Below are 57,671 nucleotides of genomic sequence, written 5' to 3' on the forward strand. Positions count from 1 at the left end.
CGCCACGGCAAGCGCGGCCTCCGAGAGGATGATCCTCGCCTCGGGCATGCCGATCATCGCCACCGCCTGCGCGGCGGCGACGGTGACCTGCAGGATCTGCGGCGCGGCCATGCCCACCTCCTCGGCGGCGGCGATCATGATGCGCCGGGCGATGAACCTCGGGTCCTCCCCCGCGCGGATCATCCGCGCCAGATAGTGCAGGGTGGCGTCCGGATCCGATCCTCGCATCGATTTGATGAACGCGGAGACGACGTCGTAGTGGTCGTCGCCGTCCTTGTCGTAGCGCACGGTGGCGGCGTCCATGACCTGCGCGACGACCTGCGGCGTGATGACCGGCTTGGACCTGTGTGACCCGCCTGCGGCATGCTGCGGCTCGTCGAGCGCGCCGGCGGCGGCCTCGAGTATCGTCAGCGATTTCCTTGCATCGCCGCCCGCCATGCGGATGATGTCGTCGAGCGCCGCGTCGTCGAGCGTGACCTTGCCGTCGAGTCCGCGCGGGTCGTCGACGGCGCGCGTGACGACCTGTTTGAGTTCGTCCGCCTCGAGCGATTCGAGCTTGACGACGACCGAGCGGCTCAGCAGCGGCTTGATCACCGAGAAGCTCGGGTTTTCGGTCGTGGCCGCGATGAACGTGACGTCGCGGTTCTCGACGCTCGGCAGCAGTGCGTCCTGCTGGGATTTGGAGAAGCGATGCACCTCGTCGATGAACAGGGCCGTCTCCTTGCCTTCCGTCACGAGCCGTTCGTGGGCGCGCGCGAGCACGGCGCGCACGTCCTTGACGCCGGAGGTGACGGCGGACAGTTCCTCGAAGACACGTCCCGATTGCTGCGCGACGATATAGGCGAGCGTCGTCTTGCCCACGCCGGGCGGCCCGAACAGGATGATGGAGCTCGGCGCCGTCAACGATCCGCGCGACGCGGGGTCGGCGAGTCTGCGCAGCGGCGAGCCCTGCGCGAGTACGCGTCGCTGTCCGACGACGTCGTCGAGCGTCGTCGGACGCATCCGCACGGCGAGCGGCCGCACGAGTTCATCATCGGCATCGGCGGCCGAGAACAGGTCTTCCGTCATGACCTCCAGTCTAACGTCTTTTGCTTCGAACATTTGTTCGACACGCCGTCGCTGCGGCCGCGCCGCGCCTCGCATTAGACTGGACGATATGACGGATGCAACGAAGTACGGTTCCCTCGGCGAGCTCGCGCCGAGCTGGGGTTCGCATATGGAGCCCCTGAGCGACGACGAGATCTACGAGCGTTTCTTCACGTGGGTCAACGACGTCAAAGGCATCGAGCCATGGCCGCATCAGGAGGAGGCAATCATGGACCTGCTCGCCGGCGACCACGTGATCCTCAACACGCCCACCGGCTCGGGCAAGTCGCTCGTGGCGCTCGGCATGCACTTCGCCGCGCTGTGCACCGGCAGGCGCTCCTACTACACGGCACCGATCAAGGCACTCGTCTCCGAGAAGTTCTTCGACCTCGTCGAGGTGTTCGGCCGCGACAACGTCGGCATGATCACCGGCGACTCCCACATCAACGCCGAGGCGCCGATCATCTGCTGCACGGCGGAGATCCTCGCGAACCAGGCGCTGCGCGAGGGCGTGCACGCGGACATCGGCTGCGTCGCGATGGACGAGTTCCATTTCTACGGCGATCCCGAACGCGGCTGGGCGTGGCAGGTGCCGTTGCTCACACTGCCGCAGACGCAGTTCCTGCTGATGAGCGCCACGCTTGGCGACGTGTCCGCGATTGCGGACAAGCTCGAGATGATGACCGACGCCGACGTCGACGTCATCGCCGATGCGCCGCGCCCGGTGCCCCTCTCCTACGAGTACACGCTCAACCCGCTCGAGAAGACCGTCGAACTGGCCATCGACAAGCATGAGACGCCGGTCTACGTCGTGCACTTCTCGCAGGACGCCGCCCTCGACACCGCGCAATCGCTCGCGAGCGCCGGCGTCTCCAGCAAGGAGCAGCGCAAGGCGATTGCCGAGGCCATCGCCGGCACGAAGTTCACGACGGCGTTCGGCAAGATCCTCAAGCGGCTGCTGTCCAACGGCGTCGGCATCCACCACGCCGGCATGCTCCCGCGCTACCGGCGTCTCGTCGAACAGCTCGCGCAGAAGGGCCTGCTGCCGGTGATCTGCGGCACCGACACGCTCGGTGTCGGCATCAACGTGCCGATCCATTCCGTCGTGCTCACCCAGCTCACGAAGTTCGACGGCTCGCATATGCGCCGTCTGCGCGCCCGCGAATTCCATCAGATCGCAGGCCGCGCCGGCCGCAGCGGCTTCGACACCGAGGGCCTCGTCATCGCCGAAGCTCCCGAATACGAGATCGAGAACGCGAAAGCCGTCGCGAAGGCCGGGGACGATCCGAAGAAGCTGCGCAAGATCAAACGCAAGAAGGCACCTGAGGGGTTCGTGACGTGGAACGAGCAGACCTTCGACAAGCTGATCGACGCGGCCCCCGAGACGCTTGTCCCCCAGATGCGCATCACCCATGCGATGGTCCTCAACGAGGTCGAGCAGGGTGGAGACGCGCGCCGGCGCATCGATGCGCTCATCGACGACTCTCAGCAGACACCCGAGCAGAAGGACCAGCTGCACACGCGCGCCGACGAGATCTTCACGACGCTGTTCGACACCGACGTCATCGAGACCGAGGATCGCCCCGACGGTGGCAAGGACTACTACCTGACGGTGGACGTGCCACGCGATTTCGCGCTCGACCAGCCACTGAGCCCGTTCTTGCTCGCCGCGCTCGAACTGCTCGACCCGGACAGCGAGACCTACGCGCTCGACGTGATCTCGATGGTCGAGGCGACACTCGAGGATCCCAAGCAGGTGCTGCGCGCGCAGGAACGTCAAGCGCGCGACGCCGCGATGGCGGACATGAAGGCGGACGGCGTCGACTACGACGAGCGCATGGAACGCATCCAGGAGATCACCTATCCGAAGCCTCTGGCACAGCTGCTCGACGCCGCCTTCGCCACGTACCGCCATGATGTGCCGTGGGCGAACGACTACTGGCTGCGCCCGAAGTCGGTCGTGCGCGACATGGTCGAGACGGCCTCCGACTTCACCGGATACATCACCCGCTACAACATCGCGCGGTCCGAGGGCACGCTGCTGCGCTACCTGTCCGACGCCTACCGCGTGCTATCGCGCACGGTGCCCCCGGAGAAACGCGACGAGCGGCTCGACGACATCATCGCTTGGCTGCGCGTCGTCGTCCGTTCGATTGATTCGAGCCTCGTGGACGAATGGGAGAACGCCGGGCGTCTCGACGCCGGCGAGGCGGCGACGCTCGCCGCGCCGGCCACGGCGGACGCCGTCGTCGAGGACCGCCGCGGCCTGACCGTGCTCGTGCGCAACGCGCTGTTCCGCCGCGTCCAGCTCATCGACCTCGACGATCCGGAGGCGCTCGGCGCGCTCGACAAGGATTGGCATTACGGCGTGCACGAATGGGAGGACGTGCTCGACGCGTTCTACGATGAGCACGAATACGTCGCCACCGACATGAAGGCGCGCAGCGGCGAGTTCTTCATCATCGACGACCGCGACGAGAAGCGCGGCCACACGTGGACAGTGCGGCAGATCCTCGATGATTCCGACGGCGACCACGACTGGGCGATCACCGGCGTCGTCGATCTGGACGCCACGCAGGAGCAGGGCGAAGTCGTCTTCCGAGACTACAGCGTCAGGAACATGACCGAATCCGAGTGAGGCGCGCCCGCGTACAACGATCGGTGTGCGCGACGACTGCAACGGCTGCTGCTGCAACAGCTACGAAGACTGGAACAGCTGCAACAGCGGCAGCGGCGATCGGAGCGCGGACTCGGCTCACGAATCCGCGTTGAGTCGACGGATCGCCTCGTCGCGATCCACGTCGAGCGGCGGCCACGTCATGTTGAAGTTCTTCATCGTCGTGCGCAGCAGTTCGGAAACGACGATGCGCGAATACCAGCGTTCGTCGGCGGGCACGAGATACCACGGCGCATACGAGGTGCTCGTGCGTTCGAACACGTCCTGCCATGCGGCCATGTACTCGTTCCAGCGGTCGCGCGCGTCGAGGTCGCTCGGATCGAACTTCCAGTATTTGCGCGGATCATCAAGACGGTCGAGGAAATGCTTGCGCTGCGCCTCCTTACTGGAGACGAGGAAGATCTTGATGATCGCGCATCCGCTGGCGACGAGGTCGCGTTCGAAGGCGTTGATTTCGCCGTAGCGTTCCTGCCACACCTCCTGCGGCACGGTCCCGTAGATGTGCGGCATGACGATGTCCTCGTACTGCGAACGGTCGAAGATCGAGATCCAGCCGTTCGCCGGCAGCTCCTTGCGGATGCGCCACAGATAGTCGTGCCGCTGCTCCTGCGGCGTGGGTGCGCCGAAGCCATGGTAGTGGATGCCCATCGGGTCGACCTGACTGAACACATGACGGACGATGCCGCCCTTGCCGGAGGCGTCCATGCCTTGCAGCACGATGAGCAGCCGATGATGGTCGCCGCGTATGCCGTTGGCGTACATGAGCCGCTGATAGCGGGCGATTTCGGTGGCGCTCAGCGCGATGAACCGTTCGCCGTCGTTCTGGTCGCCGTCGAATCCAGGGGTCGAGCCGGCGTCAATGGCGGTGAGTTCGGTGTTCGCCGAGAACCGAAGCCGCTGCGCCGGAGGCAGCGTCCACACCGAGCTGAGCATGTCGCTGGATTTGGCCGCGCGCGCAAGACGTTCGGTGATCGTATCGGCGGCTTCGACGTCCTGTGCATGCGAGGCGATCCGCTTCATCGTCTTCTTGATGTTCTTCGACTGCTTGTCTTTCGCCATACCCCAAGTCTACCGCCGTCCCCTTTCCCCCCTCTTCCTTACTGGCAGCACTCCATTCTTACCGGCAGCCACCCTTACGGACAGTGCCACCCTTACGCGCACCACTCCATTCGTCCTTACGGGCAGCATCGGTCACGTTCGACGCCGACGCTTCATTATCGGCAGCGCATCATCGCAATCGACACCTGCATCCGCTACCAAAGCGAATGCCCGTAACGACGTGCTGCCCGTAACAACACGACTGCCCATAACGACGAAGGCGGCCACGGGCAGAGCGGGAAACAGATTCCTTTTCCAACCGTGGCCGCCTTACGACCGTGGTGCACGCAGCCGCGTCACGACCTTCCGGAGCCCGGCTTCATGCGGCCGCCGAGACCCTTGAGGTGGTGCTGATGGCCGTCCTTGGCGACCTGGCTTTGCGGCTGCGTCTCGTCGTAGCCCTGCGTGTAGCGCGTACGCCTCCAATTGTGAATCGACGCGTTCGTGCCGCGGTGATGCACATGGTAGAGACGCTGCGAACCGCCCAACGGACGCTCCTCGCGCGCGACGGCGATCTGGTTGACGTTCGACGGGTCGAGGATCGCGATCGGCGCGACCGGCTCGGCCTCGGTGGGCGCCATCGTGCGCTGCTGCATGCGCACAGGCAGCCATTCGGCGAGCCTCGACAGCAGCCAACAGAGGATGAAGTAGATGACGCCGGCCACGACGAGCGTCTGCAGGATGTTGAAGTACATCGAACCCAGTCGACGCGACTCCTGCAGCAGATCGGTGTACATGATGATCGAGCCGAGCGCCGTGTCCTTGAGCACGACGACGAGCTGCGTGACCGCCGCCGGCATCATCGCGTAGATCGCCTGCGGCACTTCAACGCTCAGCAGCGACTGCGTGCGCGTCAGGCCGAGCGCGACGGCCGCCTCATGCTGCCCGTTGGGAAGGTTGCCGACGCCAGAGCGCACAAGCTCGGCGACGACCGAGCCGTTGTACAGCACGAGCGAGATGACGACCGCCCAATACGCCGGGCTCGGCAGATCCATGAACGCGAACCAACGCCAGAAGAAAATCATCATGATGAGCACCGGCACGGCACGGCAGAATTCGATGACGACGCCGCACACACCACGCACGAGCGCGTTCGGGATCAGTCGTCCCACGCCGAACAGCAGACCGAAGACGACGGCGCCGATCACGGCGAGGAACGTCGCGCGCAGCGTCGCCCACAGGCCGGGCAGATAGAAGTCGGCCCATGCCTCGCCGTCGAGCGCCGGCTTCCACAGCTCCCAGCTGAGCTGGTTCTCGCCGTCCGGCGGATTGTGCAGCCGCATGATGATGAGGACGGCAATCGCGATGAACACGATCGCGGCGCTCCAGTTGATGATCTTGATCCTCTTGAGCATCCTCGGACCGGGCTGGTCGAAGAGCAGTGCGCTTTCATTTGCGGCCATGACTCACCTCCGAACCGCGAGCTTGTTGGACAGGAACGTCGTCAGCAGACCGATCGGGATGATCAGGATGACGTAACCGAACGCGAAGATCAGGAAGATCTGGATGATGACGTCCGGACGGAACTCAATCATCTCGCTCATCAGCGACGAGGTTTCGGTGGCGACCGACGCCGCCGCCGCGACCGTCGAGTTCTTGAGCAGCGCGATGAGCGTGTTGCCGAGCGGCGCGACGGAGCCGCGCAGCGCCTGCGGCATGATGATGAGCGTCGCCGACTGCATGAAGTTGAGTCCCATCGCGCGTGCCGCCTCCGCTTGGCCGAGCGGCACCGTGTTGATACCGCTGCGCAGCGATTCGCAGACGAACGCCGCCGTGTACAGCGACAGGCCGACGACGGCGAGCCAGAAGAAGTTCGTCTCGAAGTTGTCGGAGAAGCTCAGCTTGAGCTGCGCGAACGCGCCGAGCACCATGAAGACCATGATGATCGTCAGCGGCATGTTCTTGAAGAACTCGACGTAGCCGCCGGCGACGTGGCGCATGGACGCGATCGGCGAGATGCGCATGAGCACGAGGACGATGCCGAGGATCGCCGAGAACAGCGCCGACCAGAACGTCAGTTCGAGGTTGACGAGGAACGCGGCCGGTATGTTGTACTGCTGGAACAGCGAGATGAATCCCTCCATGTCACTCCCCCTCGTCCGGTTTCGGCGGATTGTACTTCGGGTTCGGTTTGTAGCCGGTGCCTTCGGTCGCGCTTTCGATCGCGCGCTCCCATTCGCCGGTCTTCTCCATGTCCTCGATGGCCGCGTTGATCTTCGTCGCGAACTCCTTGGAATCGGCGTCCTTCTTGATGCCGACGCCGTAGTATTCCTCGGTGAACGGCTTGCCGACGACCTTGAGCTTGCCGCGCGACGCCGAGGCGAGGCCCGCGAGGATGATGTCGTCGGTCGTCACGGCGTCGACGATGCCGGAGAGCAGCGCCGTCGCGCATTCCGCGTAGCCCGGCTGCTCCATGAGCTGCACCTCCTTGGCGAATTTCTCCTTGACGACCTTCGCCGACGTCGATCCGGTGACCGAGCACAGGCGTTTGCCGTTGAGGTCCTGCGGTCCCTTAATCGAGTCGTCGTTCGCGCGGACCATGAGATCCTGTCCGGCCACGAAGTACGGGCCAGCGAAATCGACCGCCTTCTTGCGTTCGTCAGTGATCGAATATGTGGCGAGGATCATGTCGACGTCGCCGTTCTGCAGCATCGCCTCGCGCTGCTTGCTCGGCGCCTCCTTGAACACGATCTGCGAATCGGTGTAGCCCAGCTGGTTCGCGATGTAGCGGGCCACGTCCACGTCGAATCCCTCATAGGTGCCCGACTTCTTGAATCCGAGTCCCGGCTGGTCGAATTTGATGCCGACCTTGATGACGTCGCCATCGTCTGCGCTGCTCGATCCGCATGCCGCCACCCCCGCGGCGCACGCGAGCGCACACAGCGCGGCGAGCCCTTTGCGCAGCAGTGTGCGCATGGTTGTTCGTTGGGTCATTGTTCCTTCTTTGCTTGCTTTCCTTCGCCGGGCCGCCCGCTCCTCCCGCCGGCGTCGCCGGCGTCGTGTGCGGACACCGACGCGCGGCGTCAGTGGGTGAGGATCTTCGACAGGAAGTCCTTCGCGCGTTCCGTCTGCGGATGTTCGAAGAACTCGTCCGGCGTGCCGCGTTCGAGGATCTGCCCGTCGGCCATGAAGATGATGCGGTCGGCGGCCTTGCGCGCGAAGCCCATCTCATGGGTGACGCACAGCATCGTCATGCCTTCGTGGGCGAGTTCGACCATGACGTCGAGCACTTCGTTGACCATTTCCGGATCGAGCGCCGACGTCGGCTCATCGAAGAGCATGACCTTCGGGTGCATCGCGAGCGCACGCGCGATCGCGACGCGCTGCTGCTGGCCACCGGAGAGCTGCGACGGCATCTTGTTCGCCTGGGAGTCGACGCCGACGCGCGCAAGGAGGTCCATCGCTTCGCGTTCCGCCTGCGTGCGGTCCATGTGGCGCACCTTGATCGGCGCAAGCGTCACGTTGTCGAGAATCGTCTTGTTCGCGAAGAGGTTGAAGGACTGGAAGACCATGCCGACTTCGGCGCGCAGCTGCGCGAGCGCGCGTCCTTCCTTCGGCAGCGGCTGTCCGTCGATGCGGATGACGCCCGAATCGATCGTCTCGAGACGGTTGATCGTGCGGCACATCGTCGATTTTCCGGAGCCGGAGGGGCCGACGATGACGAGCACTTCGCCCTTTTTGACTTTGAGATTGATGTCGCGCAGCACGTGCAGATTGCCGAAGTGCTTCTCCACGTGCTCGAGTTCGACGAGGTAGCGGTCGTCGCCCTGCGCGCCCTGTTGTGTTGCTGTAGTTGCTGTCATAGGCGCACAGTCTAAGGTTTGCGTGTTTCAAATGGCAAACGCAATAAGGAACGTTCGCCGATTCCGAATCTTTTTTAGTCAGATCGTGGAATGTTGTATCATTACCCGCTCTGTGCGGATGGGCGCGCCGATGAGGGACGGGTATCGTTCATCGGCGCGCCCGTCCCGATGCGCGTGCGCTATGCGCGATGTATGGGTGCGGGAAGTGTTCGGCGGTCGTTGTTTCAGACGATGCGCTTGTGCGAGGCGAGGAACTGCACGGCCTCGGCGATCGCGGAGTCGCGGTCGGCGCCGGTAAACGGATGGCCGAGGTGCGCGTACAGGCTCACCGCGCAGTTGGGCATCGCCGCGCCGTATTCTCTGGCGGCCCCCTCGCCGATGACGGCGTCGTCCTCGCCCTGGATGGCGAGCGTCGGTCCCTTGAACATCGCCGTCGTCTCATAGATCGGCAATGTCTGCGCAATGCGCACGTATTTGCCGGCGACCGTCTTGCCGTTGGCAAGCGTGATCGTATCGGGGACGTGGTTCACGTCGAAGGGCACACCGAGCAGCGTGCCGCGCAATGCGTCGTCCTTGATCGTCGCGGCCGGCGCGAGCATAACGAGATTGTTGATGACGTCGGAGTACATACCCGCCGTCATGCCGGCGATGACGCCGCCCTGCGAATGTCCCATCAGCGAAATCTCGGTCGGCTGGATGCACATGCGCACATAGTCGAGCACGGCGATCGCGTCCTCGATCTGGTTGAACACGTCGGAATTGGCGAAGTCGCCGTCGCTGCTTCCGCGGCCGTTGAAGTCGAAACGCACGACGGTGAAGCCCTGTTCGACGAGTCCGTCGGCGATCTGCTGGTAGACGTCGCCTTCCTTGGCGCCCATGTCGCGCATGAACCCGTGCATGAAGATGACGGCCGGCCCGTGCGGCGCATCCTGCGGCCGTTCGACGAGTCCGCGCAGCGTGAGCCCATCACGTGTGATGTTGATTTCCTCGCTTGTCTTGTCCGTCATCTGCCATCCTCCTGACCATTGGCGTGCACTACCGGCAATCGTAGACGTCACCGCCGCACCCGTCCCCCATTCAAGCCGAGAGCCAACCTCCTACCGGTAGCTTTCAGATTCCTTACGGGCTGCACGGCGATTCCTTACGGGCTGCACGCGTTGATTGCTTACCGGCAGTACCGCTACCGGTAAGCGTCCCCTTGCTACCGGTAGTCGAAACAACACCGGTAAGCAATCAGCATTGCTACCGGTAGTCGGTACAACGCTGCTACCGGTAGGAGTGGGACGGGAGGGCACGCACACTGCTTGGAAGAGGACGCGCGGCGCAGCATACGCACAAGGGCGGGGCGGAACTCTTGGGTTCCGCCCCGCCCCTACATCGACGAAGCGATATGCATCAGCCGGATGCGTCCATCAGCACGTCCAAATCGACGTCCGAATCAACGTCCACACCAGCCGGAGAGACTCAGTCGTCCTCCTCCGGATCGTAGTCGACGCCGGTCTCCGCACGCTGCTCGTCGCTGATCGGCGCAGGTGCGCCTGTGAGCGGGTCGCGGCCGCCGCCGGCCTTCGGGAAGGCGATGACGTCGCGGATCGAGTCGGCGCCGGCGAGCAGCGCGACGGTGCGGTCCCAGCCAAGCGCGATGCCCGCGTGCGGCGGCGCGCCGTACTTGAAGGCCTCAAGCAGGAAGCCGAACTTGTCATTCGCCTCCTCAGGCGTGATGCCGAGCACGTTGAGCACGCGGTCCTGGATGTCGTCGCGATGGATACGCACCGAGCCGCCGCCCATCTCGTTGCCGTTGCACACGATGTCATACGAGTCGCTCATCGCATGCTCCGGATCCTGATCGAAGGTGTCGATCCAATCCTTCGACGGCATCGTGAACGGATGGTGCATCGACGTCCACTTCGAGTGGCCGACGGCCACGTCGTCGTCATCCGGATCGTCGGTACGCTTGAACAGCGGGAAGTCGACAACCCACGTGAACGCGAACTCGTCGGGCTTGAGCAGTCCGGCGCGCTCGGCGAGTTCGACACGCACGGCGCCGAGCAGCAGCTGCGAGGATTCGCGAGCGCCCGCGGCGAAGAACACCGCGTCGCCGTCCTCGGCTCCGACGGCCTCCTTGAGACCTGCGCGCTCAGCCTCGGACAGGTTCTTCGCGACCGGTCCCTTGAGTTCGCCGTCCTCGGCGAAGACGACGTACGCGAGACCCTTCGCACCACGCTGCTTCGCCCAATCCTGCCACGCGTCGAACTGACGGCGAGGCGTCGCGGCGCCGCCCTTGAAGAGCACGGCGCCCACGTACGGCGCCTGAAACACGCGGAACGGCGTGTCCTTGAAGTAGTCGGTGAGCTCGACGAGTTCGTTGCCGAAGCGCAGATCCGGCTTGTCCGAACCGTACTTGTCCATCGCGTCCTGCCACGTGATGCGGTCGATCGGCAGCTTGATGTCGTAGCCGTCGGCCTTCCAGATCGCCGCGATGACCTGCTCGGCCATCGCCATGACGTCCTCCTGGTCGACGAAGGCCATCTCCATGTCGAGCTGCGTGAACTCGGGCTGGCGGTCGGCGCGGAAGTCCTCGTCGCGGTAGCAGCGCGCGAACTGATAGTAGCGTTCGACGCCCGCGACCATGAGCAGCTGCTTGAGCAGCTGCGGCGACTGCGGCAGCGCGTACCACGAACCCGGCACGAGACGCGCCGGCACAACGAAGTCGCGCGCTCCCTCCGGCGTCGACTTGATCATCGTGGGCGTCTCAACCTCGGTGAAGCCGAGCTTGTCGAGTTCGGTGCGCGCGGCGCGCATCATGTCCGAACGCAGCTTGACGTTGCGCTGCATCGCCGGACGACGCAGATCGAGATAGCGGTACTTGAGGCGCACGTCCTCGCCCGGCAGCTTGTTCTCGGATTCGTTTTCGAGCGCCGTGGACACCTGGAACGGCAGCGCGTCCGACTTGGCGAGCACGTCGATTTTGTCGGCGACGACCTCGACCTTGCCGGTCGCGAGATGATCGTTCTCGTTGCCTTCCGGACGCAGGCGCACGGTGCCTTCGACCTCGATGACGTATTCGCTGCGCAGCGGCCGCGCCAGCTCCTCGTCGTTGATGACGACCTGCACGAGTCCGCTGTTGTCACGAAGGTCGATGAAGGCGACGCCGCCGTGGTCGCGGCGACGGTCGACCCAACCGGCGAGCGTGACGCGTTCGCCGACGAGATCCTCGGTAACCTCGGTGGCGTGATGGGTGCGATAAGCCGTCTGGCTCATACTTCCTCTATTCTGTTCGTTTTTCGGTTGTTGTGGTTCGTTCGTTTGCGCCGACGCGCGCCGCGTCGACGAGACCGTGTCCGCTCGACGCGCAGCGCCGCGGACAGTGGCGACTCAGGCGTTCGTCGTCACCGTTTGCCGGGCATACACAGTATCCGGCTCCCATGACTGCGCATCGGCGTCGATCTGCTCGCCGCTGACGATGTTCTTCACCTGGTCCGGGCCATCGTCCGTCGGGTCCTCGTTGGGGAACCACACGTACGGGATGCCGAGTTTGTCGGCGTATTTGATCTGCTTGCCGAGCTTGGCCGCGCTCGGTGCGACGTCCGCCGCGATGCCGCGCGCACGCAGCTGACGCGCGACCTCGTTCGAGTCGGCACGGTTCTCCTCGTTCCACACGGCGACGAGGACGCACGCCGGCGAGATGCGCGACGCGGTCGCGCCCGCCGAGTGCAGCATATAGGAGACGAGCCTCGACAAGCCGATCGACAGGCCGACGCCCGGGTATTTGCGGCTGCCCTGCGTCGCGAGGTTGTCGTAGCGGCCGCCCGAGCAGATCGAGCCGAGCGAGTCGGCGCCGTCGAGGAAGGTCTCGTAGACGGAGCCGGTGTAGTAGTCGAGTCCGCGGGCGATCTTGAGGTCGGCGATGACGGAGCCGGGACGGATGCGCGCGGCCTCGTCGACGATCATCGTCAGCGTGTCGAGGCCTTCCTTCGCCATCGCGTAGTCGTCGCCGTCCATATCGATGTGGTGGATCTCGCACAGGCCGTTGAAACGGTCGATGAGCGCGCCGCCGTCGGACGCGGTGATCTGCGCGAGTTCGAGGCATGCCTTCGCCTGGTCGGGCGTCGCGCCGCATTCGGACACGAGCAGCGAGGCGACCTCGTCGGCGCCGATCTTGTCGAGCTTGTCGATCTCGCGCAGCACGCCTTCGATGTCTTCAAGGCCGAGGCCGCGGTAGAAGCCTTCGGAGAGCTTGCGGTTGTTGGCGTGGACGGTGGCCTTCGGCAGACCGAACTCACGCAGCCGTTCGAGCGCGCCGACCATGACGAGCGGCAGCTCGACCTCATAATGCTCGGGCAGCGTGCCTTCACCGACGACGTCGATGTCGGCCTGCACGAACTCGCGGAAACGGCCCTCCTGTGGACGTTCGCCACGCCACACCTTCTGGATCTGCCAACGCTTGAACGGGAACGGCAGCTGGCCCGAATGCTCGACGACGTAGCGGCTCAGCGGCACGGTGAGGTCGAAATGCAGACCGAGACGCTGCTCGACGGGGGTGTCGGACTCATGGCCGACCTCCTGCAGACGCGAGAGCAGGTAGATCTCCTTGCTCGTCTCGCCCTTCTTGAGCAGGCTCGACCCCTGTTCGATCGCGCGGGTCTCGATGCCGATGAACCCGTTGAGTTCGAATACTTCACGAAGCGTGTCGATGACACGCTGCTCCACTACGCGTTCAGAGGGGAGCCACTCTGGGAAACCTGAGATAGATGCACCTTTTGCCACGGTTCCACATCATAAGGGATGTCGCGGAAAATGTATCGATACCATTGCCTACACTAAGGGCGTAAGAGTGTGAATACGTTCCCATTCTTACGTGTCCACCAAGCCTAAGGAGCTGACCATGGCCGACAACAACGTCACCGAACCCCAGACCAACGACCCGACGCAGCAGAGCGCTGCCACCGAGGCGGCGAAGAGCGCGAAGGCGGCGCCGACGCCGGCGGCCATCAAGGCCCATGCTCCCTCACCGGCGGCGTTCGCGAAGAGCGCGACGCATGCGCCGGCGGCGAAGACCGGCGGCTTCGGCGAATCGGAGATCAAGGACGCGGAGCGCTTCGGCCGTGTCGATGACAACGGCACCGTCTACGTCAAGGACGGCGACACGGAACGTGAAGTCGGACAGTTCCCGGACGCCTCGAAGGAAGAGGCGCTCTCGCTGTACGCGCGCCGCTACCTCGACCTCAAGGCGAAGCTCGATCTGTTCGCGCAGCGCCTCAAGTCGAACTCGATCAAGCCGCGCGAGATCGACGAGACGGTGACAGCGCTCGGCGAGGAGCTCGCCAAGCCCGACGTCGTCGGCGACATCCCGGCGCTGCGCACCCGTTTCGAGGAGCTCAAGACGAAGGCGCAGGAGAAGAAGACATCAATCGCCAACGCACGCAAGGAGGCCGTCGCGAAGGCGGTCGCCGAACGCACGAAGATCGTCGAGAAGGCGGAGGAGCTCGCCGCGAACCTCGGCGACAACACGAACTGGCGTTCCACGGCGGACAAGTTCCGTTCGCTGTTCGACCAGTGGCAGCAGCATCAGCGCACGACGGTGCGCATCGACCGTGCGGACGCGGACGCGCTGTGGAAGCGTTTCTCGTCGGCGCGCACGACCTTCAACCAGTCGCGCCGCAAGTGGGCGCAGGCGCGTGACAACGAGCGCGCGACCGCACGCAAGGCCAAGGAGGCAATCATCGCCGAGGCGAACGAACTCAAGGATTCGACCGCCTGGGTGGAGACCTCGCATCGTTTCAACGATCTGATGGCCCGCTGGAAGCAGGCGGGACGTGCAGGCCGCCAGGAGGACGACGCGCTGTGGGCGCAGTTCCGCGAGGCGGCGGACACGTTCTTCAACGCGCGTCAGGCCGACCGTGACCAGATGAACACCGCCGAGAAGGAGAACCTCGCGAAGAAGGAGGCGCTGCTCGTCAAGGCCGAGGCGCTTGTGCCGGTCAAGGACGAGGCCGAGGCGAAGAAGGCGCGTCAGCAGCTCGCCGAGATCCAGGAGGAATGGGATCAGATTGGCTACGTGCCGCGCGAGGACATGCACCGCATCGAGTCGCGTCTCGACGACGTGGACAAGCAGATCAAGGCCGTCGAGGACGCCGCATGGAAGCGCAGCGACCCGGAGGCGGACGCCCGCAAGTCCAGCTTCGAAGGACAGCTCAAGGCGCAGCTCGATGAACTCGACGAGCAGATCGCCAAGGCGAGCGACCCGAAGGTCAAGGCGAAGCTCGAGGCCGAAAAGGCCACGAAGGAGCAGTGGCTCAACGCGATCATGTGATCGCCGCCAGCCGCATCGCAGCCAATACAAAGAGAAAGAGGAGGGATGCGCCCAAGGGTGCGTCCCTCCTTTGTTGTCTTTGTGCGTTGTCTTTGTCGCCCTCCCCCGCCGCCTTCCGCTACCGGTAGCACTGCTCCCCAATCCTTACGGGCGGCTCGCATCGCACGCGACGCTTACGGACAGCATTGTCTTACGGGCAGCATGGTCGTATGGGCACGGTCTTCTTACGGGCGGTATCACTCACGCATCATGCTTACGAGCAGCACTACCCGAACGCACACATGTCGTTGCCTGCGATGACATGCGCGGAGACAACAACAGTGCAACGGACACCCGAATCGGATATCCGCTGCACCATGAAGAACACTGCGATCGATAAGAAATCGCAATCACAAAAACAATGCATAATCAGCGCATCGCAGGCAGCGCCCCGTAAGCGAGGAGGTCGTCGCCCGTAAGTGCCACCCATAGGCGATGCCACCGCTAAGCAGCACCGCCCGTTATCGGTAGCGCGCGCCACCAATAAGCGCCGCTACCGGTAACGCGATCGCTACCGGTAGCGGTCGCAGATGTCACTCGAAGAGAACCATGTTCGGGTCGTCGGTGGCGGTCTCGTACTTGGTGCCGTCATAGACGAGGAAAGCGCCGGACTGCATGTCCTTGCCGCTCAGGTGCTCCATGTTGACTTCGCTGATCTCGTTGACGATGGCCGCGAGCGCCGGACCTTCCTGAATGTACTGCGCGGCGTTGAGCGAAGCCTCCTGCTCGTCACGCGGCGCGGCGGCGAATACGTCGTCGGCGTAGGCGCCGATCGCGGTGCGCAGCGGATCGTCGGCATCCTCGAACTGCGCGCCGAGCCACGACTTCACCGTCTCATGTGCGATCGTGAGCAGCGGCGTGCGGAAGCTGTCCGTCTTCAGCGACGAGCGCATCGTGTCCACGTCCTGCGCGGCCGTGTCCTCGTTGATGAATGACGTTTCCTCATCAGATCCGACATGTGCCGCGATCGTCGAGACCGCCGCCTTGACGAAGTCCGACGCGAGCGCGCCGACACCTTCGCTGTCAGGGAAGTATCCGTCGAAGGCGTCGTGCTGATACACCTCATATGCGCGCGTCAGCGCCTCCGCGTCGATTGTCTGCGAGTCAATCGTGCCAAGTTCCAAAGCAGCCATAGTGCAAGTCCTTTCGTATTCATCGTCTTTTTCGATGACTACTGACGATGGTAGGCGCGCCGCCCGTGACCTCCAATGATTCTCCCCATCAGGGGAATCGCCGGATATGCACGGCCATTTCGGCATGGTTCTGCCGCATTTTCCGCCCGCCGCATTTACGCATGGCGAACCGACCTGCATGCGGCGTCGCGTTGTGCAAGGGACCGCGCATCCGGTAAGCATGAACGATGTGCCGCCCGTAAGAACGACGCCGCCTATAAGAGTGACGTGCTGCCGATAAAAACGATGCCACCCGTAAGTGCAAGGTGCTGCCTGTAAGAATGACGCTGCCCGTAAGAACAACGCCGCCCGTAAGAGTGAGGCTGCCTGTAAGTACAACGACCCGTAAGGATGACGTACCGCAAGAACGACGTGCTACCCGTAAGCACAACGACTTCCCGTAAGAGCCACGCCTTTACAGCCCGGAAAAACGCGAAAGGGCGCGCACCGGAGTGGTGCGCGCCCTTTCGCGTAGGGTCAAAGGCCGTCAGCGGCAGATCATTCGGCGCCGCCAACCGGCTGCGGCTCCTCAACGACGATGTCCTTGCTCTCGTCGCCCTCGTCGGCCGCGGGCAGCTCGAAGGGTTCGCCCTTGAAGGTGAACTCGCCGAGGATGCCGTCGCCTTCGGCGTCGACGATCACGCGTTCGTTGTCCTTGAGCTCGCCCATCAGGATCTTCTCGGAGATCGTGTCCTCGATGTCGCGCTGGATGACGCGACGCAGAGGACGCGCACCGAGCAGCGGATCGAAGCCCTTCTCCGCGAGCAGATCCTTCGCCTTGTCCGTCAGGTCGAGCTCCATGTGGCGCTCGAAGAGACGATCGTTGAGCTGCTTGACGTCCAGATCGACGATCTGGCGCACCTGCGGCTCGGTGAGCTGGCGGAACACAATGATGTCGTCGAGACGGTTGAGGAACTCGGGACGGAACTGCTGCTTGAGCTCGTTCGAGACCTGATCCTTCATCCGCTGGTAGCTCGACTCGGTGTTGTTGCCCATGTTGAAGCCGGTGTTCGCCGCTTTCGCGATGTCACGCGTGCCGAGGTTCGTCGTCAGGATGATGATCGTGTTCTTGAAATCGACCTTGCGTCCCTGACCATCGGTGAGATGGCCGTCGTCGAGCACCTGCAGCAGCGTGTTGAAGATGTCTGGATGCGCCTTTTCGATCTCGTCGAAGAGCACGACCGAGAACGGCTTGCGACGCACCTTCTCGGTGAGCTCGCCGCCCTCCTCGTAGCCGACGTATCCCGGAGGCGCGCCGAAGAGGCGCGACGCCGCGTACTTCTCGGAGAACTCCGACATGTCGACGCGGATGAGCGCGTCCTCATCGTCGAACAGGAACTGCGCGAGCGTCTTGGCGAGCTCGGTCTTGCCCACGCCGGTCGGGCCGGCGAAGATGAACGATCCTGCAGGACGCTTCGGATCCTTGAGTCCCACACGCGTACGACGGATCGAACGGGACAGCGCGGAGACCGCCTCGTCCTGGCCGATGATGCGCTTGTGGAGCTCCGATTCCATCGACATGAGCTTCTTCGATTCCGCCTGCGTGAGCTTGAACACCGGGATGCCGGTGCTCTGCGAGATGACCTCGGCGATGACGTCCTCGTCGACGACCATGCGGACGTCGGATTCGCCTTCGCGCCAGGCCTTCTCCTTCTCCTTGCGTTCGCTTTCCAGCTTCTCCTGGCTGTCGCGAAGCTCGGCGGCCTTCTCGAACTCCTGATCCTTGATCGCCTGGTCCTTGTCCTTGGCGATCTTCGCGATGCGGTTGTCGAGCTCCTTGAGCTCCGGCGGGGCCGTCAGACGCTTGATGCGCAGACGCGCGCCGGCCTCGTCGATCAGATCGATCGCCTTGTCGGGCAGGTTGCGGTCCTGAATGTAGCGCGCGGAGAGCTCCGCGGCCGACTGCAACGCGCCGTCGGTGATCGTCACGTGGTGATGGTTCTCGTAGCGCGCACGCAGACCCTTGAGGATCTCGATCGTCTCGGCGATCGACGGCTCGGCGACCTGAATCGGCTGGAAACGACGTTCGAGCGCCGCGTCCTTTTCGATGTACTTGCGGTATTCGTCGGTCGTCGTCGCGCCGATCGTCTGCAGTTCGCCACGAGCGAGCATCGGCTTGAGCATATCGGATGCGCCAAGTGCGCCGTCCGCGGAGCCCGCGCCGACGATCGTGTGGATCTCGTCGATGAACAGCACGATGTCGCCGCGCGTCTTGATCTCCTTGAGCACCTTCTTGAGGCGCTCCTCGAAATCGCCGCGGTAGCGCGATCCTGCGACCATCGAACCAAGGTCGAGCGAATACACCTGCTTGTCCTTGAGCGTCTCGGGAACGTCGCCCGCGACGATCTTCTGCGCGAGCCCTTCGACGACGGCGGTCTTGCCGACGCCCGGCTCGCCGATGAGCACCGGGTTGTTCTTCGTGCGACGCGACAGCACGACCATGACGCGCTCAATCTCCTTGCTGCGTCCGATGACCGGGTCGAGCTTGCCTTCCTGCGCCTCGGCGGTGAGGTTGCGGCCGAACTGGTCGAGGATGGCGGAGCCGCTCTGGCCGCGCTTGTCCTGCACGCCGCCGGCGTTCGCCATGTCGCCCTTGTCGTCCGAACCGTTCGAATTGCCACGGATCATGTCGATCGTCGTGGTGCGCAGTTCCCCGAGGTCCACGTCCATCTTGATGAGGACCTGAGTGCCCACGCCTTCACCCTCGCGGATGAGGCCGAGCAGGATGTGTTCGGTGCCGATGTAGCTGTGCCCCAGCTGCAGTGCCTCACGCAGCGAAAGCTCCAGCACCTGCTTGGCGTGCGGTGTGAAGGGTATGTGGCCGTTCGGCGCCGCATTGCCCTTGCCGATCATCTCTTCGACCTGCTTGCGCGTGTCCTCGAGCGTGACGCCTTTGGCCTCCAGGGCCTTTGCGGCGACGCCCTCTCCCTCACGAATCAGGCCGAGCAGCAGATGCTCGGTGCCGATATAGTTGTGCTGGAGGGCACGAGCCTCTTCCTGCGCGAGCACGATGACGCGCCGCGCACGGTCGGTAAACCGTTCGAACATGCTTGTCCTTCCATGACTTGGTAATTCCACATCACTCTACAGATTTCTGATGACGTTTATTTCCACGTCGTCCGAGTTTCTCCGCCGGACGACTACGTTATGCTTGAAGACGGTGAGCGAAGCCGTGCGCCGGAGCGTGCGCGGCGGGGAACACGGCCGACGCCGCATGGGCGACGCGGCCCATCCATCTACCAACGAAGGAGCAACGCATGAGCGCAACCATCGATTCTCTCAATCCCTCCGGGGACATCGTCGTCGGCGTCGACGGCTCCCCCGAATCGTTCTCTGCGCTGCGCTGGTCGCTGCAACAGGCGCGGCTTTCCGGGCAGCGCGTCAACGCCGTGTACGGCTGGTCGTATTCGTGGGACATGGGTCCCGAACCGTCGAACAAGGAGGAGGCGGACGCGCTGCGCAAGCGCATCGCCGACGAACTGCACGTCTGGGTGGAGTCGGCGTCGAAGGACATGGATCTCGCCGACGAGCAGATCAAACTGACGTCGTTCCGCGCGGCGGCGAGCACGGCGCTGCTCGAGATCGGCGCGAACGCGCAGCAGATCGTCATCGGACGCCGTTCGATGAGCCGTGTCGCCCGCTGGCTGCTCGGCTCGCTCTCCTCGTCGCTCGCCGAGGAGGCGACCGTCCCGGTCACGATCATCCGCAGCGCGCAGGACGAGGACATCGACGTGCAGGATCAGATCGCGAACGCGTTGTCGCCGAACGATCAGGACGTGCATTTCGTGACGCCGCACGTCGAGATCCCGCGCACGGCGCGCCCGATCGTCGTCGGCGTCGACGGCTCGGACACGTCGCGACGCGCGCTCGTGTTCGCGGCCGGCCTCGCGAAGCTCAACGACGCGCCGCTGCACGTCATGTTCTTCTGGAGGATCAAGGATCTGGGCACCGTGCCCGGATACGAGACGAGCGTCGCACCGATGGAAGTCGCCCAGAAGTACGCGATGCACCGCCTCGAGGAGTTCATCGACACGACGAAGCTGCCGAAGTCGCTCGACGTGACGCCGAACGCGTTCCACATCTCCCCCGGCAAGGGTCTCGTCAGCGCGTCGCGGTACGCGCGCCATGTCGTCGTCGGCTCGCGCGGACTGAACGGATTGGACGCGCATTTCCTCGGCTCGGTCTCCAAGCAGGTGATTAATTCGGCCGAATGCAACGTCACCGTCGTGCACTGAGCGATGTACTTGCGGCGCGGTTCACCCTGAGCTCAGCGTCGCGGCGCATCCGGCCGCATCGGCGCATAGACTAAGTGGATTTGGAAGGCTGATGAGGACACGATGACGAACGACACGCATGCACAGGACGAGAACGCGAACAACGACGACGAGATGAACGGCGATGTGAACGACGGCGGCACGACGTCGGCGCATGAGATCGAGGAGTCGGTCTCGGCGGACGACGCGACGAAGGAACCGTCGACCGACACCGTCGAGTTCAATCGGCCCTCGCCGCCGTCCTTCGCGCCGCATGCCACTGGCAGCGACGACGATGATGACAATGACAACGATATCGGCGACAACGATGCCGATGACGACAGCGACGACAGCGAAGGCTACAAGTCGGCGCTCGCCAAGCACAAGGATGGCGACGACCATCCAGATCATGAGGGCCATGACGAGCTGCGCCGCTCGACGGAACGCCGCCACCGGCTGCCGTGGCTGACAATCGTCATCGGCGTGCTCGTGCTGTGCGCGGCCTTCGGCTACCTGTACGCGAACGGCAACATCAACGGCACGCCGCGCGCGCAGGCGATGAGCTCATGCCAGACGGAGGCGGCGAAGGCGTCCGAGGCGAAGCGGCTCGCGGACATGGCGATCAGCTCGGCGAAGTCGTACATCGACGACCCGAAGACGACGATTGACTCAACCGACCTGCGCCGCCTGAACGTCCTGATGGACGACGCCGGCAAGGAGCCGGCGATCCCGGCGTGCACGATCACGACGCGTGACAACGATCTCAAGGCGCACGCGAAGACGTCGAAGGAGCTGCACGACGTCTACATCACAATCGCGAAGGAGCTGCTGGCGATCACCGGCGGCACGATCGACGGCCTCGACGCCGCATCCTCCACCGAGACGACGACGCCGGAGCCGACGGCGACCGTCACCGAGGAGCCGGCCGTGACGCCGACACCGACCGCCACCGAGGAATCGTCGCCGACTCCGGCGCCAAGCGCGAGCGCGTCGTCGTCCGCCTCGCCGTCGCCGAGCGTGACCTCCTCGCCGTCCTCGCCGTCGTCACCGAGCGCGTCGTCGTCGCCGAGCGCGTCGTCGTCGCCGTCGTCCGACGCTTCCACCGACCAATCGACGACGTCGCATACGAAATCGCAGTCGGCAAGACAATCGAATGCGAAGTCGGACGCAGCCTCCACGGCCGACCGCTGACGGGTGCCTGATACGCAACTGAAGCGGGGCGTGTGACGAATCCTGTTCGTCACACGCCCCGCTTCACGTATGGAGTCAGCTGTGCTTGTAGACTGCCGGGCGTCAGTCGTGCGCCTCCTGATACGGCTCGGCCGTGTCGTCGTCCGCCGTATCAGCATCCGCAGCCACGACATCTTCCGTGGGTTCGACTTCGTCCGCGGTTTCGGCCTCGGCGATCTCCTCCGTCGTCTGCACGGGATCCTCTGGTGATTCCTCGGTTTCTTCGACCTCTTCCGTGGATTCCGCCTTGGCAGATTCCTCGGCAGCCGCGTCCTGTGCATCGACCTTCGCCTTGAGCGTGTCGTCGAAGTCCTCGCCTTCACGCTCGGCGTCGCCCGTCAGTTCGGCGACGATCTGCGTGTGGCCCATCGTGTCCGCATCGTCCGCGTCGGCGACGACCTCATGCTGCTCGTCGGCGACGATATCGTCGGCCGCGTCGACGATCTGCTGCGCCGACGTCTGCTGCTCCGTCGTGGCCGTGTCCTCATCGACAATCGTCTCGTCGGCGACCTCACGCGGTGTATCGGCGTCGGGCATCGGCACGTCGGCGTCCTGCGCGGCGCGGCGTTCCTCGTCGCGCAGGACGGCAACCGTCTGCGCAGCCGCATCCTCATGACCGTGCTTCTTCGCGTCGACGACCGTTTCGATCAGTTCGACGTCGCCGCGTTCCTCACGCGGACTCTGCGCGACGATGTCGATGTGCACGTCGTCGTAGGCGGGCTTCGTCTGGATCCACAGACGGCTCGGCTCGGGCGGTTCAATCTGCGAATGCTCGCCACAGCCGTGGTCGAGCGAGACGACGCGGCCGTCGTCGGGACTCCACCGGTTCGCGCAGACGCCGAACATCTCGGACAGGTCACCGCGCAGCGGAATGAAGAAGCCACATGTCGAGCACACGTTGCCGTTCGCCGTCTTCGTCGACAACGACTTCGGTCCGTGCGGGCCGTCGTACCAACGCTGCGCCGTCTGCGCGCGTCCGATCGCCGACATCACCGAACGCCGCGACAGATCGAACTCCTCGATGACGTCATGCAGATCCTGCTGCGTCGTCGCCGAACCGTCCTCGCCGTGCGCGTCGTCGACATGTCGATGTTCGGTATCCTCGGCGTTGTCGATGCTTGCGACGTTCTCGACGCCCTCGGCGGCCTCGGTCACCGTTTCGACGCCCTCGACGACCGCCGCGGCGTCGTCGAGCCGCGTCTCGGTGACCGTTTCCGCCGCCGATTCGGCAGCTGATTCGGCGTTCTCGGCCGTATCCTTCACCGCGTCCTCATTGATTTCGCCATGCGTCGACTCGATTTCGGCGACCGTCTCCTCGGTGACGCCGGGCTCAAGCCGTTCGTCGTCGGACTCGGTGCCGATCGAATCGGTCACCGACAGGTCCGACGGCTCGAGACGATCCTTCCACGGCACCCACGGCGGCGGCAGCAGTGCCTTGTCGGTCGGGATCAGCGACGCCTCGTCGACGGTCCATCGGTCTGCCTCGACGTCGTGGAACAACGTGACCGACCACTGCCAGCCTTCGTAGCCGACCATCGTCGCCACGAAACGGAAATCGGTCGCGCCGTCCGAGGTCGTCTCGCTCGTCACGAAGTCGCCGACATGGGCGGCATCCTGCGCCGTGTCGATCGCGACGGCGCGCGCGAGCGCCTCCGGGTCAAATTCTTCTGCCATCGTTCATTCCTGTACGTCGAAGTTGTCCGCAACGGCGCGCAGCAGCTGCGCAAGCTTGCGGCTGTCCGTCTGCGACGGGTAGCGGTGGCGGCGCAGCTGGTTGCCGGCGTTGTCGAGGAGCTTGATGAGGTCCTCGACGATCGCGGCCATGTCGTCCGGCTTCGGGCGCGTCGCCTTGACGAGCGACGGCGCCGCCTTGACGGGCGTCACGTTCATCGCGACCGGTCCGCGGCTGGCGTCGACGACCGAGTATTCGACACGGGCGCCTTTGCGCAGCTCGCTCACCCCAGCAGGGAGCGAAGTCTGGGGAAGGAACACGTCCGAACCATCATCGCCGGTGATGAATCCAAATCCCTTCTTCGCATCGAACCAACGTACACGTCCGCTAGGCATGTCCACCTCTCACTTACCAGATTGTCCTGTTGCCGCCATCCGTTGGGCGGCCCCGCGTTCTTACCAAAACTTCATTCTACCGCACCGCCTGCGCATCCGTCGAGCGCTTGCGCTCGGCATAGCCGCACATTGACTCCGCGCCCGTCCGCTCAGCCCTGACGGCGCCGTCCTCTGCTCTGCCGATCCGTCCGCTCCGCACCGGCGTCCGCAGGCTGCAGCGATGCAGCGGCGCCGGAGGACTCGCCGTGCCCGCGACGCGCGGTGTCTTTACGTGCGGCGTCCTTGCGTGTTGATTCCTTGCGCGCAGTGTCCTTACGCGCAGTGTCCTTACGCGCAGTGTTCTTACGCGCAGATTCCTTACGCGCAGATTCCTTGCGCGCGGCGTCCTTATGCGCCGTGTCCGCGGCGGCCGCATCCTCCAACGTCGTGTCGTCGCCGTGCGTGAGCGGCAGGACGAGCGTCAGCGTCAGGCCGCCGCCGTCGCTTTCGCCTGCACAGATGAAGCCCTGATGCGCGTTGATGACCGACTGCGCGATCGCCATGCCGAGTCCGGTGCCGCCTTTGAGGCGCGCACGCGACGGGTCGGCGGTGTAGAACCGTTCGAAGATTCTCGGACGTGCCTCGGCGGGCACACCCGGGCCGTGGTCGGCGAAGCGCGCGACGGCGACCATCATGCCGCGGTTCGTCGTCGCATATTCGGCGGCCGCGCGCAACACCCGCACCATCGATTCGTCATCGGGCGGCAGCTGCGTCAGTTCTTCCGCGTCCATCGACACGCCGATGACGCCGAGCGAGAGTTCGACCGGCGAATCCTGCGGCGTGTAGCGGTGGATGTTGCCGACGATGTTCGTGACGACCTGCTGCAGCCGTGCGCCGTCGGCGATGATCGTGACCTTCGGCAGCGGCCCGTCGGTCATCGCCAGCCGCGGATGCGCGGGATCGTTGAGATTGAGGCCGACGACGCCGGTGCGGATCCGGCGTTCCGGGTCGAGCGCGTGCAGGTCGCTCGCCGAATCCGCGAGCACGACACCGAGGTCGACGCGCTGCGTGATCGAGATGCCGCGGCCTTCGTCAAGCCTGGCAAGCGACAGCAGATCCTCGACGAGCACCGTCATGCGCGCGCTCGACGCCTCGATATGGTCGATCGAATCGTCGGCGCGTGCGAGCGCGTCCGCCGGGTCGCCGGCGCCGCGCTGCATCTTGTACAGCTCCGCGTAGCCGTGGATCGCGGCAAGCGGCGTGCGCAGCTCGTGGCTCGCGTCGGAGACGAATCGTTTCATCTTGTCGGTCGTCGCCTGCTGCTGGCGGAAGCTGCGTTCGATCTGCGCGAGCATGAGGTTGAGCGAACGCGCCAGCGAGCCGATCTCAGTGCCCTCCGGCGCCGAGGGGATGCGCTGCGAGAGGTCGCCGTTGGCGATCTTCGCGGCCGTCTTCTCGATGCGTTTGAGCGGTTCGAGCGTGCGTTGCACGAGCAGCGCACTGACGACACCGCCGAGCATGACGACGGCGATGCTCACCATGACGCAGAACTTCGTCAGATTGTCGATCATGTCGATCTGGTTGCCGAGCGACAGACCGATGTAGATGATGCCGCGGTCATGCTGGATGCCGTTCGCGTCCTCGCTGATCCAGCGCAGCGCGACGACGCGCCACGGATATTCGGCCATCGTCATCGTCGAATGGTCGGGCGTGCGCGTCGCGTTCGACGTGTCGACGATCGCCGGCGTCGTATAGGGCTTGGCGAGTTCGTGGCCGGCGAGGTCGCCGTTCTCGGGCAACCGCGGGCGCGAGACGACGCCGTCCTTGTACACTGGCTGCAGCAGCACCGTCGACGTGTGCGAGGTCGCGTCGTAGGCCTGCACGTAGTAGCTGATCATCGGGTTCGACGCGTTCGCCTTGTCGTTGAGCAGCACCGTGTTCTTGAAGACGAGCTCCGCCTGCTGCAGCAGCTGGCTGTCGGTGCGCTGCATCATGTAGTTGCTCACGAGCTGCGTGATCGCCAGCGAGATGCACACAGTGCCCACCGACAGCAGCACGATGATCGACGCGACGAGCTTCGCACTCAACGAGACATGCGCCAATGGGCCGTCCTCGCCGCGCGAGGACGTGCCCGTGCCGGTCTTGCCCATCGTCTGTGCCTCCCCTGATTGCCTGCCGTCGCCGCGCTCAGCTGCGTGGAACCCTGATCATGTAGCCGATGCCGCGCTTGGTCTCGATGAGCGGCTGCACCTTGTGCTTCGTGCCGTCCTCGTCGGTCACCTCGAGGTCGTCGACCTTCTTGCGCAGATAGGAGATGTACGATTCGACGATCGCCGCGTCGCCGCCCCAGTCGTACTGCCAGACATGGTCGAGGATCTGCGCCTTCGACAGCACACGTCCCTCGTTGTCCATCAGGTAGCGCAGCAGCTTGTATTCGGTCGGGCTCAGCTCGATCTGCTGGCCGGCGCGCGTCACGTCGTGCGAATCCTCGTTGATCTCGAGGTCGCCGACGCGGATGATCGGGTCGTCCTCGACGTGTTCGCGCGTGCGGCGCAGGATCGCGCGAATGCGCGCGACGACCTCCTCGAGGCTGAACGGCTTGGTCACATAGTCGTCGCCGCCGACGGTCAGTCCCATGACCTTGTCCTGCGTGTCGTCGCGCGCGGTCAGGAAGAGGACCGGCGCGTCGATGCCTTCCTGGCGGATGCGGCGCGTGACGGTGAAGCCGTCGATGTCCGGCAGCATAACATCGAGGATGACCAGATCCGGCTTCGTGCGTTCGATGACCTCGATCGCCTCGGATCCCGAGGCAGCGGTCTCAACCTCGTAGCCGGCGAAGTGCAGCGAGGCGACGAGGAGTTCGCGGATGGACGGTTCGTCGTCGACGACGACGATCTTTGCTTCAGTACCTTTGCTCGCGTTCATACCGTTCATGATGACCTCGCCGACTGAAGGTTTCCTGAATGTCCGCTGTGAGTTCCGTTTCGTCGCATCCGTGCGCGCCGGCGACGACTCAGCCCTTGTATTTCGCATGCGGGTCGTCCACCTGGGCGGCGGCTGCGGCGGCGGATGTGTCGTTGGTAGGGGCGTCGTCGGCGGACGCGGCGGGCGATGCGGCAGCGCCGGCGGCGGCGTCGGTGTTCTTGGCGGCCGTATCGTCGGCGGTCTTGGCGGCGTCCGCATCGTCGTCGTGCACCGCTTCCTCCTCGCCGGAGACGTCCTTGGCGTCGTCGACCTCGCGTCGGCGGCGCACGACGATGACGACGCCGACGACGACGGCTGCGAGCGCGACGACACCGATGAGGACGGCGATGCCGACCATCGTCACCGAACTCGACGTCGACGTGTCCTTCTCTTTGATGATGACGTCCATCATGTCGATCGCCGAACGCGCCCAGTCGGGGCTTTCGCCGGCCTTGACGCCGGTGAGCGGCGCCGAGGCGGCCTCGGAGAGCGCGTCGACGCTCTTCTGGCTGCTGAGCCATTCGTCCGAGCCGGGCGAGACGACGACGGCGAGGTTGCCGTCGTTCGTCGCGACGGCGAGCAGCACGGTGTTCGGCGCCGGATCGAGCGAGCGCAGCGTCTGGCGCGCCCAGTCGTCGGGCGAATCGGTCGAGTTGAACGAGTCGACGTAGATGAGGCGCACCTGCACACCGGTGCGTTCGCGTGTGCGCGTGATCGCGTCGGAGACCTTCGCGATGTCATTGCCGAGCAGGTTCTGCGTGTCGAGGATGTAGCTGCTGTTGGGATCGACAGTCGTCTCATCGGTCGGCGATGTCGACGGCGACATCAACTGTGACGTCGTCGGCGACGGCGTCGCCTCGTCGGCGGACGCGGTCGGCGCCATGAGCGACGCCCCGGCTGTGACGGCGAGGACGAAGGCGAGCACGACGGCCGCGCAGCGGCGTGCGAGCTGCGCCGTCACGCCGCGGGAGAAATGTGGACGACGGTACCGTCCGTACACATGGGTCGTTGCGCCTTGGTTCTCGATTCGCATTGTCATACAGTCCACAGTACCGGTCGGCGGTCACATGCCCTCCGGCGTTCCGTCTCGGCGGAACAGGTCATCAAGACAACGGAAGAAAGGAACAGGCAGATGCCCCAGTATCAGGTGGATTCGGAACGCATCCAGGCGTCGGGCGCCGCCGTGTGCTCGTCGGTCGCCCAGATCAGGCAGGCGGTCGGCGGCATGTACGCGAACCTCAACGCGCTGCAGGACTGCTGGCATGGTGCCGCGGCGACGCAGTTCACGGCGCTCGCCGCGCAATGGCGCGCCGCGCAGCAGCAGATGGAACGCTCGCTCGAGGCGATCCAGCAGGCGCTCACGCAGGCGTCGACGGTGTACGCGGACGCCGAGCATGCGGCGGCGCGGCTCTTCTCCGCCGGCTGACACGGCGCGGGCAGCCGCGTCCCGGATCGGCCGGACCACGCACGTCCGGACGACGTCCGCATGAGAGAGGTCCCGGCTTCCCCCTCGGGAAACCGGGACCTCTCTTCATCAGACAGCCGTCAGACGGCGGCATCCGTCGCCGTCAGTGGCATGCCATGCGGTGGTGTGTCATAGGCATCGATCAGTAGCCCATGTCCTGGCCAGCGCCGGCGGCCGGAGCCGGTTCCGGCTTGTTCGCGACGACGGCCTCGGTCGTCAGGAACAGGCCGGCGATCGACGCGGCGTTCTGCAGCGCGGAACGGGTGACCTTGACCGGGTCGGTGACGCCGGCGGCCATCAGGTTCTCGTAGGTGTCGGTCGCGGCGTTGAAGCCTTCGCCCTCGGGCAGCGACAGCACCTTGTCGAGCACGACGTCGCCGGACAGGCCGGCGTTGTCGGCGATCTGCTTGAGCGGGGCCTCGACGCCGCTGAAGACGATCGCGGCACCGGTGGCCTCGTCGCCGTCGAGCTTGACGTCCTTCTCGGCCTTCGCCGCGGCCTGCACGAGCGCGACGCCGCCGCCGGGCACAAGGCCCTCTTCGATGGCGGCCTTCGCGTTGCGCACGGCGTCCTCGATGCGATGCTTGCGTTCCTTGGCCTCGACCTCGGTCGCGGCGCCCACCTTGATGACGGCGACGCCGCCGGCGAGCTTGGCAAGACGCTCCTGAAGCTTCTCACGGTCGTAGTCTGAGTCGGTGTTCTCGATCTCGGCGCGGATCTGCGCGACGCGAGCCTCGACATCCTCCTTCGAGCCGCCGCCGGAGACGATCGTCGTCTCGTCCTTGGAGACGATGACCTTCTTCGCGGTGCCGAAGACGGACAGGTCGATCGAGTCGAGCTTGAGGCCGATCTCCTCGGAGACGACCTGGCCGCCGGTGAGGATGGCCATGTCCTGCAGCATCGCCTTGCGGCGGTCGCCGAAGCCCGGTGCCTTGACGGCGCAGGACTTGAAGGTGCCGCGGATGTTGTTGAGGATGAGGGTCGGCAGCGCCTCGCCGTCGACGTCCTCGGCCACGATGAGCAGCGGCTTGCCGGTCTTCATGACGAGCTCAGCGATGTGGACGACGTCCTGCTGCGAGGAGACCTTGTTCGACGTGAGCAGGATGTACGGATCGTCGAGGACCGCGGTCTGGTCCTCGGCGTTGGTGACGAAGTACGGAGAGATGTAGCCCTTGTCGAAGCGCATGCCCTCGGTGAACTCGAGGTCGAGGCCGAAGCGGTTGTTGTCCTCGACGGTCACGACGCCATCCTGGCCGACCTTGTCGAGCGCCTCGGCGATCTTCTCGCCGACCTCGGGATCGGCGGCGGAGATCGTCGCGGTCGCAGCGATCTGCTCCTTCGTCTCGACCGGCTTGGCGGATGCGACGAGTTCCTTGACGATGGCGTCCGAGGCCTTCTCGATGCCGCGGCGCAGCGCGATCGGGTTCGAGCCGGCGACGACGTTCTTCAGGCCCTCATGCACGAGCGACTGGGCGAGCACGGTCGCGGTCGTCGTGCCGTCACCTGCGACGTCATCGGTCTTCTTCGCGACTTCCTTGACGAGCTCGGCGCCGATGCGCTCGAACGGATCCTCGAGGTCGATCTCCTTGGCGATGGAGACGCCGTCGTTGGTGATGGTCGGCGCACCGTAGGTCTTGTCGAGCACGACGTTGCGGCCCTTCGGTCCCAGCGTCACCTTGACGGTGTCCGCGAGCTTGTCGAGACCGGCCAGCATGCCCTGGCGCGCTTCCTCATCATATTCAATGATCTTTGCCATATGTTCCTCCGCTATGGGATAGATACGTCATTACGACATCACCCGGAACATCGGAGCGGCCGCCGACCGTCAGCTTTCAGCGATCACTCCCATCGCCCGAGTGCTACATGGCAGATTAGCACTCTCACCGCTTGAGTGCCAACCCGACATGCTGCACATTGCGCTGTGGGCAAGAATAGCCCTGCTCCCATCCGACCACGCACGGCCGTCGCGTGCGGCGGACGTCGGCGGATACGACAAGGCCGGACCCTTCCCGCTGGTAGTCGCATGCGGGTCGCGGTCCGGCCTTGGACGAGGCTTGCGGCGAGACGCTACCGCTGAATCACCGATACCTTCGTCGCACGAAGCCCCTTCGGTGTGTCCTCCAGTTCGAACTCGACGGCGTCGCCTTCGCGCAGCGTGCGGAAGCCATCCGACTGAATCGCCGAATAGTGGACGAAGACGTCGTCGCCTCCCTCCGCCGTCGTGATGAAACCATATCCCTTGCCCGCACTGAAGAACTTGACGGTTCCCTGTGTCATTTTCCCTAATTCTTTCTTTAGCCAAACCATAAATGACCACGACCGGCAGGACCCGTGACCTAAAACGTCCCCAATCATCGGGAGCCAGACCGCGATCGCGATTCCAGTGTAGCCACCCATATGCCCCACGACGCGACCCGCGCGCCGCATATGGACGCCCGGAGAGCCCCCGCAACGAAAGAAAAGCGGGTCCGCGCGCCTTTGAGACACGCGAACCCGCGAAGCGATGGGGCCACAGGATGCTCACTGCATGAGCACGATGACGATCGGCGCGCCGATGCCGGGCGCCTGCTCGATGGTGGCGATGCCGAGCGTGGAGGCGACTGCCTGCGCCGTGGCCAGATCGGCGTCGTTCTGGTACCACACGACCGTCTGCCCCGGCAACGCCATATCGCCCGGATTCATCGGCGTGGCGTTCGGGTATCCGTCGGCGACGAGCTTCTGCGCCTCGGTGGACGCGTAGCCCTCCCGCGTCGTTCCGTTGACGACGCTAATCGCCGCCGCCTTGTTGACCTGCTGCGACTCCTCGGGCGTCGGCGCCTCGGAGGATTCGGACGGCGACGCCGACTCGGAGGGCGACGTCGATCCGGCGGGCGATGCCGACTCGCTTGCCGACGCCGATTCGCTCGACGACTCGGACGGCGCGGCGGCCGTCGTCGTCTGCGCGACCTGCGCGCTTGAGATCGACGACGACGAGACGCGTCCGCGCAGCAGGTTCGCCGCCTCGCCGGAGAAGATGCTCCAGAACAGCACGCCGGCGGCGACCGCGGCGATGATGACGATGACGAACGGCGTGAGCCTGACACCCAGGGAGCGTGCGCCCCGGTGCACGCCGACCGGTCCCTGCGGCGGGTCATCGTAGGCGTCCTTCGGGTAGGAGTCGTAACCTTCGCTGTCCTTGCGAGCCATAATGGTCCTTCCGTGTCTTACGAGCGTGTGCGCGGCCGGCGCGGCCGTCAAGGCGCGCGCACGACGTTCCCGCAACTCACTATAACGAAGGCACTGGGCACGCCGCAACGCCGCCGGCCCGCGCCGCGCGGTAGCCTTGGAACCATGAGCAGACCATGCAGACCACTGAACGAATCGATCGACCCGCAATGGGCGCTCGCCCTCGCCCCCGTCGAAGAGCAGATCCACCACATGGGCGACTTCCTGCACGAGCAGGCCGCCGAAGGCAAGCAGATCCTGCCGGCCGCGCACAACATCCTGCGCGCGTTCCGCGAACCGTCCTTCGACGCGGTCAAGGTGCTCATCGTCGGGCAGGACCCGTATCCGACGCCTGGATACCCGGTCGGCCTGAGCTTCTCGGTGGCGCCCGACGTGCGTCCGCTGCCCAAGAGCCTGATCAACATATATAAGGAACTGCAGGACGACCTGCATGTGCCGCCGCCGCGCAACGGCGACCTGAGCCCGTGGACGCGACGGGGCGTCATGCTGCTCAACAGGAGCCTGACCGTCGAGGCGCACCATCCGAACAGCCATCAGGACAAGGGCTGGCGGCCGGTCACCGACGCGGCCGTCAGGGCGCTCAACGGCCGCGTCGATGATCAGGGCCGGCCACTGCCCCTCGTCGCGATCCTGTGGGGCCGCAACGCGCAGACGCTCGCGCCGCTGCTGACGAACGCCTTCATCATCGCCTCGGCGCATCCGAGCCCGCTGTCCGCCTCGCGCGGCTTCTTCGGCTCACGCCCGTTCTCGCGCGCCAACGCGGCGCTCGAGGCAATGGGCGCCTCCCCCGTCGACTGGTCGCTGTAAACGGGGCGGGGCATCAGACCGGGCCTTGAGCGAACCGCCCCGGTTACGCCGAGCGCAGCCCGCGCTCAAGCATGACAAGTACAATGTGCTCTCGAATCTATCCGTACTACAGAAGAGTGCATGCCATGGCCTTGTTCCAACAGCAACCACAGACGCCACCAGCCGCCCCTCCGGCGGCACCCAAACCCCCGGCGCTGTCCGCACAGGACGCGGCCCGTGCGCAGCAGCTCGTCGCCCGGATCCGCAACCGTTTCACAGGCACGCTCGTCGGTCAGGACAACCTGCGCGAATCGCTGATCACGACGCTCGTCGCCGGAGGCCACATCCTCATCGAATCAGTGCCGGGACTGGCGAAGACGACGGCCGCCCAGACGCTCGCTACCTCGGTGTCCGGCACCTTCAAACGCGTGCAGTGCACGCCCGACCTGATGCCCTCCGACCTCGTCGGCACGCAGGTCTTTGACTTCTCAACGCAGCGCTTCTCGACGCAGATCGGCCCGATCCACGCGAACTTCGTGCTCCTCGACGAGATCAACCGTTCGAACGCGAAGACGCAGTCGGCGATGCTCGAGGCGATGGCCGAGGGCGCCACGACGATCGGCGGCCAGCGCATCCCGCTGCCCAAGCCGTTCATGGTCATCGCCACGCAGAACCCGATCGAGGAGGAGGGCACCTTCAACCTGCCCGAGGCGCAGATGGACCGCTTCATGATGAAGGCCGTCATGACCTATCCGACGCCCGAGCAGGAGGTCGCGATGCTCACGATGCTCACGCGCCGCGGCTCCGACACGCTCGACCCGACGGCCGTGACGCCGGACGTCGTCTCGATCGCCGACGTCGAGTTCCTGCGCACCGCCGCGCGCCATGTCCACGTCGCGGACCCGATCATGAAATACGCGGTCGACATCGCCGACACGTCCCGCGGCGGCGGCCCGAAGCCGGTCCAGGGACTCTCGTCGCTCGTGCGCCTCGGCGCCTCGCCGCGCGCCTCGATCGCGCTCGTGCGCATCGGTCAGGCCTCGGCGCTGATGGCCGGCCGCGACTACGTGATCCCCGAGGACCTCAAACGCTTCGCCCACGAAGTGCTGCGCCACCGCATCCTGCTGACCTTCGAGGCGCTCGCCGACGGCGTCGACGCCGATCAGGTCGTCGACCAGATCGTCAGGGCGGTCCCGGTTCCATGATCGACGCCCGCCGACACGAAGACCCGGTGCGCCGGCGCATCGAGGCCCTGGGCACGTCGATGTCGCTGCCGACCGTCGCGCGCGCGCTCGGCGTGCTCGAAGGCGAACACCGCTCGCCCCGGCGCGGCGGCACCGACGACCTGCTCGACGTGCGCGCCTATGAGATCGGCGACGAGGCGCGTCAGATCGACTGGAAGATCAGCGCACGCTCCGGACGCACGATGGTCGTCCAACGCGAGCGCCGCTCGTCCAGCCGCGTCCATCTGCTGCTGGACGGCGGCCGCGAGATGACGGCCACGTGCCCGTCCGACGAACGCGCGTACGCCGTCGCCGCGAACGCGCTGTGCATGTTCGCGGCGCTGACGCTGCGCCGCAGCGACGACGTCTCCCTTGTGCTGGGCGACGCGTCGCGCATCACGCGCGTGCCGTTCCACGGCGGCTTCGCGCAGTTCGAACGCAGGATCGACGAAGCGATCGACCGCCGCTGGACGCAGCCGCGCAACCTCGGCGCGCTGCTCGACTACGCGATCCGTCTGCGCGACCGCCACGCGCTCGTCGTGCTGGCGACGTCCGACGCCACCGTCGGCGACGACGAGCTGCGCCGCATCCGTCGCATCGCGCAGACGCACCCCTTCGTCCTCATCGATGTCGCCACCGTCAACCCCTTCGCCGCCGAGCCCGTGCCCGGCCGGCGCGGCGTTCGCGTCAGAAACGGCGCGAACGGGCGGCGCGTCCCGGCGTTCCTGACATGTCGCGCGCTCGCCGACGAGGTCGCCACGCACCGCGCGTACCGTGTCTCGGCGCTGCGCCAGGAGCTGTCGCGCTCCGGCGCGCGGCTCATCCACGCCGATTCGAGCGAGGCGATGTTCCATGATTTCGTCCGTCTGATCTCGCTGAGCCGTCTGGGCACGCCCGGCGCGCGCTCGCATCTGCGCACCGATCGCGCCGACAGGGAGGTGTCCACATGAGCCCGTCCGTTCCGACGACGCTGCTGCTGGCCGTCCAATCCGACGACCTGCGCCCGGTCGCGGCCCCGGATCTCGCGCCGCAACTGTGGATCTGCGCCGGCGTCGCGATCGCCGTCGCGATCGTCTGCGTCGCGATCGCGTTCCTGCCGCGCCGCGCGTCCGCGAAACGACGCGAGACCGGCGCGCACGCCGACGGTTCCGACACGCGCGCGTGGCTGGCGCGCATCGACGCCGTTGTGCGCGACTACGACGCACAAGCGACCACGGCCGACGAGGCCTATGCGCGCCTCGCCGCGATCGCGCGCGCCTTCGCGTCGGCGCGTTCGGGCCGTCCGCTCGCCACGCGCACGCTGCATGACCTCGAACGCGAGCCGCGCGGCGGCGACGCCGGCAACTGGGACGCGCTGCGCATGACGATCGCCGCCCTCTACCCTCCCGAATTCGCCGACGACGACCATCCGAGCGTGCGTGAGGCGTCGGTGGCGACGGCCGCCGGCTGGGTGTCCGATCTTGTGGAAAGGTGGCGCTGACGATGCTGCACTGGCAATGGCCCTGGGCGATCCCGATCGCCTTCGCCGCGGCGTGCGCGATCGGCGCGCTCGCCTTCTGGCTCAACGCGCGCGGCGGCGCCGACCCGGCCGACGCCGTGGCCTGGGACGTCGACGACGGTCTGGGCACCGAACGCGGCTCGCGCATGCTGCGCCTGTGGCGCCGGCTCAACCATGCGGCCGGCGCGCTCATCGCGTTCGCGCTCATGCTCGCCTGCGTGTTCGCGGCGCGCCCGGCGCAGGTGGACGAGCAGGCCGAACGCAGCGCGACGCGCGACATCGTGCTGTGCCTCGACGTCTCCGGCTCGGCGCTGCCCTACGACCGTCAGGTGATTGACACGTACCGTTCGCTCGTCACGCGTTTCCGCGGCGAACGCATCGGCATGAGCATCTTCAATTCGACGTCACGCACTGTGTTCCCGCTCACCGACGACTATGCGATGGTCAGCCGCCAGCTCGACGAGGCGAGCACGCTGCTCAAGGGCGTCGAGTCGCAGGACGACATCGACGGCATGAGCGACAGGCAGTACCAGCAGGTCTCCGACTGGCTCGCCGGCACGCAGAACCGCAAGAACGCGACGAGCCTGATCGGCGACGGCCTCGTCAGCTGCGCGGCGATGCTGCCCGGCTTCTCCTACGGCAAGTCGTCGTCGGACATGAGCCGTGACGCGTCGATCGTGCTGGCGACCGACAACGTCGTCTCCGGCACGCCCACCTACACGCTCGACGAGGCGCTCACGATGACGTCGAAGGCGCACATCGCCGTCGACGGCCTGTTCTCCGGCCCTGCGCAAATCGAGGGCGACGAGGCGACGACACGGATGCGCACGCTCATCGAACAGCATGGCGGCGTCTTCCTCACGCAGTCGAACGGCGATTCGGTCGACGCGCTCGTGCGTTCGATCGACGCGCGGCGCACGAAGGACGTCGAGGAGGCCGGCCGCGCCGCATGGACGGACGCGCCGGGCTGGTGGACGCTCGCGCTCGCCGTGCTCGCCGGCGCATGGCTGCTTGTGGCATGGAGGTTGGCACGATGAACGGATTCACCTTCGCACCCGCGCTCGGCTGGATCGCCGCGTCGATCCTCGCGGCCGCGCTCGCCGCGCTCGCCGTCGGCGTCATTGTGCTGCATGCGCGCCGTCCGGGCGACGAGACGATTGGCATGTGCATCAGGCGCGTCGTGATCTGCGTGCTGCTCGCCGTGCTCGCGCTGACGCCGAGCATCGCGACGACGACGACGAGCCGCGCCGTCAACGCGACCGACGTCGTCATCGCGACCGACGTCACCGGCTCGATGGGCGTGACCGACGCGACCTACGGCGAGCGGCGCGGCATCAGCCGTCTCGACGCGACGAAGGCCGCGATCGACGACATCACGGCGAGCTACGCGAACTCGAGCTTCGCGGCGCTCAGCTTCGGCTCGGCAGCCACGCTCGACGTGCCGCTGACGCCGGACGCGGCGGCGATTGACCATTGGGCGTCCTCGCTGCACACCGAGGCGACGACCGCGTCATCGGGATCGTCGGCGGACGCGGCGATCGACCAGCTGCTGCTGACGCTCAAGTCGATCCGCGACGCGCATCCCGACGACCGCATCGTGCTGTATCTGATCACCGACGGCGAGCAGACGATCCCGACGTCGCGGCGCACGTTCTCGTCGCTGCGCCGCTACCTCGACGACGCCTGTGTCATCGGAGTCGGCACCGAGGCGGGCGGCAAGGTGCCACGTCCGGCCGCCGACGGCGAGGAAGGCGGATGGATCGTCGACCCGTCGACCGGACAGCCGGGCGTCTCGATCATGGACAGGCGGCAGATCGAGTCAATCGCCGACGAACTGAGCGGCTCCGCGCTGTTCACGACGGACGGCGGCACCGTCGCCTCGTCTGCGATCACGAAGGAGTCGCGCCAGTGGCGCGCGACGACGACGGACAAGGAACGCGTGCGTGTCACGCCGGTCGTCTGGCCGGTCGTGCTCGTGCTGCTCGCCGTCATGGCGTGGGAGGCCGGCGCATGGTTCGGCCAGTCGAGGAGGCTGCTGCAATGAGCAAGGCATCATCCAACAACGCGACGTCCAAGTCGACACGACGGCCGCGGCGTCTGCCGCTCGCCGCGCGCATCGTGCTGCTCGTCGTCGCCGTCGCGGCCGTCGTCGTCGCCGTCTGGTCGTTGTGGAACGTCCACGCCACCGCCGAGAACATCGACGCCACGGCGACGCTGACGCGCACGATCGACGAGGCGGCCAAACCCGACGCCGACTTCAAGCGGCTACTCGCGCAGCAGCGGCAGACCGACGCCCGCTACGACGCGCTGCTGGACGCGAAGGCGACGCTGCTGCCCGAACTCGTCTCGAACGTCGAGCGCAACGCGCGCACCTCCAAGACGCTGACCGGACGCCTCGAGGAGAGCCTCGCGCAGCAGGAGCGCGACAAGCAGTCGCAGGACGCCGGCGGCACAACGACCCAGAACGCTGAGCGCGGCGCCGACCCGGCGCTCGACGAGCAGGAGCAGCGCAAGCTCGAGGAACTGCTCAAGAACAACGAGCCGACCGAGGGCGACGCGTCCACGTCGACGCAGGACGGCAAGCGCACGCAGCAGGGAGGCACCGCCGGCAGCCAGGACGCCAAACCCTGGTGAGCGGCGCCGTTGACGCCCTCTCCTCCGTCTGCCTATCAAATCGCATCAATCATATCAATCACAGGCCCTGCCGCATCCGCAAATTGTGGACGCGGCAGGGCCTGTCTACATCCTGTGTGGACACAGGCGGATGTTATCCACACGTCGTGTCGTCCACATTTCGGGGCTGAGCCTGCCTTCCGGTCACAATGGTCCGCTCGGCTGGACACGGCGGACGTCGTCGGCGTCCAATGGAGGCATGGACACGACATACGACATGACGCGAACGGCCGAACCGATGCACGGACGCCGGCCGATACGACCACTGGACGGCGCTTCGGCGCTCATGCCGCCGACGACGATGGCGCCGCTGCTGCGCGACGACGGCACGGCGATGCTCGAGGCCGTCATGGCCGACTGCCATCAGCTCATGCGACGCATGGCGGACGAATGCGCGACGACAATCGACGAGGCCGTCGGCGCGCTCGGCGCCGCACGGATCGACGGATGGCACGGCACGGCCGCCGAACTCTACCGCGAGCGCATCCGCTCAGCCGGCACGCAGGCGCGCATCGTGCGTGCGCAGGCCGGGCTCGCGCCGGCGATGCTGCTGGGAACGGCGGGTGCATGATGACCAGGCAAGTGACCTCCTCGGTGCACGGTGGCTCCTTCGGCGTCGCCGACGACGGTGCCTACCTCGAGGCGTGGGCGCGGCTCGACGCGACGCAGACGGCGCTGAAGGCCTGTGCCGCCGCATGGACGCGCACGGCCTTCGCGTTGTCGACGCGGCAGATGGACATGCTCGCCAGGCAGCCCGCGATCGACGCGGCCGGTACAAGCGGCGCCATGTCGGCCGCGCTGACGCATCGCATCACGCGCGCCGTCGACGCCTGTAACGACGTCGGCGCGATGCTGCGCCGCATCGGCGACGAATGCGGACGCCTCGCCGACCTCGTCGCGCGCGCCCACGGCCTGTACAACGCGGCCGAATCGGACAACCGACGGATGACCTCGAAGGTCGTGCAGATGCTGACGACGATCAATCCGTTGGCGATGACGGCCGTCGCCGTCGGCACGGGTCTGGGCGGGGCGGCGTACGGGAAGGCCACGGAAGGCTCCTTCGGCGTCGCGCACGCCTCGCACGCCACCGCGTGGATGCAGGAGGGGCTGATGGCCGGCATCAGTACGCGGCTCAACGCGTTGAATGAGATGGGCGGCCTGGCCGCGATTGGCGATGACGGTCGGCATGTCGCCGGCGCGGCCGGACGGATCGCGGCGCTCAGCGCGCCGATCAACGACCGTCTGCAAGGCGATCGTCTCATCGTGACGCGGACGTCGCCGAACGCCGGCGAACGGCCGGTCGGCTACGTAGACGGCACGGCCGGGGCGCTGCACGACCTGCGCCGGCTCGGGGCGGCGAACGGCGACGGTGCACGCACGGGGCTGTCCTATGCGACGATCGCGATCTCACGCTATGCGCGTGCAGACGGCACGAACGCGTGGCTCGTGACGATCCCCGGCACCGACGGGCAGCCGGATTCGCCGTTCGGGTGGGAGCAGAACGTCGAACTCATGGGCGACAACGCGGCCCGACGGGCGCGGGCGGACAGCGCGCGCTTCGTCGCCGAGGCGATGCGGCTCGCCGGCATCGACGTCGGCGAGCCGGTCGCGCTCATCGGGCATTCGCAAGGCGGCATCGTCGCGGCGACGCTCGCGAGCGACTACGTCGACGAGTTCGCCATCGAGCACATCGTAACCGCCGGCTCGCCGATCGCGAACCATCCGATCGGCGAGGACGTGTGGGTGACGAGCATCGAGATGGACGACGAGCTCGTCGCCGCGCTCGACGGCGCCGCGAACCCGGAGCACGAGCGCTGGCTGACGGTGCGCGGCTCGCTGAGCGAGGCCGACGACGACCGTCCGCTCGTCTCGAGTCCGGTCGACATTCCCGACGGGCCGCTGCGGATGACGCACGACCTCGCCTTCCACGAGGCCGCGTACGCGAGCGCCGCGCAGCTCGGCTCGCCGGCGCTCGAACGGCACGACGCGCATCTGCGCGGAACGATCGCGGGCGAGTATCAGGGCACGACGTACTGGCGCGGCCGCATCGGCGACGACGCAGACAAGTGAGCGCCACACCCCGGCGTCTCATGGATGGGACGCCGGGGCCGCCGCGTTCACGGTTCTGCGTAGAGTGAAGGACATGAAGCTTACCGACATCACCCCCGCCATCGCGCTCACGCCGCTTGATGGCCGTTACCATGCCCAGACCGCCGAGCTCGTCGAATATCTCAGCGAGCCCGCCCTCAACCGCGAGCGCATGCGCGTCGAGGTCGAGTGGATGATCATGCTCGCCAACGGCTACGCCGGCAACGGCTGGAAGCCGATCGTCCCCGGCGTCGAGCCGCTGACCGAGCAGGAGCAGGCCTTCCTGCGCGCGATCCCGGAGGAGTTCGGCGCCGAGGGCATCCGCCAGCATGCGGCGCACGAGGCCGTCACGCACCATGACGTCAAGGCCGTCGAATACTACATCGACGACCAGCTCGACAAGGCGGCCGACGTCCTCGGCCACCCGACGCAGCTGACGGGACTCAAGACGCTCGTGCACTTCGCCTGCACGTCGGAGGACATCAACAACCTGTCGACGGCGCGCTGCGTCAAGAACGCCGTCGAACGCGTCTGGCTGCCGGGCATCGACGCGATCGTCGACCTGCTCGCCGAGCAGGCGGAGCGTTTCAGGGACCTGCCGCTGCTGTCGCTGACGCACGGCCAGCCGGCCACGCCGACGACGCTCGGCAAGGAACTCGCCGTCTACGTCTACCGCCTCAACCGTCAGATCAACCATGTGCGCGCGCAGCAGTACCTCGGCAAGATCAACGGCGCGACCGGCACCTTCGGCGCGCATCTGGCCGCAATCCCGGACGTTGACTGGATCGACGTCTCGCGCGTTTTCGTCGAGGACCGCATGGGCCTGACATGGAACCCGCTGACGACGCAGATCGAATCGCACGACTGGCAGGCGGAGCTCTACGGCACGATGAGCCATGCGAACCGCATCATGCACAACCTGTGCGTCGACGTGTGGATGTACATCTCGCGCGGCGTATTCGCGCAGGTGCCGGTCAAGGGCGCGACCGGATCGTCGACGATGCCGCACAAGATCAATCCGATCCGCTTCGAGAACGCCGAGGCGAACTTCGAGATCTCATGCTCGCTGCTCGACACGCTTTCGGCGACGCTCGTCGAATCCCGTTGGCAGCGCGACCTGACCGATTCGACGACGCAGCGCAACATCGGCTCGGCGATCGGCTATTCGGTGCTCGCGCTGAACAACCTGCTCGGCGGCCTCAAATCGATCCATCCGAACGAGACCGTCATCGCGTGCGAGCTCGACGAGAACTGGGAGGTGCTTGGCGAGCCGATCCAGACGGCGATGCGCGCCTGCGAGCTCGCGGGCCTGCCCGGCATGGAGAAGCCCTACGAGAAGGTCAAGGAGCTGATGCGCGGCCATGAGATCGGCCAGCAGGACGTCGAGGCCTTCATCGACTCGCTCGCCTTCGACGAGGCGAGTACAGCGCGCCTCAAGGCGCTGACGCCGGCGACCTACGTGGGCGCCGCCTCGAAGCTCGTTGACTACGACCGCTGACCATCGCCGCCTGCAACTGCGGAACAACGGACCGCCGTCCGGTCGCCCGCGGATCATCGATGATCCGTACGGCGTCCGGACGGCGGTCCGTTGTTCGCCGGCGCCCATTCGCCCACGCCCATCCGTGCATCCCCTGTCCATGTCCGTGTCCACGGCCGGCCGGGTTTGGCAGCCGCTCCCCTAGAATGGTAGGGTTCGAAGGCGGCACGACCGGCGTGGACGACGCCCGCCGCCGCCACCCACAGGAAAAGGACGCCGATGCAAGCATCTGAACAGGGAACGCCTGCGGCTCGGCCGCACGACGGCGACGGGCCGCAGGCCGGCGACGTCGTCATCGCCGACAACGAGCCGAAACGCGCACATGTCTTCTCCGATCTGCTCCATGCGGCCGCCGCTCTCATCTCCGGCGTGCTCATCATCGTGTTCGCCGTCTATCTGCGCGGCATCACACAAGGCGTCGAAAGCGACGCGCACACGGCGGCGCGCGCCCTCGAATGGCTGCTCGACGTGCCCGCGTCGTTCCTACAGCAGCTCATCGTCGTGTTCACCGTCGTCAGCGTGCTCGTCCAGCTCGTCATCAACCGCGACTGGCTGCGCTCGGCTTGCGCGGTCGGCGCGCTCATGCTCGGCTTCGGCGCCGTCTGGGGCGTCTCCTATCTGCTGTCCACGCAAGGCTCGGCGATCCTCGTCAACTCGCTGCTGTCGACCGGCACGCACACCGGCACGACGCTGCTACCCGATTTCTACGCGTCGATCGGCGCCTTCCTGACGGTGGCGGGTCCGCGCCGCATGCATTCGACCGTCAAATGGGGCTGGAACGTGCTGTTCATCGGCGCGCTGCTACTCGTCGTCAGCTCGTGGAACTCCGTCCCCGGCGTCATCGTCTCGATCCTCATCGGCCGCATCGTCGGCCTCGTCATCCGCTTCGCGATCGGCACGCCGAACTCGGGTGCCTGGGGCCTGCACGTCGTCTCGGCGCTACGCCAGATAGGCCTCGACCCGACCGAGCTGCGACTGCGCGACGCCGACGGCGCACACGACGGCATCCTGCGCACGTCGCTCGAGGACGACCTCGTCGAGAACTCGCGCATCTACTCGTGCCGCACGAAGGACGGCGCACGCTACGTCGTCTCCGTCCTCGACAACCAGCTGCACGTGACCGGCTACCTCAACCAGATGTGGCAGCTCATCCGGCTCAGCGGCGTCGCCGTGCGCCACGACCGTTCCGCCGTCAGCGCGACGCACCACCATTTCGCGATGCTGCTCGGGCTGCGCAACCTCGGGCTCGCCTCGATGCACCCCTACGGCGTCGTCGATTCCGGGGAATCATCGATCCTCGTGCTCGACCGCGACTCGGCGCTGCGTCCCGCCGACGTCGACCATCTCGATGACGAGGCGATCGCCGGATACATGACCTATCTGCGGCGCGCGCACCGGCGCGGCTACACACACCGGCGCATCACGACCGACGTCCTCGCCCGCACGAGCCATGGCACGCCGGTCATCGCCGGCTGGCAGAACGGCGACGACGCGAGCTCGCCGGCCAACATCTCGCTCGACAAGGTGCAGCTGCTCGCCCTGTTCGCCGCGCTTGTCGGCATCGAGCGCACGCTGCGCGTCGCACGGCGCGTCTGGGGCGACGACACGCTCGTCAACCTCACGCCCTTCGTGCAGAAGGCCGCCGTGCCGGCGTCGACGCGCACATTGCCCGGCTGGAACAAGACGCTGCTCGAGGATCTGCGCAAGGCGATGGGCGCGCTCGCTCCCGAGGAGGTCTCCGAATCGCTCGAACAGGTGACGCTGTCGCGCTTCAGCGCACGTTCGTTCTTCGCGCTCGCGCTGCTCGTCATCGCCGTCGTCGTCGTCATCACGCAGATGAACCCGAGTGAGATGATTAAGGCGGCGCGCGACGCGAACATCTGGATGGCGCTCGTCGTGCTGCTGTTCAGCTTCCTCGCCTGGGTCGGCTCAGCCGTCTCCCTTGGCGGCTTCATCGACCCCGACCGCCGTCATCCGCTCGGCATCCTGTTCTCGCAAATGGCCGCCGGCTTCACCGCCGTCTCGATGCCCGCCGGCATCGGCCCAGCCTTCGTCAACCTGCAGTTCCTGCGCAAAAGCGGCTACCGCAACACCGTCGCCACGGCGATCATGAGCGCCGTGTGGGCCGTGCAGGCCGCCGTCACCGTGCTGCTGCTCATCGGCATCGGCATCTTCACCGGCCGCAACTCACTGTCGAGCATGGTGCCGACGAACACACTGATCATCGTCATCGCCGCCGTCGCGCTCATCGTCTCGGTCGCGATGGCGATTCCGCCGGTGCGCAAGAAGGTGACCGACAAGTATCTGCCGCTCGTCAAATCGTATGCGCGCAGCCTGCTCGAGACGTTGACGCAGCCGACGAAGCTCATCGTGAGCGCCGCCGGCGGCCTGCTGCTCAATCTGGCCACTGGCTTCGGCTTCTGGGCGGCGCTCGAGGCCTTCGGATACTCGACGAACCCGATCGAGACGACCTTCATCTTCCTGCTCGCGAACACGCTCGGATCCGCCGTGCCGACGCCGGGCGGCCTCGGCGCCGTCGAGGCCGCGCTATCGGTCGCGTTCACGGCCGTCGGCGTGCCGTCGACAATCGCGATCTCGGCGACGCTCGTCTACCGTCTCGGCTTCTACTGGCTGCGCATTCCGGTCGGCGCGCTCGCGATGAAGTGGCTCGACAAGCACAATCTGATCTGATTTCAGGCCTCTGGGAGACGATGAGGACGCCTTCGGAGGCCCGGATGGGCGCGCCAAACGCGAAAAAGTTCCCAAAACCCTTGCGAAACGCCGCTTCCCACACATTTATGCGCTAAGATTCATTACTGAACATGTGGTTGAGACGTGCAATGGGCTCAACCCCTGAACCAAGAAGGATGCTCACATGGCATACAACAAGTCTGATCTCGTCACCAAGATCGCTCAGAAGTCCCACCTGACCAAGGCTCAGGCTGAGGCCGCCGTCAACGCATTCCAGGATGTGTTCGTCGAGGCCATGAAGTCCGGCGAAGGCCTGAAGCTGACCGGTCTGTTCTCCGCTGAGCGCGTCAAGCGCGCCGCCCGCACCGGCCGCAACCCGCGCACCGGCGAGACCATCGAGATCCCGGCGACCTACGGCGTGCGCATCTCGGCCGGCTCCCTGCTGAAGAAGGCCGTCACCGAGTGATCGGCTGACCATACCGAGTCATCGAACCGATGAGGCCCCGACCAACGCTGGTCGGGGCCTCATCGGTTCTCCTGTGCCATCAAGCACATCGAATATACACTCAGACGGCCGCGTCACCCTCCCCTGTATCACCCGGCGGCATCGACGAGTGCGAGCAGCTGTGCATACCGCTCGTCGCCGACGGCGTCGAATGGGTCGAGGATCATGACCTCGTCCTTGACCGGTTCGGTGAGCCGCAGCTGCGTCCAGTCGCACGACCATGTCACCGGCGCGGCCTCAGCATGGTCGACGAAGGCGCCGCGCAGCACGGCGCGCGTGCCTGCAGGCGGCGTCGTCACGGCCGCCTCGATCTGCGCGTCGTCGCACAATGTGCGCATCATGCCGTGCCGCGTCAATGAATCGAACAACGCGCCATTGGCGATGTCGTGGTAGTCGAGGTCGAGCTGCGCAAGCCGCATCGGGTCGACGGTGCCGCGGGCGGCCAGACGCGCGGCGAAGCGCCGCTTGCATGCCCAGTCGGCACGGTCGGCGAGCGATTCCGCGCCGTCATCGCCATCATCGTCGCCATCGTCGAGCGCGTTGAGGCCACGTCCCCAATCGCCGAGCACGTCGTCGAGCGTCGTGAGCGGGTCGCCGGCGAGGGACGCGGCGACCTCGTCGCGTCGCGCGTCGACGAAATGCAGCACCGCGCCGAGCACGCGCCGCTGCAACGCGAGCGGGCTCGTCGTCGTGCCGTCGGCGAGCCGCAGCGTCGCGCGGGCACCGTCGGTGTCGACGGCGAGGTTCGCCTCGACCGGGTCGGCGAGCGCAATCGATTCGAGTCCGGTGGGTGCCGCATGCCGTGCGCCCCATTCCATCAGGCACAGCACGAGATGCGTCGTCGCGAGCTTCATCATCGTCGCCCACTGCGAACGGTTCGAATCGCCGATGATGACGTGCAGGCGGCGGAAGGATTCGGGGTCGGCATGCGGCTCGTCGCGCGTGTTGATCATCGGCCGCGAGCGCGTCGTCGCCGATGAGACGGTCTCGTCGACGAAGGCGGCGCGCTGCGTGACGTGCCAGTATGCACCGTCGAAGCGGCCGGCGCCGGTGAAAATCTGGCGGGTGATGAGGAACGGCAACAACTGTGTTTCGATCTGCGTGAGCGCGACGCCGCGGCGCACGAGGTAGTTCTCATGGCAGCCGAAGGAGTGGCCGGCGCTGTCCGCGTTGTTCTTGAACAAGTGGACCGTCGCGTGCTCGCCGTGCGTTTCGCGCAGACGCCGCTGCGCGTCGAGCGCCATGTCGCGCATGATCCGCTCGCCGGCGGCGTCAGCAAGCGTCGCGTCGCCGGGCGTGCGCGCCTCGGCGGTCGCGTATTCGGGATGCGCGCCGACGTCGAGGTAGATCCGTGAGCCGTTCGTCAGGTAGGTGTTCGTCGAGCGTACGCGACGCATGATCGGCTGGAACATCATCATCGCGACCTGTCCGGCGTCGCACGGGCGCGATGCGCCGGTGACGCTCACGCCGTATTCGGTTTCGATGCCAAAGATGCGCGCAAAGTCGTCGACATGCGTCGACGCGCCGGCGTGGCCGCGGTTGCCGCTGTCATGCAGCTGCGGCATCACTGGCCGCCCTTCTGCACGAAGCCGTTGACGTATTCCTCGGCGTTAGTTTCGAGCACCTCCTCGATGTCGTCGAGGATTGCGTCGAGGTCGTCAATCGCGGCGTAGGCGCCCGTCTCCTGCGTGCGGAGCGCCGCGTCGGCAGCCGCCGTCTGGTCGTCATGCGTGTGTGCTGTGTTGCGCTGTTCCTGTGGCATCGTCGTTCCTCCGGTGCAGGTCGTCGTTGTAGGCGAATCATCGATATGTGATTGCCAGACTACTGCATTAGAGCGGACGATGGTAGCGGCAGCGTCGTCGTCGACGTCGCTACTGCGCGTTGTCGGAAGGCTGCGCGTTGTCCCAGGACTCGACGAGGTAGGGCTTGAGGTCATCGAGGATGAGACCGTTCGTCGCAACGAGGTTGTTCTCGCTGCGCCAGTGAATCAGGTCGCCGCGCCAGTTGCTCAGCTGGCCCTGCGCCTCCCACAGCACGACGGCACCGGCGGAGAGCGCCGGGACGTCCCATTTGTGCAGATGCGGCTCGAAGTAGGCGTCGTAGGTACCGTCGGCGACCTTGCACAGGTCGAGCGACGACGGACCGACGCGCTTCATGTCGGCGGGGCGTCCAGCGATGTCGGCGACGACCTTGAGCGCGTGGCGCGCCTCGTCGGATTTGAACGACATGCCGAAGCCGATGACCGAGCCGTCGAGGCTGCTCGTCGTCGACGGCATGATCTTCTCGCGTTTCTCGCCGAGCGGCGTCGCGCGCATGCGGATCGCGCCGCTGCGGCGCGCGGCGATGTAGGTCAGCTGCAGCGCCGGGGCGTGCACGACGCCGAGGATCGGCTGCGCGGAGCCGAACTCGTTGAATTCGAACAGCGAGACGGTGACCGACCATTCGGCCATGTTGCGCGTGTAGTTGATGACGCCGTCGATGCCGCCGATGCACCAGTAGCGGTCCCCCGCATGCCATTCGTCGCTGCGTTCGTCCCAGCGGCCGTTGAACGGGTCCACATAGGTGAGGCGGTTGTAGATGAACTGGCTGAGGCGGCCGTCCAGTTCGAGCCCGCGCGAATAGTCGCGTGCCGCCGCGCTCACCTCGGTCAGGCTCCGTGGCGTCACCTGGTTGCTGAGCGCGTGTTTGCCGGCGTCCTGAGCGATGCGGGCGACCTGCATCGCCAGGTCGCGCAGTTCCATCGTCATCGTGCCCGTCCTCGTTTCTCGTCGGTTGCGTCCTCGGGGCGCGCCGGCGTGTTCACGTCGGCCGTCGCGTCCCGCCGGCATCGCTTCGATACGGCGTCGGCCATGATGTCGGGACGCAACGACGACCGAAATAAGTATAACGTTTGCATAGCCGCTCCAGCCATCATACCGCACGCCTGCCACCGTCGTCGCACGCGGCGTCGACCGGCGCGCCACCGAGCGCGCGCAGGGCCTGCCATGCGTCGTCCGCATCGGCGAGCGCGTCGGTGCAGGCCTCTTGCGTAAAGGCGCGCGGATCGCTCATGTCGAGCGTCCACTGCCTGCCGTCGGCGTCGTCGCGCGTCGTGACACGCGTCCACGATACGGCGCGCAGCTGCTGGGGCCATCGGCGCACAAGCGTTCCGCGGAGCCACGCGCGCGTGTCCACGGGCGGCTCGCCCACGGCGGCGGCGATCTCCTCGTCGCTCGCCGTGCGTTCGGTGCGCGACCTCACCTTCGCATAGATCGATTCGGACTCGTCGAGGCTCGCCCAGCGCAGGTCGATCGCCTGCAGCCGCGGATCAGCCAACGCCTGATCGAACGATTCGCTCGGGTGCAGCCTGCGGCGCATCCCCTCGACGATCTGCCATTTGCACAGCCATTCAAGGCGGCTCGCCTCGGCAGACGACTGCAAACGTTCGCCGTCGTCGGCGTGGCGCATGGCGGCCACGTCAAGCAGCGCCTGCTTCCACATCGCCATGACCGAGCGCGTCTCGCGATCCGGCCACACCGGCTCGCCGCGCGTGTCGGTGCCGTGGACGGCGGCGGCCGTCTCGTAGACGAGCGCGCTGAGCATGACCTGGATCTGCCACGCCGTCATCGTGCCGCCGTGCGCCATCGCGAGCGGCTCGGCGAGCGTCAGGTCGTGCGAGACGCGGTGCATCGCGTCGACCGGGTCGTCGAGCCGCAGTTCCTCGAGGCGTGCGGCGACGTCGATGCCGGCTTCGTCGGCGTGCTCGAGCGTCCACAGCAGCATGCTCGTCGTGCCGAGCTTGAGCACGCGCGGCACGTCCATGCGGTTCGCGTCGCCGACGATGACGTGCAGCCGGCGCATGTCGGCGGGCGCGTGCGACTCGTCTCGCGTGTTGACGATCGGACGGTCGAAGGTCGTCTGCAGCGCGACCTGCATATGAAAATAATCAGCGCGCTGGCTCAGTTGGTAGCCCGGCCGCTCGCCGCGTTCGCCCAGACCGATCCTGCCCGAGCCGGTGTACTGCTGGCGCGTGATGAAATGCGCCGTCATCATCGCCGCGGTCGTGTCGAAGGGCACGTCGCGGCGCATCAGATAGTTCTCGTGCGAACCCCAGCTCGCGCCCTTGCCGTCGACGTTGTTGCGGTAGAGCCGCAGCGTGCCGTCCTCGTGTCCCTCGGCGTTCGCGCATGAGGCGGCGCGGCGCATCAGCACGTCGCCCGCCGTGTCGTAAACGACCGCCGTGAACGGGTCGTCGGTCTCCGGCGACGAGTATTCGGGATGCGCATGGTCGACGTAGAGCCTGCCGCCGTTGGCGGCGAGCACGTTCGTGATCTGCGGCTGCGGCTCGTCGGTGAGCATCTCCGGGCGCGCGGCGGCGCGTTCAAGGCGCTGGCCGCGCATGTCGTTGATCGGGTCCTCCTGACGGTAGTCCCAGCGGATGGTGCGCGCCGCCTCGTCGCCGGCGCCGGCGATGACGTCGAAGGACCACTGCACCGGGTTGCCGCGATCCGCCATAACCGCGTACTCCGTCTCGGTGCCGATCACCCTGCGCACGCTCATGCGCGCCCCCTTCCCCGGTCCGACCCGTCGCCGGCGCCGCCGTCGTTGTTGCTGACGTTGTCATTGTTGATGTCGTCATCATTGTTGGTGCCGTCGTTGTCGACGACATCATCGTCGCGCCGCAGTTCGACGACGTGGCCATCGCCGAGCGCGTTGACCTTCGCCCATTGCACGGCGTCGATGCCGCCGAGCGTGTCGCGCACCGAACGATGCTCGTCGTCCACGGCCGCCACGATCATCGCGGCGTCGAGTGCGACGGTCTCGCCGCTTCCGACGCTCGCCTTGACGGCCGCCGTCTTCGCACGATCGACGATGTTGCGCAGCATCGCGCCGGAGACGACGTCGGCGAGGTCGAGCGGGCGGCTCGAGCCGTCATCGAGCACGGCACGACCGAGCCTGCGCGCGCCGTCGCGCCGGTAGACGTCGTCGACGAGCGTGCGCGCGAGCGCAGCCGCGTCGACGCCGTCGGCGTACGGCAGCCGCGGCGTCAGATAACGCGCCGTGATCGCGAGCGCGGCATCCCTGTCGGGACGGTCGACACGGATCTTGACGTCGAGCCTGCCAGGGCGCAGCACGGCCGGGTCGATCATGTCGACGCGGTTCGACGCGCCGATGACGATGACGTTGTCGAGCCGTTCGACGCCGTCGAGTTCGGCGAGGAACTGCGGCACGATCGTCGTCTCGACGTCCGAGGAGACGCCCGAGCCGCGCGTGCGCAGCAGCGCGTCCATCTCGTCGATGAAGACGATGACGGCCTGTCCCGAGGCGGCGCGTTCGCGCGCGCGGTCGAACAGCAGGCGGATGAGGCGTTCGGATTCGCCGACGTATTTGTTGAGCAGCTCGGGGCCTTTGACGGCGAGGAAGACGCCGCGCGCGCCGTCGCCGGCGAGTTCGTGCGCGATCGCCTTCGCGATGAGCGTCTTGCCGTTGCCGGGCGGCCCGTACAGCAGCACGCCCTTGGGCGGCGTCAGCCCGTAGGCGGCATACAGGTCGCGATGTTCGAACGGCAGCTGCACGGCGTCGCGGATGCGCGCGATCTGCGCGTCGAGGCCGCCGATGTCGGCGAAGGAGACGTCCGGAGCCTCCTCGAGCAGCAGCTGCGCCGTGTCCTCGCGCGGCACCATCGCCACGGCGAAACGGTTCGACGGGTCGACGACGACACGGTCGGCGCACGTCAGGCGCGCGTCGCGCAGATCATGGGCGCGGCGCACGAGACGACGGTCGCCGGAGGCGTCGACGATGATGACGCGTCCGTCGTCGAGCACGTCGTCGACGGCGCGCACGGCTCCGACGGTCTCGGCTGCGGCGGTCGCGACGACGACGAGGTTCTCGTCGAGCAGCAGCGTCATACCCGGCTCGAGTCGCGCGGCGTCGACCTGCGCGGCCACCGGCACGATCATGCGGCGCGCACCGTGCATCACCTCGACGCTCGCGTGGCGCACACCGTGGTCGTCGCTCGCGCATTCGTGCAGCCGCAGCATCGTCGCGAAACCCAGCGGGGGTCTGGTGAACTGCTCGAGTTGTGATTTCGCCTTGGCGAGCTCGTCGGTCGCGCGCCGAAGGGCGGCCGCGAGCGCGTGGTTCTTCGCCTGCAGCCGGTCGGCGTACGCGGCGAGCGCCTCGGGGGAATCGGCGGCGGGACCGCCGGAAACGTATGGATCGTGCATCGTCCACCTCGCCATGCGCTTCATCGGATGCTTCCCACGCGCGGTGCGGACGGTTCCGGCGCAGCGCATGACGAAAAAACGGCCGGACGGCGTCCTTCGCCGCATCGGGTGTCGCCCCGTGAGGCGACACAAGCCCAAGTGTAGCGGAAGAGCGCCGTCCGGCCCTGACTTCAACGCGTAGCGCGTACCGTCATGCTACCCGTCGGAGCGTGTTGCGCGGCGCTCGCGTATCAGATTGCGAATCCATCGTGCGCCGAAGAAGAGGAGGACGGCGGCGAAGACGACGATGATGACGTCCTCGAACACGTTGAGCACGCCGAGGATCGAGCACCAGCGGTCGCCGAGCATGTATCCGGCGGTGACGAGCACGGTGTTCCACACGGCCGAACCGAGGAAGGTCCACAGTGAGAACTGCGCGAAGTTCATGCGGTTGAAGCCGGCCGGGATTGAGATGAGCGAACGGACGACCGGGATGACGCGGCCGAGCAGCACCGACCAGGTGCCGTATTTCGTGAACCAGCGGTTCGCCTTGTCGACGTCGCCGCGGCTGACGCCGGGGATGCGGTCGGCGGCGCGGTGGATGCGGTGCAGGCCGAACCAGCGGGCGATGCCGTAGAGCGCCCATGCGCCGAGCAGCGAACCCATCGTCGCCCACAGGATCGCGGCGACCAGTCCCATGCTGCCGCGCGCCGCCGTGAATCCGGCGAGCGGCAGGATGATCTCGCTCGGGATCGGCGGGAAGATCGATTCGAGCGCGATCGCGAGCGCGACGCCGACTCCGCCGACCGTCTCCATGAGCTGCACGAGCCATGCGGTCATCGAGCCGATGAGGCCGTCCGAGCTCGTCGCGCACTGCAGCTGCTCGTCGAGCGGAATCTGGGAGAGAATCATCGAAAAACGCATTGCACCATTGTCCCAACGTTTTTCGACAATCGTCACTATGAGCCCAACACCTTTGCAAATCCTTGACGATACGGCCGATGAGGACACGGCCTCCATGCCTGCGGCCGACGCGCCCACGCTGCGTCGCCCCGGCCTGCTCGTCATGGACGTCGACTCCACACTGATCGACGAGGAGGTCATCGACGAGCTCGGCGAGGCCGCGGGCGTCGGCGAACGCATCAGCGCGGTGACGGCGCGCGCGATGAACGGTGAACTCGATTTCGCGCAGGCGCTCGACGCGCGCGTCGCACTGCTCGAAGGACTGCCTGTGTCGATCTTCGACGACGTGTACCGCAGGCTGCATTTCACGAACGGCGCGCTCGAGCTCATCGACGAGCTGCACGCGCACGGCTGGAAGGTCGGCGTCGTCTCCGGCGGATTCCATGAGATCGTCGACCGGCTCGCCGAGTCGGCCGGACTCGACTACCGCATCGCGAACCGGCTCGAGGTGGACGACATGTCGCGCACACTCACCGGACGCGTCGCCGGGCCGATCGTCACGAAGGACGTCAAACTGCGCGCGATGCGCCGGTGGGCGGCGGACAACGGCATCGACGCGGACCAGACGATCGCCGTCGGCGACGGCGCGAACGACCTGCCGATGATCGGCGAGGCGGCGCTCGGCATCGCGTTCTGCGCGAAGCCGGCCGTGCGCCGCGCCGCGCCGCATACGATCGACGAACGCGACCTGACGCGTGTCCTTGGCTATCTGCGGCGCTGACGCGCGATTCCAATCGACATACAGTTCGATGTACAGTCGATTCGATATATATACGACGCGGCCGGCGGCACCGATCAAGTGCCGCCGGCCGCGTCATGTTTCACGCGTGTTCTACGGCTGCATGTCGCGCAGCCGCTCGATGTCCTCAGTCGAGGAACGCGCCGGGTCCCAGATGCGCGCCGCGCGCCCATTCGGCCGCGCCCATCTCCTTCTTGCCTTGCGCCTTGACGAGCTGCAGCTCGAGTGCCTCGGTGCTCGTGCCGACCCACACATGATGTTTCGTGGCGCGCAGCTCACCGGGCTTGAGGTCGTCGGGGACCTCGACGCTTTCGCGCAACTCGGCGTTCGCCGGCAACGCCTTCGTCACATGCAGCGTCGTCGGCGCGAGCGCGTCGCCCTGCACATGCAGGTCGCACCATGCGCCCGGCAGCGGCGTGCAGGCGCGGATCTGGCGGTCGAGCGCGAAGACGGGCACGTCGAAGCGCATGTGCGCGTCGTCGTGAGAGATCTTCGCGGCCACTTCGAAGGCGCCGGCCGGCTGTTCGACCGGCGTGATCTGGCCTTCGGCCATGCCTTCGAGCGAGGCGGCGAGCAGATGCGCGCCGTCCTCGGCGAGACGGTCGAGCAGTTCGCCGGCGTTCTCATGCGCGCCGATCTCGACCGTCGACTGCGCGAGCACCGGACCTTCGTCCATGCCCTTCGTGACGCGGAACACCGACGCGCCGGTCACCGATTCGCCCGCCCAGATCGCGCGCTGCACCGGGGCGGCGCCGCGCCACTGCGGCAGCAGCGAGAAATGCAGGTTGTACCAGCCCAGCGGCAGCGCCTCGAGCACCGGCTCCTTGAGGATCCTGCCGTAGGCGACAATCGCGGCGGCTTCGGCGCCGGTCGCCTTGAGCGCCGAAAGGAAGGCCTCCTCGTTCGGATCGCATTCCATGACCGGCAGCCCCAGTTCGAGCGCGGCCATCTTTACCGGGCTCGGCATGAGTTTGCGGCCGCGTCCGGTCGGCGCATCGGGGCGCGTGAGCACGGCGACTACCTCGAAATGCTCGGTGTCCTTCGCCAACGTCCTCAACGAGGGCACCGCCACCTCCGGCGTGCCCGCAAACAGTACTCGCAGCATCCTCACGTTCTCCTTGTTCGTTGTCCATCCATATCCATGACGTCGTCATCGCGGCGCCGCCGGTCGTCCCCCCATCGTAGTCGACGAGGCCGGCACGCGAGGCGTGTCGCCGTGAGCTGAGCGTCACAGCAGGTCTTTGGGATCGACGCGGAACCGAAGTTCGCCGAATTCGCGCGCCGCGACGTGCGTGGCGACGGCGGTGCGCAGCCGCGCCGCCAGTTCGGCGCGCCGCGCGTGCGCAACGAGGACAACGGCCCTGACGCGGTCGCGCATCTGCTCGAGTTCGCGCGAGTCGACGGTGCGTTCCGGTGGAATCGGCACCGGGCCGAGCACCGCCGGGAACTCGTCGTCGCCCAGCCGCAGTCTCGCCCAGTCGCCGTCGCCGACGACGCCGATGCGCCGCAGCGCCTCGGCGACAGCGTTGCGCTGCCCCCACACGCAGGCGGCGCTCACGACCGGCGGCAGCCCCGCCTCGCGCCGCTGCGCGAGTTCGGCGGCGGCGAGCATGCGTGAATCCCACATCATCAGCGACTGCGCGATCACCGGATCGGTCTCGCCGATGAGCAGTCCCGCTCCCCCGTCGGCGCGCGGCGCGCACAGCGCCATCGCACGCATCCAGTCGCGCAGCACGTCGATGTATGCGTCGATGTTCTGCCGGTACAGGCTCGTCCACGCGTCGAGGATCGCGACGGCGCGGTAGGCGCCGGCGCGCACGCGCGGCTCCGCTCCGGGCGTCGCGATGACGATTGCCGGCGCGTCGGCGACCTGCTCGATGACGCCTTGCGGCTGATGCGGGCTCGACAGGATCATCGGTACGCCGCGGAAGAGCCCCTGCAGTTCCTGCGCGGTGCCGGCGGCACCCACGCGCACGACGCGCATGCGATCGCCGCCGCAATGCGGGCAGTGCCAATCGACGGCCGGCGCGCCGCACCAGCGGCAGCGCGGCGTCGCGTTTGCTCCGACGCGTTCGAGTGGCCCGGTGCAGCGCAGACAACGCGCCTGCCGCAGACAGCGCGCGCACACGAGCGATTCGCTGATGCCGTCGGAGGGAATCGAAAACAGGACGGGACCGTGCTCGAGCGCGCCCGACAGCACGCGCACGGCGGTGTGCGGCACGCGAGCGCCGATGCTCGGATCGGCGAGCCTGGCCAGTTCGTCGCGGTTGAGCCAGCGCACCGGCGGCGCGGTGGCACGTGCGACGTCGCGGTACGGCACGATTGCCGTGCTCGGCCCGCTCACGGCGACCGGCATCGCCGTCGTATCCTCGCATTCCCATTGGCTGAGCACGCTGCGCGCATACGCCATTGCGACGAAGACGCCGTCGTGCAACCGCGCGCGCAGCCGGCACACGCCGCGCGCGTTCGCGTATGGCATCAGCCCGTCCGCGTACTGGTAGGCGCCGTCGTCGAGCACGGCGAACAGCACGGGTCCCGACACCGGCGCGTACATCGCCGCGCGCGTGCCGACGACGCAGCGCACGCGCCCCGAGGAGACGGCGAGGTAGGAACGGTAGCGTTCGGCCGGCCCGAGCGATCCGCTGAGCACGGCCACGTCGCCGGCCCACGTATCGCCGTCGGGCGCGAAGGCGGACAGTCCGGTGCCTTCGAGCGCGCGCATGAGCTCCCACACCTCGCGCATCGACGGCATGACGAGCACCGCCGACGTGCCGTGCGCGAGCGCCGACGCCGCCATCCACGCGAGGTCGTCGATGGCCGAGCCGGCGACGGCGTCGACGACGAAGGATTGGAAACGGCCCGCGCCGAGCGCGTCGGCGAGGACGTGCGCCTGCTCGTAGCGGCGCGCGAAGTCGGCGCGCATCGCGACGACGGCGGCCGCGCGGGCGTTGTCGATCGATGGGACGTCGGATTGCGTGGCATCGGTTGGTGTGTCGTCGGGCTGCGTGACGACGTCTTGCGCAGCGGCGAACTGTGCAGCGGCGAACTGTGCCATCTCCTTGTCTACGGCGGCGATGCGCTGCGGCAGCGCGACGCGCACGATATTCGCGCATGTGCCGCCGTATGCGTCGGCGATCGCGGCGACGTCGCGGCGCATCTCGTCGCCCATGACGACGCCGCTGAGCACGCGTTCAATGTAGCGCAGCGCCGACGCGTCGGTGTCGCTGTGCTCGACGCGTTCCCAGATGATGCCGGAGACACGCTGGCCGCCGAAACGCACGCGCACGAGGCAGCCGGGACGCGCCGCGTCGTCGAGGCGTTCGTCGATCAGATAGTCGAAGCAGCGTCCCAGATGGGTGGCCTGGATGTCGAGGACGACGCGCGCGACCGGCAGCTGCGCGGCCGGCGTATGGGTCGCCTTGCCGCGCGTGCGCCGCGTGCGCGGCTGCATGCCGTCGAAGGTCGGCTGCATCGCTTCGCTCATGCTCATGATTCCCAGTGTAACGGCCGTCTCGGCGTCCGGATCGGCGGCCGCCGGCTCAGTGGATCTGCTGAATCCGTCTCAGTGGCGGGGCCACCACGGGCGCAGCGGATAGACGTCGGTGCCGTTCGCCTGCGGCTTGACGGCGAGGAACTGGTGCACCTGGATGTTGTTCATCTCGAAGTTGTAGGCGCAGCCGGCCATGTACAGGCCCCACAGGCGTGCCTTCGGCGCGCCGACGAGGCGGACGGCCTCGTCCCAGTGCGCGACGAGGTTCTCGTTCCAGCGGTGCAGAGTCAGCGCGTAGTGCTGGCGCAGGTTCTCCTGGTTGACGACCTCGAAGCCGGTGTCCTGGATAACCATCTCGATCTCGGCCGGGCTTGACAGTTCGCCGTCGGGGAAGATGTAGCGGTCGATGAACTCGCCCGCCTTCTTGCCCTGATGCGAGTTGCAGCGCGTGATCTGGTGGTTGAGCAGCATCGCGCCCGGCTTGAGCTTGTCGTAGATCTCCTTGAAATACGCCGGATAGTGCCTGTGGCCGACGTGCTCCATCATGCCGATCGAGCAGATCGCGTCGAAATCGCCTTCGGGCACGTCGCGGTAGTCCATCAGGCGCACCTCGGCGAGGTCCTCGAGGCCCTCGCGCCTGATCCAGCGCTGCGCCCATTCGACCTGCTCTTCGGAGAGCGTGACACCGAGCACGCGGATGCCGCGTCTGGCGGCCTCGATCTCCATCGATCCCCAGCCGCAGCCGATGTCGAGTAGGCGCGAGCCCGGCCGGAGCGCAAGCTTGTCGAGGATGAGGTCGAGCTTGGCCTTCTGCGCGGCCTCGAGCGACGTGTCCGGCGAGTCGAAGACGGCGCAGGTGTAGGTCATCGACGGACCGAGGAACAGCGCGTAGAAATCATTCGACTGGTCGTAGTGGTAGCTGACGGTCGCCGCGTCGCCGGCCTTCGAATGCGGCAGCAGACCTTCGGTCAGACGGCGCAGCCTGCCGGGGCCCTCGATGGTCGGCGGCGCGGGACGCCGGATGCCGTGGGAGGCGATCGACGCGAGCGCATGCGCGAGCTGCGCCGGGTTCGGCGTGCGCAGATACGGCTTGACGGCCACGAGGTCGCCGAACAGGCGGTAGGGGTCGCCCGGCACGAGCTGCGGCGAGTCGATGTCGCCTTGCAGATAAGCGCGCGCCAGCCCGAGTTCGCCGGGCGCGTTGACGAGATGGTAGACGGCCCGCGAATTGTTCACGGTGAGCGTGACCGGCGCGTCCGGGTCGCCGAAGCTCGAACCGTCGAAGGCGGTCACATGAATCGGCGCGTCCGGTTTGACGAAGAGCCCCACCATCTGCGCGACGGTCATCGATGCCATTGTTCGTTCCTCCTCATATACGCTCTGCACGCGTGCGGCCGCACGGTATGTTTCCGGCCACGTGCGGCCGCACGATGCCGGTTGTTCCGGCGACCATTGGTCCCAGCTTGTTCCAGCAGTCTATCCAAGCGAGGTTGCCGGGCCGTTCAGCTGCCGGTAAAACCGACGGGACGCCATCGCGGCCGATGGCGTCCCGTCATGGTGTTCACTTTCCGTCGCGTTCGGCGGCGATCGCGTCCCTGAGTGCGTCGACGCGGTTCGTCGCCTCCCACGGGAAGTCGGCGTCCTCGCGTCCGAAGTGGCCGTAGGCGGCCGTCTTCGCGTAGATCGGGCGCAGCAGGTCGAGTTCGTCGACGATCGCGGCCGGGCGCAGGTCGAAGACGCGGCGCACGGCGCGCTGGATCTGCTCGCGCGTCACGCCGTCCATCTCGGTGCCGTAGGTCTCGACGTTGATACTCACCGGGTCGGCGACGCCGATCGCGTAGGCGACCTGCACCTCGACCTTGTGCGCGAGGCTGGCTGCCACGATGTTCTTCGCGACCCAGCGGGCCGCGTAGGCGGCGGAA

47 protein-coding genes (2 of these 47 running past the window's edge) are annotated in these 57,671 nt (G+C 66.5%); 18 read left to right on the top strand and 29 right to left on the bottom strand.

Translation table 11 applies throughout. The annotated features are described in order from the left end of the window. Positions 1-1,068, bottom strand: the 5' portion of a protein-coding gene (locus CGZ88_RS03150; protein WP_101671039.1) for a replication-associated recombination protein A. The gene continues 348 nt to the left of window position 1, outside the view; only the first 1,068 of its 1,416 coding nucleotides appear in the window; it begins with the start codon at positions 1,066-1,068; its stop codon lies off the left edge, out of view. Positions 1,069-1,156: 88 nt separating this feature from the next. Here CGZ88_RS03150 and CGZ88_RS03155 point away from each other — a divergent pair, with 88 nt between their 5' ends. Next, the gene (locus tag CGZ88_RS03155) at positions 1,157-3,724 is read left to right on the top strand and encodes a DEAD/DEAH box helicase (RefSeq protein ID WP_101671040.1); all 2,568 of its coding nucleotides are present in this window, start codon (positions 1,157-1,159) and stop codon (positions 3,722-3,724) included. Between the two features lie 117 nt (positions 3,725-3,841). Here the strand turns inward: CGZ88_RS03155 and CGZ88_RS03160 are convergent, their stop codons facing one another. The 8 genes from CGZ88_RS03160 to hisS all read right to left on the bottom strand — a co-directional run bounded on the left by CGZ88_RS03160 (position 3,842) and on the right by hisS (position 13,431). Then, entirely contained in the window at positions 3,842-4,822 is a 981-nt protein-coding gene (locus CGZ88_RS03160) for a PPK2 family polyphosphate kinase (protein WP_101671041.1), read from the bottom strand. Positions 4,823-5,157: 335 nt separating this feature from the next. Then, positions 5,158-6,264, bottom strand: a complete 1,107-nt coding sequence (locus CGZ88_RS03165) for an amino acid ABC transporter permease (protein WP_026644413.1) — start codon at positions 6,262-6,264, stop codon at positions 5,158-5,160. Positions 6,265-6,267: 3 nt separating this feature from the next. Further along, the gene (locus tag CGZ88_RS03170; RefSeq protein ID WP_026644414.1) at positions 6,268-6,945 is read right to left on the bottom strand and encodes an amino acid ABC transporter permease; all 678 of its coding nucleotides are present in this window, start codon (positions 6,943-6,945) and stop codon (positions 6,268-6,270) included. Position 6,946: 1 nt separating this feature from the next. Further along, on the bottom strand, positions 6,947-7,795 hold the full coding sequence (locus CGZ88_RS03175; protein ID WP_026644415.1) for a glutamate ABC transporter substrate-binding protein: 849 nt from the start codon (positions 7,793-7,795) through the stop codon (positions 6,947-6,949). An 89-nt stretch (positions 7,796-7,884) separates the two neighbouring features. Beyond that, a complete protein-coding gene (locus CGZ88_RS03180) occupies positions 7,885-8,664 on the bottom strand; it encodes an amino acid ABC transporter ATP-binding protein (RefSeq protein WP_026644416.1) in 780 nt (259 codons plus the stop codon). Between the two features lie 224 nt (positions 8,665-8,888). Beyond that, on the bottom strand, positions 8,889-9,671 hold the full coding sequence (locus tag CGZ88_RS03185; protein ID WP_026644417.1) for an alpha/beta hydrolase: 783 nt from the start codon (positions 9,669-9,671) through the stop codon (positions 8,889-8,891). A 457-nt stretch (positions 9,672-10,128) separates the two neighbouring features. Then, the gene (aspS, locus tag CGZ88_RS03190) at positions 10,129-11,925 is read right to left on the bottom strand and encodes an aspartate--tRNA ligase (protein ID WP_026644418.1); all 1,797 of its coding nucleotides are present in this window, start codon (positions 11,923-11,925) and stop codon (positions 10,129-10,131) included. A 114-nt stretch (positions 11,926-12,039) separates the two neighbouring features. Beyond that, on the bottom strand, positions 12,040-13,431 hold the full coding sequence (gene hisS, locus CGZ88_RS03195) for a histidine--tRNA ligase (RefSeq protein WP_026644419.1): 1,392 nt from the start codon (positions 13,429-13,431) through the stop codon (positions 12,040-12,042). 118 nt (positions 13,432-13,549) lie between these two features. Between hisS and CGZ88_RS03200 the strand changes: the two genes are divergently transcribed. After that, positions 13,550-14,977, top strand: a complete 1,428-nt coding sequence (locus tag CGZ88_RS03200; protein WP_026644420.1) for a DUF349 domain-containing protein — start codon at positions 13,550-13,552, stop codon at positions 14,975-14,977. Between the two features lie 572 nt (positions 14,978-15,549). Here the strand turns inward: CGZ88_RS03200 and CGZ88_RS03205 are convergent. Beyond that, a complete protein-coding gene (locus CGZ88_RS03205) occupies positions 15,550-16,149 on the bottom strand; it encodes a hypothetical protein (protein WP_133120883.1) in 600 nt (199 codons plus the stop codon). A 537-nt stretch (positions 16,150-16,686) separates the two neighbouring features. After that, the gene (locus tag CGZ88_RS03210; RefSeq protein ID WP_026644422.1) at positions 16,687-19,236 is read right to left on the bottom strand and encodes an ATP-dependent Clp protease ATP-binding subunit; all 2,550 of its coding nucleotides are present in this window, start codon (positions 19,234-19,236) and stop codon (positions 16,687-16,689) included. Positions 19,237-19,445: 209 nt separating this feature from the next. On the opposite strand from CGZ88_RS03210, the gene CGZ88_RS03215 reads away from it, so the two are divergent. Together CGZ88_RS03215 and CGZ88_RS08940 are read left to right on the top strand one after the other, a co-directional pair. Further along, positions 19,446-20,423, top strand: a complete 978-nt coding sequence (locus tag CGZ88_RS03215) for a universal stress protein (protein ID WP_034523301.1) — start codon at positions 19,446-19,448, stop codon at positions 20,421-20,423. A gap of 102 nt (positions 20,424-20,525) precedes the next feature. Next, the gene (locus tag CGZ88_RS08940; protein ID WP_165778695.1) at positions 20,526-21,632 is read left to right on the top strand and encodes a hypothetical protein; all 1,107 of its coding nucleotides are present in this window, start codon (positions 20,526-20,528) and stop codon (positions 21,630-21,632) included. Positions 21,633-21,734: 102 nt separating this feature from the next. Here CGZ88_RS08940 and CGZ88_RS03225 read toward each other — a convergent pair whose 3' ends face one another. The 5 genes from CGZ88_RS03225 to CGZ88_RS03245 all read right to left on the bottom strand — a co-directional run bounded on the left by CGZ88_RS03225 (position 21,735) and on the right by CGZ88_RS03245 (position 27,720). Next, on the bottom strand, positions 21,735-23,345 hold the full coding sequence (locus CGZ88_RS03225; protein ID WP_101671042.1) for a DUF3027 domain-containing protein: 1,611 nt from the start codon (positions 23,343-23,345) through the stop codon (positions 21,735-21,737). Between the two features lie 3 nt (positions 23,346-23,348). Next, positions 23,349-23,738: a cold-shock protein gene (locus tag CGZ88_RS03230; protein WP_026644425.1), complete on the bottom strand. Its 390-nt coding sequence runs from the start codon at positions 23,736-23,738 to the stop codon at positions 23,349-23,351. A 149-nt stretch (positions 23,739-23,887) separates the two neighbouring features. Next, positions 23,888-25,867 (bottom strand): ATP-binding protein, encoded by a 1,980-nt coding sequence (locus CGZ88_RS03235; protein ID WP_101671043.1) that lies wholly within the window; start codon positions 25,865-25,867, stop codon positions 23,888-23,890. A gap of 37 nt (positions 25,868-25,904) precedes the next feature. Continuing rightward, positions 25,905-26,642 (bottom strand): response regulator transcription factor, encoded by a 738-nt coding sequence (locus CGZ88_RS03240; protein ID WP_026644426.1) that lies wholly within the window; start codon positions 26,640-26,642, stop codon positions 25,905-25,907. Between the two features lie 88 nt (positions 26,643-26,730). After that, positions 26,731-27,720 carry a TPM domain-containing protein gene (locus tag CGZ88_RS03245; protein WP_081663863.1) on the bottom strand — a complete coding sequence of 330 codons (990 nt, stop codon included), beginning with the start codon at positions 27,718-27,720 and terminating at the stop codon, positions 26,731-26,733. Between the two features lie 93 nt (positions 27,721-27,813). Between CGZ88_RS03245 and CGZ88_RS03250 the strand changes: the two genes are divergently transcribed. Continuing rightward, positions 27,814-28,107 carry a WXG100 family type VII secretion target gene (locus tag CGZ88_RS03250; protein ID WP_026644427.1) on the top strand — a complete coding sequence of 98 codons (294 nt, stop codon included), beginning with the start codon at positions 27,814-27,816 and terminating at the stop codon, positions 28,105-28,107. Positions 28,108-28,288: 181 nt separating this feature from the next. On the opposite strand, the gene groL is transcribed toward CGZ88_RS03250, so the two are convergent. From groL to CGZ88_RS03265, 3 genes are all read right to left on the bottom strand, one after another. Next, a complete protein-coding gene (gene groL / locus CGZ88_RS03255) occupies positions 28,289-29,902 on the bottom strand; it encodes a chaperonin GroEL (protein WP_026644428.1) in 1,614 nt (537 codons plus the stop codon). A gap of 311 nt (positions 29,903-30,213) precedes the next feature. Further along, positions 30,214-30,423 carry a cold-shock protein gene (locus CGZ88_RS03260; protein ID WP_026644429.1) on the bottom strand — a complete coding sequence of 70 codons (210 nt, stop codon included), beginning with the start codon at positions 30,421-30,423 and terminating at the stop codon, positions 30,214-30,216. 243 nt (positions 30,424-30,666) lie between these two features. After that, on the bottom strand, positions 30,667-31,332 hold the full coding sequence (locus tag CGZ88_RS03265; protein WP_101671044.1) for a LytR C-terminal domain-containing protein: 666 nt from the start codon (positions 31,330-31,332) through the stop codon (positions 30,667-30,669). A 144-nt stretch (positions 31,333-31,476) separates the two neighbouring features. Between CGZ88_RS03265 and CGZ88_RS03270 the strand changes: the two genes are divergently transcribed. The 12 genes from CGZ88_RS03270 (at position 31,477) to CGZ88_RS03325 (ending at position 44,333) form a co-directional block, all read left to right on the top strand. Beyond that, positions 31,477-32,178 carry a uracil-DNA glycosylase gene (locus tag CGZ88_RS03270; protein WP_026644431.1) on the top strand — a complete coding sequence of 234 codons (702 nt, stop codon included), beginning with the start codon at positions 31,477-31,479 and terminating at the stop codon, positions 32,176-32,178. A 125-nt stretch (positions 32,179-32,303) separates the two neighbouring features. Then, a complete protein-coding gene (locus CGZ88_RS03275; protein ID WP_026644432.1) occupies positions 32,304-33,362 on the top strand; it encodes an AAA family ATPase in 1,059 nt (352 codons plus the stop codon). Then, the gene (locus CGZ88_RS03280; RefSeq protein WP_051198291.1) at positions 33,359-34,330 is read left to right on the top strand and encodes a DUF58 domain-containing protein; all 972 of its coding nucleotides are present in this window, start codon (positions 33,359-33,361) and stop codon (positions 34,328-34,330) included. The genes CGZ88_RS03275 and CGZ88_RS03280 overlap by 4 nt, the downstream gene beginning before the upstream one ends. Continuing rightward, positions 34,327-34,860 (top strand): hypothetical protein, encoded by a 534-nt coding sequence (locus CGZ88_RS03285; RefSeq protein WP_051198293.1) that lies wholly within the window; start codon positions 34,327-34,329, stop codon positions 34,858-34,860. Before CGZ88_RS03280 ends, CGZ88_RS03285 begins: the two co-directional genes overlap by 4 nt. Positions 34,861-34,862: 2 nt before the next feature. After that, on the top strand, positions 34,863-35,915 hold the full coding sequence (locus tag CGZ88_RS03290) for a vWA domain-containing protein (protein ID WP_034523464.1): 1,053 nt from the start codon (positions 34,863-34,865) through the stop codon (positions 35,913-35,915). Continuing rightward, complete coding sequence (locus CGZ88_RS03295) at positions 35,912-36,922, top strand: vWA domain-containing protein (protein WP_026644435.1); 1,011 nt, start codon at positions 35,912-35,914, stop codon at positions 36,920-36,922. The genes CGZ88_RS03290 and CGZ88_RS03295 overlap by 4 nt, the downstream gene beginning before the upstream one ends. Continuing rightward, entirely contained in the window at positions 36,919-37,512 is a 594-nt protein-coding gene (locus CGZ88_RS03300; RefSeq protein ID WP_026644436.1) for a DUF6466 family protein, read from the top strand. The genes CGZ88_RS03295 and CGZ88_RS03300 overlap by 4 nt, the downstream gene beginning before the upstream one ends. Before the next feature lie 238 nt (positions 37,513-37,750). Continuing rightward, the gene (locus CGZ88_RS03305; protein ID WP_101671045.1) at positions 37,751-38,122 is read left to right on the top strand and encodes a hypothetical protein; all 372 of its coding nucleotides are present in this window, start codon (positions 37,751-37,753) and stop codon (positions 38,120-38,122) included. Then, positions 38,119-39,621 (top strand): PGAP1-like alpha/beta domain-containing protein, encoded by a 1,503-nt coding sequence (locus CGZ88_RS03310; protein ID WP_243390043.1) that lies wholly within the window; start codon positions 38,119-38,121, stop codon positions 39,619-39,621. Before CGZ88_RS03305 ends, CGZ88_RS03310 begins: the two co-directional genes overlap by 4 nt. A 73-nt stretch (positions 39,622-39,694) precedes the next feature. Then, a complete protein-coding gene (gene purB, locus CGZ88_RS03315; protein ID WP_101671046.1) occupies positions 39,695-41,137 on the top strand; it encodes an adenylosuccinate lyase in 1,443 nt (480 codons plus the stop codon). Positions 41,138-41,395: 258 nt separating this feature from the next. After that, the gene (locus tag CGZ88_RS03320) at positions 41,396-43,867 is read left to right on the top strand and encodes a lysylphosphatidylglycerol synthase transmembrane domain-containing protein (RefSeq protein ID WP_101671047.1); all 2,472 of its coding nucleotides are present in this window, start codon (positions 41,396-41,398) and stop codon (positions 43,865-43,867) included. Between the two features lie 184 nt (positions 43,868-44,051). Then, the gene (locus CGZ88_RS03325; protein ID WP_022857750.1) at positions 44,052-44,333 is read left to right on the top strand and encodes an HU family DNA-binding protein; all 282 of its coding nucleotides are present in this window, start codon (positions 44,052-44,054) and stop codon (positions 44,331-44,333) included. Between the two features lie 128 nt (positions 44,334-44,461). On the opposite strand, the gene CGZ88_RS03330 is transcribed toward CGZ88_RS03325, so the two are convergent. The 6 genes from CGZ88_RS03330 to CGZ88_RS03355 form a co-directional block, all read right to left on the bottom strand. Next, on the bottom strand, positions 44,462-45,937 hold the full coding sequence (locus CGZ88_RS03330) for a proteasome accessory factor PafA2 family protein (RefSeq protein WP_101671128.1): 1,476 nt from the start codon (positions 45,935-45,937) through the stop codon (positions 44,462-44,464). After that, entirely contained in the window at positions 45,937-46,134 is a 198-nt protein-coding gene (locus CGZ88_RS03335) for a ubiquitin-like protein Pup (RefSeq protein WP_101671048.1), read from the bottom strand. Before CGZ88_RS03335 ends, CGZ88_RS03330 begins: the two co-directional genes overlap by 1 nt. Positions 46,135-46,243: 109 nt before the next feature. After that, positions 46,244-47,119: an inositol monophosphatase family protein gene (locus CGZ88_RS03340; protein WP_026644443.1), complete on the bottom strand. Its 876-nt coding sequence runs from the start codon at positions 47,117-47,119 to the stop codon at positions 46,244-46,246. Between the two features lie 163 nt (positions 47,120-47,282). Continuing rightward, the gene (gene dop, locus CGZ88_RS03345; RefSeq protein ID WP_101671049.1) at positions 47,283-48,911 is read right to left on the bottom strand and encodes a depupylase/deamidase Dop; all 1,629 of its coding nucleotides are present in this window, start codon (positions 48,909-48,911) and stop codon (positions 47,283-47,285) included. Beyond that, the gene (gene arc, locus CGZ88_RS03350) at positions 48,908-50,578 is read right to left on the bottom strand and encodes a proteasome ATPase (protein ID WP_101671129.1); all 1,671 of its coding nucleotides are present in this window, start codon (positions 50,576-50,578) and stop codon (positions 48,908-48,910) included. The genes dop and arc overlap by 4 nt, the downstream gene beginning before the upstream one ends. 195 nt (positions 50,579-50,773) lie before the next feature. Further along, positions 50,774-51,397: a DedA family protein gene (locus CGZ88_RS03355; protein WP_101671130.1), complete on the bottom strand. Its 624-nt coding sequence runs from the start codon at positions 51,395-51,397 to the stop codon at positions 50,774-50,776. Between the two features lie 121 nt (positions 51,398-51,518). Between CGZ88_RS03355 and serB the strand changes: the two genes are divergently transcribed. Next, on the top strand, positions 51,519-52,241 hold the full coding sequence (gene serB / locus CGZ88_RS03360; RefSeq protein ID WP_026644446.1) for a phosphoserine phosphatase SerB: 723 nt from the start codon (positions 51,519-51,521) through the stop codon (positions 52,239-52,241). Positions 52,242-52,386: 145 nt separating this feature from the next. On the opposite strand, the gene fmt is transcribed toward serB, so the two are convergent. From fmt to metK, 4 genes are all read right to left on the bottom strand, one after another. Continuing rightward, positions 52,387-53,364: a methionyl-tRNA formyltransferase gene (fmt, locus tag CGZ88_RS03365; RefSeq protein WP_101671050.1), complete on the bottom strand. Its 978-nt coding sequence runs from the start codon at positions 53,362-53,364 to the stop codon at positions 52,387-52,389. A gap of 123 nt (positions 53,365-53,487) precedes the next feature. Beyond that, a complete protein-coding gene (locus tag CGZ88_RS03370) occupies positions 53,488-55,749 on the bottom strand; it encodes a primosomal protein N' (RefSeq protein ID WP_101671051.1) in 2,262 nt (753 codons plus the stop codon). 72 nt (positions 55,750-55,821) lie between these two features. Further along, positions 55,822-57,105, bottom strand: coding sequence for a class I SAM-dependent methyltransferase (locus CGZ88_RS03375; protein WP_101671052.1), 1,284 nt, complete (start codon positions 57,103-57,105; stop codon positions 55,822-55,824). 205 nt (positions 57,106-57,310) lie between these two features. Further along, on the bottom strand, positions 57,311-57,671 hold the 3' end of the coding sequence (gene metK / locus CGZ88_RS03380) for a methionine adenosyltransferase (protein WP_026644450.1). It continues 872 nt past the right edge of the window; the window shows 361 of its 1,233 coding nt (coding positions 873-1,233); its start codon lies off the right edge, out of view; it ends in the stop codon at positions 57,311-57,313.

This window comes from Bifidobacterium anseris (assembly GCF_002860345.1).
In the GTDB taxonomy this organism is placed as follows: Bacteria; Actinomycetota; Actinomycetes; order Actinomycetales; family Bifidobacteriaceae; genus Bifidobacterium; species Bifidobacterium anseris.

Coding starts and splice junctions, on each gene's coding strand:
- CGZ88_RS03235 (WP_101671043.1), bottom strand. CDS start 25,867: ATGGGCAAGACCGGCACGGGCACGTCCTCGCGCGGCGAGGACGGCCCA.
- CGZ88_RS03270 (WP_026644431.1), top strand. CDS start 31,477: ATGAGCAGACCATGCAGACCACTGAACGAATCGATCGACCCGCAATGG.
- serB (WP_026644446.1), top strand. CDS start 51,519: ATGAGCCCAACACCTTTGCAAATCCTTGACGATACGGCCGATGAGGAC.
- CGZ88_RS03325 (WP_022857750.1), top strand. CDS start 44,052: ATGGCATACAACAAGTCTGATCTCGTCACCAAGATCGCTCAGAAGTCC.
- CGZ88_RS03275 (WP_026644432.1), top strand. CDS start 32,304: ATGGCCTTGTTCCAACAGCAACCACAGACGCCACCAGCCGCCCCTCCG.
- CGZ88_RS03170 (WP_026644414.1), bottom strand. CDS start 6,945: ATGGAGGGATTCATCTCGCTGTTCCAGCAGTACAACATACCGGCCGCG.
- CGZ88_RS03205 (WP_133120883.1), bottom strand. CDS start 16,149: ATGGCTGCTTTGGAACTTGGCACGATTGACTCGCAGACAATCGACGCG.
- CGZ88_RS03230 (WP_026644425.1), bottom strand. CDS start 23,738: ATGCCTAGCGGACGTGTACGTTGGTTCGATGCGAAGAAGGGATTTGGA.
- purB (WP_101671046.1), top strand. CDS start 39,695: ATGAAGCTTACCGACATCACCCCCGCCATCGCGCTCACGCCGCTTGAT.
- CGZ88_RS03280 (WP_051198291.1), top strand. CDS start 33,359: ATGATCGACGCCCGCCGACACGAAGACCCGGTGCGCCGGCGCATCGAG.
- CGZ88_RS03155 (WP_101671040.1), top strand. CDS start 1,157: ATGACGGATGCAACGAAGTACGGTTCCCTCGGCGAGCTCGCGCCGAGC.
- CGZ88_RS03335 (WP_101671048.1), bottom strand. CDS start 46,134: ATGCCACAGGAACAGCGCAACACAGCACACACGCATGACGACCAGACG.
- CGZ88_RS03225 (WP_101671042.1), bottom strand. CDS start 23,345: ATGGCAGAAGAATTTGACCCGGAGGCGCTCGCGCGCGCCGTCGCGATC.
- CGZ88_RS03340 (WP_026644443.1), bottom strand. CDS start 47,119: ATGACGATGGAACTGCGCGACCTGGCGATGCAGGTCGCCCGCATCGCT.
- groL (WP_026644428.1), bottom strand. CDS start 29,902: ATGGCAAAGATCATTGAATATGATGAGGAAGCGCGCCAGGGCATGCTG.
- CGZ88_RS03300 (WP_026644436.1), top strand. CDS start 36,919: ATGAGCAAGGCATCATCCAACAACGCGACGTCCAAGTCGACACGACGG.
- CGZ88_RS03160 (WP_101671041.1), bottom strand. CDS start 4,822: ATGGCGAAAGACAAGCAGTCGAAGAACATCAAGAAGACGATGAAGCGG.
- CGZ88_RS03165 (WP_026644413.1), bottom strand. CDS start 6,264: ATGGCCGCAAATGAAAGCGCACTGCTCTTCGACCAGCCCGGTCCGAGG.
- CGZ88_RS03260 (WP_026644429.1), bottom strand. CDS start 30,423: ATGACACAGGGAACCGTCAAGTTCTTCAGTGCGGGCAAGGGATATGGT.
- CGZ88_RS03210 (WP_026644422.1), bottom strand. CDS start 19,236: ATGTTCGAACGGTTTACCGACCGTGCGCGGCGCGTCATCGTGCTCGCG.
- CGZ88_RS03200 (WP_026644420.1), top strand. CDS start 13,550: ATGGCCGACAACAACGTCACCGAACCCCAGACCAACGACCCGACGCAG.
- CGZ88_RS03305 (WP_101671045.1), top strand. CDS start 37,751: ATGGACACGACATACGACATGACGCGAACGGCCGAACCGATGCACGGA.
- CGZ88_RS03250 (WP_026644427.1), top strand. CDS start 27,814: ATGCCCCAGTATCAGGTGGATTCGGAACGCATCCAGGCGTCGGGCGCC.
- CGZ88_RS08940 (WP_165778695.1), top strand. CDS start 20,526: ATGACGAACGACACGCATGCACAGGACGAGAACGCGAACAACGACGAC.
- CGZ88_RS03330 (WP_101671128.1), bottom strand. CDS start 45,937: ATGCCGCAGCTGCATGACAGCGGCAACCGCGGCCACGCCGGCGCGTCG.
- arc (WP_101671129.1), bottom strand. CDS start 50,578: ATGCACGATCCATACGTTTCCGGCGGTCCCGCCGCCGATTCCCCCGAG.
- CGZ88_RS03370 (WP_101671051.1), bottom strand. CDS start 55,749: ATGAGCATGAGCGAAGCGATGCAGCCGACCTTCGACGGCATGCAGCCG.
- aspS (WP_026644418.1), bottom strand. CDS start 11,925: ATGAGCCAGACGGCTTATCGCACCCATCACGCCACCGAGGTTACCGAG.
- CGZ88_RS03375 (WP_101671052.1), bottom strand. CDS start 57,105: ATGGCATCGATGACCGTCGCGCAGATGGTGGGGCTCTTCGTCAAACCG.
- CGZ88_RS03310 (WP_243390043.1), top strand. CDS start 38,119: ATGATGACCAGGCAAGTGACCTCCTCGGTGCACGGTGGCTCCTTCGGC.
- CGZ88_RS03355 (WP_101671130.1), bottom strand. CDS start 51,397: ATGACCGCATGGCTCGTGCAGCTCATGGAGACGGTCGGCGGAGTCGGC.
- CGZ88_RS03320 (WP_101671047.1), top strand. CDS start 41,396: ATGCAAGCATCTGAACAGGGAACGCCTGCGGCTCGGCCGCACGACGGC.
- CGZ88_RS03215 (WP_034523301.1), top strand. CDS start 19,446: ATGAGCGCAACCATCGATTCTCTCAATCCCTCCGGGGACATCGTCGTC.
- CGZ88_RS03290 (WP_034523464.1), top strand. CDS start 34,863: ATGCTGCACTGGCAATGGCCCTGGGCGATCCCGATCGCCTTCGCCGCG.
- CGZ88_RS03175 (WP_026644415.1), bottom strand. CDS start 7,795: ATGACCCAACGAACAACCATGCGCACACTGCTGCGCAAAGGGCTCGCC.
- CGZ88_RS03265 (WP_101671044.1), bottom strand. CDS start 31,332: ATGGCTCGCAAGGACAGCGAAGGTTACGACTCCTACCCGAAGGACGCC.
- dop (WP_101671049.1), bottom strand. CDS start 48,911: ATGAGCGTGCGCAGGGTGATCGGCACCGAGACGGAGTACGCGGTTATG.
- fmt (WP_101671050.1), bottom strand. CDS start 53,364: ATGCTGCGAGTACTGTTTGCGGGCACGCCGGAGGTGGCGGTGCCCTCG.
- CGZ88_RS03245 (WP_081663863.1), bottom strand. CDS start 27,720: ATGACAATGCGAATCGAGAACCAAGGCGCAACGACCCATGTGTACGGA.
- CGZ88_RS03295 (WP_026644435.1), top strand. CDS start 35,912: ATGAACGGATTCACCTTCGCACCCGCGCTCGGCTGGATCGCCGCGTCG.
- CGZ88_RS03285 (WP_051198293.1), top strand. CDS start 34,327: ATGAGCCCGTCCGTTCCGACGACGCTGCTGCTGGCCGTCCAATCCGAC.
- CGZ88_RS03240 (WP_026644426.1), bottom strand. CDS start 26,642: ATGAACGCGAGCAAAGGTACTGAAGCAAAGATCGTCGTCGTCGACGAC.
- CGZ88_RS03185 (WP_026644417.1), bottom strand. CDS start 9,671: ATGACGGACAAGACAAGCGAGGAAATCAACATCACACGTGATGGGCTC.
- CGZ88_RS03180 (WP_026644416.1), bottom strand. CDS start 8,664: ATGACAGCAACTACAGCAACACAACAGGGCGCGCAGGGCGACGACCGC.